At 53.7% G+C, this 57,671-nt stretch carries 51 protein-coding genes and 1 pseudogene; 47 read left to right on the forward strand and 5 right to left on the reverse strand.

Annotation, left to right across the window (positions count from 1 at the left end):
- Positions 1–102: 102 nt before the first annotated feature.
- Positions 103–243 (reverse strand): annotated as a pseudogene (locus tag KGZ66_11480) (helix-turn-helix domain-containing protein).
- Positions 244–458: 215 nt separating this feature from the next.
- On the opposite strand from KGZ66_11480, the gene KGZ66_11485 reads away from it, so the two are divergent.
- The 25 genes from KGZ66_11485 to KGZ66_11605 all read left to right on the forward strand — a co-directional run bounded on the left by KGZ66_11485 (position 459) and on the right by KGZ66_11605 (position 27,642).
- A complete protein-coding gene (locus KGZ66_11485; GenBank protein ID MBS3986207.1) occupies positions 459–1,019 on the forward strand; it encodes a hypothetical protein in 561 nt (186 codons plus the stop codon).
- Between the two features lie 39 nt (positions 1,020–1,058).
- The gene (locus tag KGZ66_11490) at positions 1,059–1,604 is read left to right on the forward strand and encodes a hypothetical protein (protein MBS3986208.1); all 546 of its coding nucleotides are present in this window, start codon (positions 1,059–1,061) and stop codon (positions 1,602–1,604) included.
- Positions 1,605–2,358: 754 nt separating this feature from the next.
- Positions 2,359–2,886 carry a hypothetical protein gene (locus KGZ66_11495; GenBank protein ID MBS3986209.1) on the forward strand — a complete coding sequence of 176 codons (528 nt, stop codon included), beginning with the start codon at positions 2,359–2,361 and terminating at the stop codon, positions 2,884–2,886.
- A 40-nt stretch (positions 2,887–2,926) separates the two neighbouring features.
- A complete protein-coding gene (locus tag KGZ66_11500) occupies positions 2,927–3,943 on the forward strand; it encodes a hypothetical protein (GenBank protein MBS3986210.1) in 1,017 nt (338 codons plus the stop codon).
- A 30-nt stretch (positions 3,944–3,973) separates the two neighbouring features.
- The gene (locus tag KGZ66_11505) at positions 3,974–5,515 is read left to right on the forward strand and encodes a hypothetical protein (protein ID MBS3986211.1); all 1,542 of its coding nucleotides are present in this window, start codon (positions 3,974–3,976) and stop codon (positions 5,513–5,515) included.
- Between the two features lie 26 nt (positions 5,516–5,541).
- Positions 5,542–5,979, forward strand: a complete 438-nt coding sequence (locus KGZ66_11510; protein MBS3986212.1) for a hypothetical protein — start codon at positions 5,542–5,544, stop codon at positions 5,977–5,979.
- Positions 5,980–5,981: 2 nt separating this feature from the next.
- Positions 5,982–6,758: a nucleotidyl transferase AbiEii/AbiGii toxin family protein gene (locus KGZ66_11515; GenBank protein MBS3986213.1), complete on the forward strand. Its 777-nt coding sequence runs from the start codon at positions 5,982–5,984 to the stop codon at positions 6,756–6,758.
- Positions 6,759–6,894: 136 nt separating this feature from the next.
- Positions 6,895–7,266 carry a hypothetical protein gene (locus KGZ66_11520; GenBank protein ID MBS3986214.1) on the forward strand — a complete coding sequence of 124 codons (372 nt, stop codon included), beginning with the start codon at positions 6,895–6,897 and terminating at the stop codon, positions 7,264–7,266.
- Positions 7,267–7,490: 224 nt separating this feature from the next.
- Positions 7,491–8,684 carry a peptidase S8 gene (locus KGZ66_11525; protein MBS3986215.1) on the forward strand — a complete coding sequence of 398 codons (1,194 nt, stop codon included), beginning with the start codon at positions 7,491–7,493 and terminating at the stop codon, positions 8,682–8,684.
- Position 8,685: 1 nt separating this feature from the next.
- Entirely contained in the window at positions 8,686–9,015 is a 330-nt protein-coding gene (locus KGZ66_11530; protein MBS3986216.1) for a hypothetical protein, read from the forward strand.
- A gap of 160 nt (positions 9,016–9,175) precedes the next feature.
- A complete protein-coding gene (locus tag KGZ66_11535; protein ID MBS3986217.1) occupies positions 9,176–10,825 on the forward strand; it encodes a S8 family serine peptidase in 1,650 nt (549 codons plus the stop codon).
- Between the two features lie 295 nt (positions 10,826–11,120).
- Positions 11,121–11,972, forward strand: a complete 852-nt coding sequence (locus tag KGZ66_11540) for a thermonuclease family protein (GenBank protein MBS3986218.1) — start codon at positions 11,121–11,123, stop codon at positions 11,970–11,972.
- A gap of 635 nt (positions 11,973–12,607) precedes the next feature.
- Positions 12,608–13,741: a hypothetical protein gene (locus tag KGZ66_11545; protein ID MBS3986219.1), complete on the forward strand. Its 1,134-nt coding sequence runs from the start codon at positions 12,608–12,610 to the stop codon at positions 13,739–13,741.
- 346 nt (positions 13,742–14,087) lie between these two features.
- On the forward strand, positions 14,088–14,813 hold the full coding sequence (locus tag KGZ66_11550; protein ID MBS3986220.1) for a hypothetical protein: 726 nt from the start codon (positions 14,088–14,090) through the stop codon (positions 14,811–14,813).
- Entirely contained in the window at positions 14,800–15,837 is a 1,038-nt protein-coding gene (locus KGZ66_11555; protein MBS3986221.1) for a hypothetical protein, read from the forward strand. Before KGZ66_11550 ends, KGZ66_11555 begins: the two co-directional genes overlap by 14 nt.
- A gap of 17 nt (positions 15,838–15,854) precedes the next feature.
- Entirely contained in the window at positions 15,855–16,214 is a 360-nt protein-coding gene (locus KGZ66_11560) for a response regulator (protein ID MBS3986222.1), read from the forward strand.
- Positions 16,215–16,226: 12 nt separating this feature from the next.
- The gene (locus tag KGZ66_11565) at positions 16,227–17,741 is read left to right on the forward strand and encodes a response regulator (protein ID MBS3986223.1); all 1,515 of its coding nucleotides are present in this window, start codon (positions 16,227–16,229) and stop codon (positions 17,739–17,741) included.
- A gap of 334 nt (positions 17,742–18,075) precedes the next feature.
- Entirely contained in the window at positions 18,076–19,647 is a 1,572-nt protein-coding gene (locus tag KGZ66_11570) for a methyl-accepting chemotaxis protein (GenBank protein MBS3986224.1), read from the forward strand.
- 51 nt (positions 19,648–19,698) lie between these two features.
- Positions 19,699–20,205, forward strand: coding sequence for a hypothetical protein (locus KGZ66_11575; GenBank protein MBS3986225.1), 507 nt, complete (start codon positions 19,699–19,701; stop codon positions 20,203–20,205).
- A 30-nt stretch (positions 20,206–20,235) separates the two neighbouring features.
- Positions 20,236–21,045 (forward strand): Fic family protein, encoded by an 810-nt coding sequence (locus KGZ66_11580; protein ID MBS3986226.1) that lies wholly within the window; start codon positions 20,236–20,238, stop codon positions 21,043–21,045.
- Positions 21,046–21,416: 371 nt separating this feature from the next.
- Positions 21,417–21,983: a recombinase family protein gene (locus tag KGZ66_11585; GenBank protein ID MBS3986227.1), complete on the forward strand. Its 567-nt coding sequence runs from the start codon at positions 21,417–21,419 to the stop codon at positions 21,981–21,983.
- A gap of 69 nt (positions 21,984–22,052) precedes the next feature.
- Complete coding sequence (locus tag KGZ66_11590) at positions 22,053–23,024, forward strand: DNA cytosine methyltransferase (GenBank protein ID MBS3986228.1); 972 nt, start codon at positions 22,053–22,055, stop codon at positions 23,022–23,024.
- 99 nt (positions 23,025–23,123) lie between these two features.
- Entirely contained in the window at positions 23,124–25,412 is a 2,289-nt protein-coding gene (locus KGZ66_11595; protein MBS3986229.1) for an ATP-binding protein, read from the forward strand.
- Positions 25,412–27,070, forward strand: a complete 1,659-nt coding sequence (locus KGZ66_11600) for a DEAD/DEAH box helicase family protein (protein MBS3986230.1) — start codon at positions 25,412–25,414, stop codon at positions 27,068–27,070. The genes KGZ66_11595 and KGZ66_11600 overlap by 1 nt, the downstream gene beginning before the upstream one ends.
- Entirely contained in the window at positions 27,070–27,642 is a 573-nt protein-coding gene (locus KGZ66_11605; GenBank protein ID MBS3986231.1) for a hypothetical protein, read from the forward strand. Before KGZ66_11600 ends, KGZ66_11605 begins: the two co-directional genes overlap by 1 nt.
- Before the next feature lie 350 nt (positions 27,643–27,992).
- Here KGZ66_11605 and KGZ66_11610 read toward each other — a convergent pair whose 3' ends face one another.
- Both KGZ66_11610 and KGZ66_11615 read right to left on the reverse strand, forming a co-directional pair.
- Complete coding sequence (locus tag KGZ66_11610) at positions 27,993–29,174, reverse strand: thermonuclease family protein (protein ID MBS3986232.1); 1,182 nt, start codon at positions 29,172–29,174, stop codon at positions 27,993–27,995.
- A 1,187-nt stretch (positions 29,175–30,361) separates the two neighbouring features.
- Complete coding sequence (locus tag KGZ66_11615) at positions 30,362–30,994, reverse strand: 4Fe-4S binding protein (GenBank protein MBS3986233.1); 633 nt, start codon at positions 30,992–30,994, stop codon at positions 30,362–30,364.
- Positions 30,995–31,092: 98 nt separating this feature from the next.
- On the opposite strand from KGZ66_11615, the gene KGZ66_11620 reads away from it, so the two are divergent.
- From KGZ66_11620 to KGZ66_11630, 3 genes are all read left to right on the forward strand, one after another.
- Entirely contained in the window at positions 31,093–31,749 is a 657-nt protein-coding gene (locus KGZ66_11620) for a Crp/Fnr family transcriptional regulator (protein ID MBS3986234.1), read from the forward strand.
- A gap of 106 nt (positions 31,750–31,855) precedes the next feature.
- On the forward strand, positions 31,856–32,641 hold the full coding sequence (locus tag KGZ66_11625; GenBank protein MBS3986235.1) for a Fic family protein: 786 nt from the start codon (positions 31,856–31,858) through the stop codon (positions 32,639–32,641).
- Between the two features lie 220 nt (positions 32,642–32,861).
- Positions 32,862–33,101, forward strand: coding sequence for a recombinase family protein (locus KGZ66_11630; GenBank protein ID MBS3986236.1), 240 nt, complete (start codon positions 32,862–32,864; stop codon positions 33,099–33,101).
- Positions 33,102–33,310: 209 nt separating this feature from the next.
- Here KGZ66_11630 and KGZ66_11635 read toward each other — a convergent pair whose 3' ends face one another.
- Positions 33,311–33,832 (reverse strand): hypothetical protein, encoded by a 522-nt coding sequence (locus KGZ66_11635; protein ID MBS3986237.1) that lies wholly within the window; start codon positions 33,830–33,832, stop codon positions 33,311–33,313.
- 284 nt (positions 33,833–34,116) lie between these two features.
- Here KGZ66_11635 and KGZ66_11640 point away from each other — a divergent pair, with 284 nt between their 5' ends.
- The 16 genes from KGZ66_11640 to KGZ66_11715 all read left to right on the forward strand — a co-directional run bounded on the left by KGZ66_11640 (position 34,117) and on the right by KGZ66_11715 (position 51,245).
- Positions 34,117–35,013 (forward strand): putative sporulation protein YtxC, encoded by an 897-nt coding sequence (locus KGZ66_11640; protein MBS3986238.1) that lies wholly within the window; start codon positions 34,117–34,119, stop codon positions 35,011–35,013.
- Between the two features lie 91 nt (positions 35,014–35,104).
- Positions 35,105–36,286, forward strand: a complete 1,182-nt coding sequence (locus KGZ66_11645) for an MFS transporter (protein MBS3986239.1) — start codon at positions 35,105–35,107, stop codon at positions 36,284–36,286.
- Between the two features lie 348 nt (positions 36,287–36,634).
- Positions 36,635–38,545, forward strand: coding sequence for a threonine--tRNA ligase (thrS, locus tag KGZ66_11650; protein MBS3986240.1), 1,911 nt, complete (start codon positions 36,635–36,637; stop codon positions 38,543–38,545).
- Positions 38,546–38,564: 19 nt separating this feature from the next.
- Entirely contained in the window at positions 38,565–38,864 is a 300-nt protein-coding gene (locus KGZ66_11655; protein ID MBS3986241.1) for an MTH1187 family thiamine-binding protein, read from the forward strand.
- A 96-nt stretch (positions 38,865–38,960) separates the two neighbouring features.
- The gene (gene hcp / locus KGZ66_11660) at positions 38,961–40,250 is read left to right on the forward strand and encodes a hydroxylamine reductase (protein ID MBS3986242.1); all 1,290 of its coding nucleotides are present in this window, start codon (positions 38,961–38,963) and stop codon (positions 40,248–40,250) included.
- Positions 40,251–40,519: 269 nt separating this feature from the next.
- On the forward strand, positions 40,520–41,074 hold the full coding sequence (infC, locus tag KGZ66_11665) for a translation initiation factor IF-3 (protein ID MBS3986243.1): 555 nt from the start codon (positions 40,520–40,522) through the stop codon (positions 41,072–41,074).
- A gap of 14 nt (positions 41,075–41,088) precedes the next feature.
- Entirely contained in the window at positions 41,089–41,289 is a 201-nt protein-coding gene (gene rpmI / locus KGZ66_11670; protein MBS3986244.1) for a 50S ribosomal protein L35, read from the forward strand.
- Positions 41,290–41,317: 28 nt separating this feature from the next.
- The gene (gene rplT / locus KGZ66_11675) at positions 41,318–41,677 is read left to right on the forward strand and encodes a 50S ribosomal protein L20 (protein MBS3986245.1); all 360 of its coding nucleotides are present in this window, start codon (positions 41,318–41,320) and stop codon (positions 41,675–41,677) included.
- Between the two features lie 52 nt (positions 41,678–41,729).
- Positions 41,730–43,061 (forward strand): TrkH family potassium uptake protein, encoded by a 1,332-nt coding sequence (locus tag KGZ66_11680; protein ID MBS3986246.1) that lies wholly within the window; start codon positions 41,730–41,732, stop codon positions 43,059–43,061.
- 15 nt (positions 43,062–43,076) lie between these two features.
- Positions 43,077–43,724, forward strand: coding sequence for a TrkA family potassium uptake protein (locus KGZ66_11685; protein ID MBS3986247.1), 648 nt, complete (start codon positions 43,077–43,079; stop codon positions 43,722–43,724).
- 1 nt (position 43,725) lies between these two features.
- Complete coding sequence (locus tag KGZ66_11690) at positions 43,726–44,544, forward strand: RNA methyltransferase (protein MBS3986248.1); 819 nt, start codon at positions 43,726–43,728, stop codon at positions 44,542–44,544.
- 264 nt (positions 44,545–44,808) lie between these two features.
- Positions 44,809–45,837, forward strand: coding sequence for a phenylalanine--tRNA ligase subunit alpha (gene pheS / locus KGZ66_11695; protein ID MBS3986249.1), 1,029 nt, complete (start codon positions 44,809–44,811; stop codon positions 45,835–45,837).
- 11 nt (positions 45,838–45,848) lie between these two features.
- Positions 45,849–47,903, forward strand: coding sequence for a phenylalanine--tRNA ligase subunit beta (gene pheT, locus KGZ66_11700; GenBank protein ID MBS3986250.1), 2,055 nt, complete (start codon positions 45,849–45,851; stop codon positions 47,901–47,903).
- Between the two features lie 51 nt (positions 47,904–47,954).
- Positions 47,955–48,251, forward strand: coding sequence for a cell division protein ZapA (zapA, locus tag KGZ66_11705; protein MBS3986251.1), 297 nt, complete (start codon positions 47,955–47,957; stop codon positions 48,249–48,251).
- Between the two features lie 12 nt (positions 48,252–48,263).
- Entirely contained in the window at positions 48,264–48,812 is a 549-nt protein-coding gene (locus tag KGZ66_11710) for a CvpA family protein (protein ID MBS3986252.1), read from the forward strand.
- A 57-nt stretch (positions 48,813–48,869) separates the two neighbouring features.
- A complete protein-coding gene (locus KGZ66_11715) occupies positions 48,870–51,245 on the forward strand; it encodes an endonuclease MutS2 (protein ID MBS3986253.1) in 2,376 nt (791 codons plus the stop codon).
- A 1-nt stretch (position 51,246) separates the two neighbouring features.
- Here KGZ66_11715 and KGZ66_11720 read toward each other — a convergent pair whose 3' ends face one another.
- Positions 51,247–53,865, reverse strand: a complete 2,619-nt coding sequence (locus tag KGZ66_11720; GenBank protein ID MBS3986254.1) for a transglycosylase domain-containing protein — start codon at positions 53,863–53,865, stop codon at positions 51,247–51,249.
- A gap of 137 nt (positions 53,866–54,002) precedes the next feature.
- Here KGZ66_11720 and yunB point away from each other — a divergent pair, with 137 nt between their 5' ends.
- From yunB to KGZ66_11735, 3 genes are all read left to right on the forward strand, one after another.
- Positions 54,003–54,701: a sporulation protein YunB gene (gene yunB / locus KGZ66_11725; protein ID MBS3986255.1), complete on the forward strand. Its 699-nt coding sequence runs from the start codon at positions 54,003–54,005 to the stop codon at positions 54,699–54,701.
- An 88-nt stretch (positions 54,702–54,789) separates the two neighbouring features.
- Positions 54,790–56,820: a hypothetical protein gene (locus KGZ66_11730; GenBank protein MBS3986256.1), complete on the forward strand. Its 2,031-nt coding sequence runs from the start codon at positions 54,790–54,792 to the stop codon at positions 56,818–56,820.
- Positions 56,765–57,265 (forward strand): SH3 domain-containing protein, encoded by a 501-nt coding sequence (locus tag KGZ66_11735; protein ID MBS3986257.1) that lies wholly within the window; start codon positions 56,765–56,767, stop codon positions 57,263–57,265. The genes KGZ66_11730 and KGZ66_11735 overlap by 56 nt, the downstream gene beginning before the upstream one ends.
- The last annotated feature ends 406 nt before the right edge of the window (positions 57,266–57,671 follow it).

Consider the following 57,671-nt stretch of genomic DNA (forward strand, 5'->3'; position numbering starts at 1 on the left):
TTCACGATGTACATGCTCATAGTCTGGGCGTCTGCGTAACGGTGGCCCCACAGAAGAACCAAAAAGGAGCTCATGAAGTTCCCCATTGGCGAAGTCCCCTTTGAGAGGCCAACTTACGCCGACCTCCTTGGCCCGGCTGAGGACCTTAGCTACTGTGTTGCGTGAGCAGTTGCAGGACGCAGCGATTCCTCGCCGACTCAGTCCCTGCATGCTCAGTCGCAAGATTTCCCGGTAGTCTGTCATATCCCTTCCCCCTTAGAATTCGTTTCACTGCTGCACAGTGAACAAGTCCATTCTAACGGGAAGGCTGCCCTGTGGCTCTCAACTACCGAGACGGTGGCTCAAAACTTCCGTGGAGGTGGCTCAAACTGACCGTATCGCTAGCCCAATTTGGGGCGTAATACTCACGCACGCGTGCCCGGTTTGATCACGACCCGGTGGTCGAGGCTGAGGCTATCTTGGCTAGGTACGTTGACAAGCCGCCGGTCCGATTCGGGAGAGGTCGAGCTTTCTATTCGCCGAGCGAAGACTATATCAGCTTGCCGCCTATAGGCGACTTCCCGGTGGTGGCCGAATACTACGCCACTCTCTTCCACGAGCTAGCGCACAGCACGGGTCATGGTTCGCGGCTGAATCGTCCGAGTGTTGCCGAGCCGGGGAAGGCGGCTTTCGGGTCGGAGCTCTATGGCAAGGAGGAGTTGGTGGCGGAGCTGGCGGCGGCCTTCCTAATGGCGGATGCGGGGATGGATCGGGAGATAAAAAATAGGGCTTCGTATATTGGCGGCTGGCTTGGCGCAATAAAGCAGGACGTTCGCCTGATAGTGTCTGCAGCAGCTCTGGCGACGAAAGCCACAGAGTATATTCAAGGGCAACGGAATCCTGAACGAGATGCGGACAGGGACGGGGAAGGGTTTGAGCCGCCGGAGGCAGTCGTACATGTGGCTGAGGAGTGCGGGACGCAGACTTCTACGGTAGCTCTGCCGGCAAAGAAGAGGGGCCGGAGCTCGGTAGACCGATAATTGTGCCCTATATAAACTTTAGAACGGGGGGCAAACGAAATGGAACGCTATGGCAATGGACTCGTGCTGTATACCCACGACTGCAAGACTTCAGCAAAATACCACCTCAATAAATACAAGCATTGGGCCAAGCAGGTGCACGCAGTCGACATCACAAAGACCGATGGATATGCCTTTCAAGGCGAATTCTTAAGTGTTGCCCGAGAGCACAAGCTTCCTGTGGGCAGCTTTGTGGTTGAAGTCTGCGACGCGACTATCACGGCCTACAGGCTGGACGCCGACGGCAAAGAACGCCTCGCCAGCAGGAGCACACGGTCTATGTCGTCTTTAATTCAGATCGTCGCTGCGGCTCTGGAAGAAAACAGACCCAAAGAAGTGCAGCAGGGTATCGGAACTGAAGCGCTACTGCGGAGACGCGAAGAACTGCTTAAGGAACTGGAGTCTATCGAAGCTGAGATCGCGAGAGCCACGGGCAGGTTGGAGAAAGAGCACGCACCTTTAGAGGGCGGGGAGCGGCACACGAAAGAGGACAATGCAGACTGGCAGCCGCAAAGGAAGAGGGATTTGGGCGCTGTTGATCGATAGTCTAAAAAGAGGGGTAGGATTACCCCTCGGAGCGTTTTTCGAGGGCTGTAATGGGCGTATATCGCGTCGATTTTTTGGGTTGGATTGGGAGAGACAATTGGCACACCCAATCCTCCGCAGGCTACGGATACGGTGTGCCTAGGGGAGACACCATGCCCTCTCTGCTCGGACCCTCTGGCCTGCTCCCTTCGTCCGCTACGGCCTCTGGCCTGCGTCGGCTCGGGCATCGTGTCCGGGGGAACGGCAAAGGTGGTTTATAGTCCTCGCCTGCGGCTGCGGGGAACGAGAGAACGGTCGCTCCGCGCTCACTCGAACCCTGCGGCTGTATTGTTCAGGGTGTCTGTTTCGCGGGTCTCAGCCGCAGGGTTGCGGGTATTATAGCGCCGTTTGCCTGTCAATGGGTGAGCATATCCTCGCCGGTTGCCAAGTGCCGGCTGCGGTATCCCTCCCTAGTCCATTGACAGGCGGGAGGAGGGGGGCTGACGGCCGGTGGGAGCTGGCGGCGCGGGTGTCGCTGGGTGCCGCGGGCAGGGTGATGGCAAACAAAAAAGGCCCTATCGCATCGGATGGGGCCTCCTATTTACCTGCCGGACATTTGTTAGTCGCGTACCGACAAGCGACGATATTTACTGTGATGTCCTAATTCTCGGCTATGTTCTGGCCCCTGTCAAGGGGGGCAACCTAGGGCTTAAATTGAAATGGCGGGAAGAGGGCGGTATACTTTAGGAAGAGCCTCAGAGTAAAGGGTGATCGTGTGCACAGGTTAGAAGTTGGTGGCTTATTCTTCCCTACTCAAACCAAAATGCAGGAGGGGGCATACCTCGAATACACCGAATCGGGGCCGATGCTGTTGTTGGCGGTTGGCAACCCGTCTGCTAAGGAAGTTGAAGCCGCAAGACAGGGCCCTCTTCGCTTTGCGCTTTATGAGACGGATGTGCTGCTGTGGTTCTTGTATCACATTGAAGGTTTTGGTTCGTGGTCGGACTGCCCCTTCTCGATTCGCTTGTATGACGGTCAGGGTAAGCGCTTTGACTGGTCGGAGGAAGTAGTCGAGGGGACAGGCCTTGCGCTTAGCATAGTATTGGTGGACGCTCAGACTGGGATTGTCAGGGCACTGCGCCTAGTCGCTCTGCCCACGGTCTTTTCTCGCGAGTTCAGGGCCGCGATTCTTCGTCAACTGGAGCGACCGTTTTCGGCGGAGGCTTACTACAGGCATATTGATCAGACCTATCGTATGTATAGCACAGATGCCTTGGTGCAGCGAGCGCAGTTCAGATCATAGAAATTTGGGAGCTATGGAGATTCGTTAATGGAGGGGTCGCTTGGTGGCCGAAAGAACGTCAGCCCTTAAACCGAAACTGCTCCTCGCTGAGATGTCTCGCAGGATGCCTACTGTCTGGGAGCAGATCAAGTACTTCCGCAAAGGAAAAGGGAAAGAACTTCCCGACTGGCCAGAGTGGTGCTACTTGCCCGTCGCTGGCGGGTATGCTATTGCCACTGCCGGGGGGCCGCCTAATGCCAATCTATTCGACCCACTGTTAAGCCCCGCATCTATCACGGCGCTTGCCGCATGGCGTGTTTCGCAGGGCGTATACCGCTTCGATGCTGACTTGTTCAACTCATTGGTTGCTCAGCCCCTTGAAAGCCGACTGCCCTGTGAGGCGTTTAAGCGATTACCGGAGTGGTGTGTGTACATCGAAACATATGGCCTGCCTTTCTTGGATGTGCGCACAGAGGGCTTTTTCGCTCACCTTGAATGGGATGCTAACGACGGCAGGATTGAGCTCCGCCTGCTTATAGTGCCTGAGGAGCGACCAAATATCGCTCTCGCGCTGCATCTAGGCGACTGGACGCTCGAAGAGGGCATGCGGAGGATGCGGGTTGAGGCAGAGAAACATGCTGGCGCCTTCCCGCAGTTCGAGAAGACGCATGCAGATGCGATAGTCCCATTGTTGCAGCTGCTACTGTACCTCTGCGCCGACAACGCCGATATGCCAGTCAGACCCGAGCACCCATCCACCCGTACCCGGATGAGCGGTCAGGTTGATGTGCCGAGGGATGTGCGTCTCTGGACGGTTGGCGAGCGTATCGGAGCTGGCATCCGCAGGTACCGCAACGAGCATGCACAACAGCAGGATGACGGCGCTGAGTCTGCTATGCGAAAGGACGGCTTCCGCCACGGGCCGCGGCCTCATGTCAGGCGGGCGCACTGGCACCATTTCTGGACGGGGCCAAAAACAGGCGAGCGTAAGCTAGTGCTACGTTGGCTGCCGCCGATCCCCGTTAAATATAATGAGGTCGACGGCCCGGTGGTTATCCATAAGGTTCAGCGGGATTAATGCAACGGTGCTATTAAAAGGGGTGGGTGTGTGATAGAAAACGGAACAGCAGATTCACGGAGAGAGCTAGTTCGGGTGGATGTCGACCTCACACCGTTCTTGGCGGAGGCCCTAGCAACCAACAAGAGGGTTCGTAAAGAGATAGATGCTCTTTACCAGCAGGATAGGTTGCGTTACTTTGAACTCGCAAAGAATAGCCCATGGTACACTCACGTGATAGTAACATCGGCCAGCCTAACGACCGAAATGTACGCTAGGCGGGCATTAGGACTTCTCGCGGGGATGGATGCTCCGCAGTTAACCGCGTTATTTCGCAAGGGGTGGCCGCGGGTCGCTAAGGCTGTATTTCGTGCGCCAGTCGTTAGTGCTACGATCGTCTCAGATGCGATTCCTGCTGCGGAGCGAGAACTGTTGAATGACGATGAATTTAACGGCTGTGCTGTCGTTGTGTTGGCGCTCGGTCAGCTGCTGGGCAAGCCTATGGCCACCGACTCCATAACCTCAGGTCTCATTCAAATACTACACGGGCGCCTTAAGCATGCGGCGGGCGAACGACGTTTTGACTACGGTCAGCTTAGCGGTAAAGAGCGACAGGCGGCGAAGCGCGTTGCTAAAGACGTGCGGCGAAAAGCGGGGATCTCGCCTCGGCTGGGGGCCCGCATTCTATACGAGATGGATGATCGTCTAGCCGTGACATGGAGAGACGCCTTCGAGTTCCTTTTCGATGGCGAGGGCGTGGCGGAGGCTATTCTGGATGATGCTTTATTAGACGAGGACGGCCTAGACGAAATAGCGGCCATCTATAACATGTGTTTCACCGCGGATTCTTTAGGGTTGGCGGCTTCGGGTGAGAATGCTCGTCTTGTGGAGTTTACGGTGGCCGCGATCTACATAAAGCGGTTGGTGATGGCCTATAAGCAAGTGAAGCAGACGTTTTGGGCTAATACCGCAGAAGTGCTCTACCCTGAACTGAACAGCCTCACTCAAGATGTCTCAATGCTGAGGGAAGAACATGCGCGATTGGTACAGGAAAACGTCGCCCTACGGGAGCAAAACGTGCATCTGCAGAAACTCGCGTACTCTGAGTATGACCGTGCTCGGGCTGAGAGCAGAGACGCTATTTATCAACTGGGTGCGGAAATGGGCCAGTTAAAGGCGCAGGTTGAGGCCGATCGGCGGGAAATGGCTGCCTTGCGCGAGCTGTTCTTTGATCTCTCCACAGAGACCAATGTCGTAGCCATGTCTCCCGAAACAGACCCGGCGCCCTATCTGGCTAAGTTGCGAGGGGTGAGGGGCCTTATTGCCGGCGGCCACGAACGGTGGCAACAGCGGATTAAGACGCTTCTGCCGCACTTCACGTTCATACATACTGATGTCCTGAACTTCGACCCGCAGCTCTTCGCGGGGGCAGACGTTGTGTTTGTCCACTCCGGCTATGTCTCGCACGGGTTCTACTATAAAGTGATGAGTGCGTTGCGTTCTTTCCCCGATGTTGCTTTGCACTATCTTCACGGTACTAACTCTCTGCGCACCTTGAAGGAGATGAGTGCGGCGGTTGGTGAGTTGCCATAAAATGAAGGACGAGGGGGCGGGGTTCTGTGGAAACCGTCGGCAGTGGAAATTACCTGTCAAACAGAGAGTGGTTTAGAGATGCGTTAAGGGGACAAAACGTTATCCTATGTTACACATCTGCCCTAGAGTGCCACCAGCTCTTTCTTGGCTACCTAAACGAAAGTCAGATTGATGTTTATGCCTTGGACAAGGGAGAGTACTCAAACATCAATTACCATGTTGTTGAGAGTTTTGAGGGGATAGAGACCGTTCGCTTTGACGACTTGGTTTGCACCTCAGTAAACCAGACGGTCAATGACATGCTTGCCGACTTCGATAACATTGATGAACAATCGCTTATAGAGGCGTTGTGGTACTACTATGTAACGCATAACAAGAGCTTCGACGGGCTAGATATTTCCCCACAGAATATGGCGCGCTTCGGCTCTATAAAGGACTGGGCTGTTGGGTACAAGGAGGAGTGATGATGACGGAGCGCGAAGCAGTGCTGTACCAGATGATGGGGGCATTCTATAAGGCGGGTCTTCCGTTAGTGTTTAAGGGCGCTTTGGTTGTTAAGGCAATTATGAGTGAACGCGGCTTTAATTTACTTGAGAGAGAAACGCATGACATTGATGCTAACTGGGTCAGCAACCCGCCTGCAATGGATACGTTGGTTTCAGCGATCAATCAAGTGCTGCATGACGAGATGAGTAGTTTTAAGGTCGCTTCCATCCAGGACTATACAGAAATGCAATCCGCGTGCTTAGGGGTGACTGATACAGAGACCAACGTCCGTTATGCCACCATAGACATTAAGGTCAAACCCGGCACCAAGCACGCTGTTTACTGTGTTAATGACGTTAAGTTTGAGGGAGTCATGGTTAACGAAATCTTAGCTGACAAAATTTCGGTGCTTTCAGGCAACAAGATCTTTAGGCGTGCAAAGGATTTTATAGACGTCTATGCCTTGTCTCATTGTGTTGAAATAAAGGTGTCAGACATTATCGATACTTGTGGAAAGGAAGGACGCACTTTATCGCCCTTTAGCGAGTTTTTAAACCGCAAGACAGAGCTTGAACATGCCTATAACAGGTTGCAGCGCATAAGGGGTAAGCCCACTTTTGAGGAAATCTACTCATACATGGCAAGTTTTCTGCGGGCATTTATAGAACGATCCTCAGAGGACTTAGTGTGGAATAGCCGGGATCATGCTTGGGCCAAAGGCGATAGACATCCAAAGAAGCGAGCGGCAGATCGCTAGCGGCGAGAACAAACGGGGGCGGCCTCCTGGCGCTCTCCCGGCGAAGAGCGGACTGGTGCGGGCAACGAGGCAGCTGTTGCCCTGGGCAACTTTTGGAAGGGTGTGAGATGCGGCGATAGAGCACCGAGGCCTTAAGTTGCTCTATGTGAAGGCCGACCGCTACAAAGACAAGATTGCAGCAGCATGTCCGTTAAGCGCACGCGAGGCCAAGAACCTTGACGAGTATTTCAAGATAGGGCTTACCTTCTCTAGCAATGCTCTGGAGGGCAACACGCTGACCATCACCGAAACTAAGGTGCTGCTTGAAGACGGGCTGACGGTAGGGGGGCAAGCCTATACGAAGAACACAAGAAATACCCCATCTCTTAAGATGGGGTATTCCATTTATGGGGCCGTGCGATTAGCCTGTCCCAAACCGACGGCGCCATTCGCGGTCAATGGGGGTAAGGAGAAATGTTCTGCGCTGCAACTTGGCCAAGCTTGCTTTTCGGTTAACACAACCTTATAATCTGTCTAGAATGAATTAGCTGAATCTTGACCCAAACATTTTTGCGGGGTCACCCTTTACTGAAAGTCTTTGAGGAAGTAACGGTGCTTGGTAGCGCCTAAGTAACTGGTAGTTGCTACAGAGTAGCCTTCTGAAAATCATCTAACGGAAAGGTGGTGATTGTTTTCCTAGTGCTCAGGAAGATCACAAAGACGTAATACGTGATTACAAGGAGGAACAAGCTAATGATTACGAAATTGCAGGTCAAGGCTATCGCGGTGTCTATGGTGCTAGTGTTAGTTCTAGGTCTCATTGGATCCGCAGGGGTCTCGCCACAAGTGGAAGCATTATCGACGACGGACTTTGCCCTAGGCCAAATTCTCGTCGGGTTCCGTCCAGGGACTCCCGCACTTGATGTTGCCTCGGTACATGCGTCCAACAACGGACAAGTGCGCGAGGTTATTGACAGGATCGGTGTCCAAGTGGTGCGTGTGCCCGCAGGAGACGAACTCCGCGCGGTGGCCAGATATAGGTCTAACCCCAATGTGCTTTTCGCGGAAGTGGACGGCATTGTACATGCTCTAGGTTTTACGCCTAACGATCCGATGTTGCCTAATCAATGGGGTCTTTCTAGGGTGGAAGCTACATTGGCCTGGGGTGTAACCCGCAGTAATTCCACGATACGGATAGCTATTCTCGACACGGGGATTGACGCAAATCACGGCGATATCAGCCCTAAGGTGGTTGCCGCGCGGAATTTCTCCACCAGTAACACGGTAAACGACCGGAATGGTCACGGCACCCACGTAGCTGGCATTGCTGCTGCTGTCACGAACAACCTCAGGGGCATCGCAGGGCTAGGATTCGACTCGGTGCTGATGAACGGCAAAGTGCTTGGGGATAACGGCAGCGGAACGTGGTCATCTGTCGCCAATGGCATCATCTGGGCAGCAGATAACGGCGCGCGCGTCATCAATCTGAGTCTTGGCGGCACAAGTCACTCTACTACGCTCGAAAATGCAGTAAATCATGCGTGGGGGCGGGGAGCAGTCATAGTGGCTGCCGCAGGCAATAGCAATACCAGCACCCTTACATATCCGGCTGCCTATGCCAACGTTATTGCCGTAGGCGCTACAGACCAGAATGATGCCCGTGCATCCTTCTCTAACTTTGGCACTTGGGTCGATGTAGCAGCCCCCGGCGTAGATATCCTGTCCACAACTCCTCGCGTCGGAAGAACTGACCAGTATGCCACAAAAAGCGGTACTTCAATGGCTGCACCTTTTGTCGCTGGATTAGCAGGACTGGTTTGGACTACCGGATGGGGCACGAGTAACACTGCGGTGCGCGACCGAATCCAAGCGACGGTTGATCCGATTGTTACCGACCAGCCTATTGGCGGTCGTATCAATGCAGCTCGTGCGGTGGGAGCAAGGTAGCGTGTCTAACGACTCTGGTAGCGTAGTGGACGGCGCGCTCGGCGATCTCAAGCCGCGCGAGCGTACTGTAGCTGTCCAAGCGGCCCGTCGGGCAGGGGCGCATCTGGCAAACCGCCTAAAAGTTAATCCAAGTGAAATCACCCTGCAGAGGGTGATCCCAGGCACGTGGCCCGATACCAGTCTCGGTTGTCCAGAGCCCGGCTGCCTATACGCCCAAGTGCTCACAGCAGGCTACGTGGTAATTTTGGTCCACGGAAAGGATACGTACGAGTATCGGACAGATGGGAAGCAAAGCCTAGTTTGTGTCGGACTCAAAGATGGTAATCCATGAGCCTAGGCATAGTGGGCAGGGCTACGGGCGACACTGAGCAACCTAGTTGGTCCGCCTAAAGGGGGTGAGCATCTTCTGTACAAAATCTGGCTAACTCGTCTGTCTAATAAACTGTCGACAAATGCTAGGCAATTGAAAGTAAGCAGAAGGAGTTGTGATCATGTCACGTAAATTATTGGCTATCTTATTAACCGTAGTTTGCATTTTTTCGTTGGTAGTCACATCAGGCGCCAAAGTTCACATCGTTGAAGAGGATGTCCCCTTCTACGGCGATCTCGATGGCAACAAACTTTCAGACGATCTTGATGACGCACTTGCTAAGACAAAGCCTGGGGAAAAAATATCCGTTATTGTTGTTCTCGACAGAGCCCCTCAGGACGAAGTATTGCACGACCTCTCGCTCGGTGCTGCTGAACTGAAGGGTCGCTGGGAACATGCCATTCAAGGCTTTGCGGTGGAAATGACACCGGGGCGCATTAGAGCCATGGCCAGACATCCTTTTATTCAAAGAATTGACTTGGAGCGCACATACCATGCTCTCGGCTTGGGATCTGCCACAACGTGGACCGGTGTTCAAGCTGCACGTAGTACATATGCTGTGTGCGGCGATCGCGATGGCAATCGGCTTACCTATTCCAGAAATGATGTCGTGATTGCCATTCTTGATACCGGTATCCATGCGGGTCATGTTGACCTAGACGGTGGCAAGGTCATCGGCTGGTTCGATGCCATCAATGGCCGGACAACGGCTTACGATGATCAAGGCCATGGAACGCATGTGGCCGGAATTGCCGCCGGCACGGGAGAGGGCAACAACGTTGACATAGGTGTCGCGCCTGGTGCCGCGCTGGTCGGAATTAAGGTGCTTAATCAGCATGGGTCTGGTACCACAACGCAGATTATTAACGGCGTCAATTGGATGATTAACAACAGAACCACTTTTAATATTCGTATCGGCAACATGAGCCTAGGTTCTTCTGGTTCGTCAGACGGAACCGACAGCTTATCTCAAGCCGTAAACAATGCGGTCAACAACGGCATTACCATGGTTGTCGCGGCAGGCAATTCAGGTCCTGCAGTTCGCACAATAGGTTCCCCGGCTGCAGCCGCTAATGCGATTACAGTGGGTGCTCTCCATGCCCCGGGCGACAGAGGGTGGGCACTGGCAGCCTTCTCTAGCAGAGGACCCACAGCAGACAATCGTATTAAGCCAAACATCACCGCACCTGGCGCTAACATCAATGCTCCCTCTCACACAAGCTCGACAGGGTATGTTAGCCAGAGTGGCACTTCCATGGCCGCTCCCTTTATCGCGGGAGTCATAGGGCTCATGCTTGACGCCAACAACTCTTTGACTGACAGCGGTATAAAAAATATTCTCTACGCACCCGGCAACCTGAGAGACTTCGGACCGTCTGGTATGGATAACGACTTTGGCTCGGGTACCACCCTTCCCTTTAACGCTATCCGACAAGCGGGAGGATTTACCTCAGGGAGCTTTTCCGATAATCTGTCTATTGGTTTCGGATCCGGTACACTCTCTGGCACTGGCGCAACGCAAAACCATACCTTTAGCGTGACAGCCACAACTGCGCCGATTGCTATCACGTTTATCCACTCAAATTGGTCTACCTCCGTCGACTTTGATATACGCTTGCTCAATCCAAGCGGGACGGTGGTGGCCTCCTCTACCGGTACCAATCGTCAAGAAACCATTCGGTTTCAGCCTAGTGTAACCGGTACCTATACCCTGAGAGTAAACTCGCATGCAGGGTCTGGCGGGTATTGGTTTAATGTGAGTCGGCGGTAGACCAAATTACATATCAGGCTCTCCGTGAATAGTTGGAGGAGCCCGCGATTTTCAATTCTCGCTCTGGGAAAGTAAACCTGCCTTCATCGCCACGCCCCATAAAAGTGGAGTGGCGATGTTTCTTGAGGTGATTACTGCGCTCAGCAAAGGTTGACGCATAGTCTCGCAACCCTCTCAAACCCTTTGCCGAGCAATAGTTTTACACCACCAAAACTTTGATTTAATTGTATCGTAGTGAAGCCTCCAATATAATACCTCTGGGTCATGGAAAACATAGGACAAAGGAGGTAGTTTTGTGCGGAAACCAGTCATCGCGATTCTCGCCTTTATCGTGTCCCTGAGTCTATTGTATCCTGCTCTGGTGCCAATGTCTCGCGCTTTTGCTACTGCGCCAAGCACCGTCTCTGCCCAGGTAATCAGTGTATTTGACGGTGACACCATCCGGGTGCGTCTTTCTACCGGCGTCGAAGAGACCGTACGTATGATAGGTATTGATACCCCCGAAGTAGCTAGGGATGGAAATCCAGCGGAACCCTTTAGTGCAGAGGCGACAGCGCTCGCCCAAACGCGCCTAGGTGGAAGAACCGTTTTCCTCGAAATCGGCGCCAGGTCACGTGATGCTTTTGACCGTTTGCTGGCATATGTTTGGGTCGAACAACCACTAAACACGACTGAAGCAGAGATTAGGGCCAAAATGTTCCAAGCGGAGATACTGCTGCGGGGATATGCGGAGATACTAGCCATAGAGCCTAACATCAAGTACATCGGCCCGTTTGTTAACAGCTTTGAGCGAGAGGCGCGCACCCTAAGGAGAGGAATTTGGTCACTCGTTGCACCGACCGGAATGGTGGTTGCCTCGCTGGATTTAATTGCTGAGGTGGTAACCGTTACAAACCAAGGCTCGACGAGCAGGGATATTTCTCGCTGGGTGCTGTTTAGTGATATCGGCGATCAAACATATACTTTCCCCCGCGGAACTGTTGTTCCGGCGGGAGGAAGCATTAGGGTCGTCAGCGGATCTAGGGCTACTGCAGGCCCAGGGCAGCTGGTCTGGACTAGATCTTATATGTGGAGCAACAGCGGGGATCTTGCAGTCCTACGGAATAATGCCGGAAATGTGATTTGTCGACTTTGGAGGGCTCCTTAAAGATTTGGCAAACCACACGCCTTGTGGAGCATCTTTCCATGATTCCATTAACAGCAACATAACACGGACAGCTATCCCGTTGCGGGATAGCTGTATTGCTACTGGGATCAACATATATACCCCTTTAGATTGCTGCCTGCCTGCATAATGTCAGAGGTGAGCCTTAGGAGTTTTAGAGTGGCAATTAGGTACTGCTTCTACTACTAAGTGATGAACGCATTGCGTTCGCCCCCGCCGTTGCTCTAAACCATCTCCACGACACAAATCGTTTACGCATCTTGAAGGAGATTAGCACTGCTGTTGACGAATTGTAGAACGCCACCAATGCTACTCGTATGGCCATGCTTGGCTACTGCAATTACAGCGTCAGCCGCGGCGCACGAAGGGAAGCGCGGGACGCAGACCTTACAGGGTATCCAGGGCCATAACAGATGCCACTTGATTTAAAATTGGCTCTAGTGGTGGAGCGAACGAAGACTTTGCGGCTACTTTCTTCATCAATGCAACCTTTTAGTCGGGTAGGCATTATAGTAGTGACAATGTAACTGTGCAGAGATGGGCGTAGCTTACAGGGTCAGGTTGCAGGGCATACAGACATAGTTACTAAGGAATTATGAAGGAGGTAATGGAAACTTATGAAAAGAAATTTAGTGTTGGTGGTTGCTGTTGTGGCGCTGGTTGCCGTTGTGGTATTTGCCGCGATGTCTTTTCTCCGCCCTGAGACTAAGGCTTACGCCACTCTGCAGGTTAATCCGCAGTTTGAGTTTGCCGTTGATCGTGACAACCAGGTTATAAATGTGGTGGCATTGAGCGAGGATGCAAAACAGGTAATGAGTGACCTTAGGCTCGCAGGTCGTGACCTCACCGAGGCATTGAAACTGGTAACAGAAAAGACCATAGCGCTTGGGTTAGTTGCACCTAATATGGAGTTTGTGTTCTTGTTGCGCCCTGCGACTGTCGGAGTGGATGTGCAAATGCTAAAAGAGCTGGCCACAAGAGCTAAAGAGTCGATCAGCGCAAGTTTACTAGCTGCTAATCTCAACACAGAAGTCAAGGCTGCGGTCATCTCCAAGGAGATGTTTGAGTTATGGAAGGGCAACAGGTACCTGCTTGAGGCTTATGCAGACTTGGCGGAGATGAATGTCTCCGAAGCAGTAATCCGCGAAATTCTCACGCTAGCGGAGCAGGGACTAGTCGACAAAACCAAGTTTGAGGAAGAGCTACACACCGTTGTCGCTGCCATGACCGATATGATCGAGGCAGGTCTAAACGAAGAGCACGCCCTAGCCTTCTTGCGTAGAGCACTGGCTTTAGACAGCGAACTCGACGAGTTGTCTACAATTGCCGCCGCACTCATAGACGTGCACGAAGCTGGCGGCAATCCGGAGCATCTCTTAAAATTCATGGAAGAGGCGCTCAGGAACGGCGTTACACAGGAGACCATGCTGGCTGAGCTGACCACGGTAGCGGCAGCATACATTGACATGGTCGAAGCAGGCTTGACCCCCGACGTAGCCAAGAGCCTACTTGCCGAGGCTATGAAGGCGGATCCCGCGCTTCTGGAAGTGACCACCGTTGTTGCAGCCGCAATTGACATGGTAGAGGCAGGCCAGACAGAAGCCGAGGCTATAGCCAAAATCCAAGCAGCTATAAAAGCGGATCCTTCGCTAGATACCTTAGGGGAGCGCCTTGGCGTTAGTGATAAAGACGCTGATAAAGCAAAGGATCAAGCGGACTCCGCAGAGGATACAGAAGGAGGTGGCGAATAGAAGCCAGAGAACTGATCCCCCTCGATGAAACTACATGGGTGAGTGCGGAACGTTGACTTAGTAGTCCGACTTTGCAGGATCGTCAAGAGTGCGGGAGAAGCATTTGGCTTCTCCCACTTTTATGGCTTACAATCTGGGTGCGACTTTACGTAACCTTGTTCGTTCAATGGAGTCATAGGCGCTCGTCAAAATCAGTAATATCGCTATGTTCCTCCTGAGACCCGACAGTAGCAGGCAATACCCCCACTATGTCGGATGACAATCGGTCGATCTAGGGGTAATGGCCACATTGACACCACTAAGTAATTTGGAATATTCTATTACAAAACGAACGGTGGTGAATACCATGCCAGCAAGACAAGATGTCACACGACTTAGGCCAATTCTATTTGGCATACTTGCGCCTAGCTTCCTAGTTGGCGCATTGGCGCTGTTGTTTGTGTTGACCTTTACCGACAACGTTGGCGGGTTGTTGCGGAGCAAAGTAGAGATGACGGTGATAAACGTCGAGGAGCGGGTAGAGTCTGCCTTAGCGCGCGACTTAGCTATTGGCGAAATGTTTGCCGCGCGACCACACCTTTTGTCTATGTTGAAGCAAGGAAATATGACCACTGTGCAAAGCCACTTAGAGTTTTTTGTAGAGCACCTCGCGCAAATAGAGCGCGTAACCATCGTTAACACGCGTGGCATCCAGGTCGCCAACTATCCCTTAACACCCGAGACCCTTGGTATGGACTTCTCCCACCGCGACTACTTTGTGAAGGTAAGCCAGACTTGGGAGCCGCATGTGTCTGAGTTCTTTATGCGCGTCTCGCCGCCGCAGCGCTACGTTTTTACCATTTCGGTGCCGCTAATTTATGAGGGCACGCCTCTCGGCGTCCTAAACATCCAACCTCACGCCAACTACTTCGGTAATCGTCATGCCAGAGGGGGACATCACCGTCGTCGACAGCCGAGGGCGGTTGGTGTATTCGTCTGTCGCAAACATTTTGGCCGGCCCGCTAGATATCTCTACCTTGCCTGTGGTGCAGCGCCTGATGCAAAGGGAGAGCGGTTTTATGGAGACTGTTGACCCTGAAACTAAGCAGCCCACCTACACCGGCTATCGGGCCATCGGTGCCCATGGCTGGGGCATACTGGTTGACATCCCTCTGCGGGTACTGACGGCGCCACTTCGGGAAACGCTTGGCTGGCTGCTGCCGATTACTTTGTTGGCCGTGATGCTCGGCGGGTATGGCGGTTACCGTTGGGCACTACAACTAGAGGCAGAGAAAGTCATCTCCCTGCAATTGCGAGCACACACACGCGACCTTGCGGCATTGAACGAGGACATGACGATTCTCAACCAGCAACTAGCCGTAGCCTCAGACGCTAAGTCAGACTTTCTTGCCAGCATGTCGCACGAGCTAAGGACTCCGCTTAATTCTATCATTGGCTTCTCGCAAATCTTAGAGGATGGCCTGACCGGTGAGCTCAACGACAAGCAAAAAGAGTACATCGGGTATGTACTAGCTAGCGGGAACCACCTCTTGGCCCTCATTAACGACATCTTAGATGTGGCTAAAATAGAGGCAGGCAAGGCAGAACTGGAGGTGTCGCCTTTCCCGCTCCGCTCTGCACTAGAAGGTGCGGTAGCCAGTCTAACCGATAAAGCAGAAGCGCGCCGCCTCAGCCTGACGCTTGTTGTTACTCCAGACGCCGACATTGACATTCTTGCTGACGAGCGTAGGTTTCGGCAAATCGCGCTCAATCTCTTGAGCAACGCCGTGAAGTTCACTCCGGAAGGAGGGGCTGTGACTGTCAAAGCGCAGCGCTTCGCTGGCAGCGAGTTAGCCGAGCTCGCCGCGGGCGATTACGTTGAAATCGCGGTAACTGACACGGGGATAGGCATTAGCGCGGCAGATCAGGCGAAGCTTTTCCAGCCGTTTTCACAACTTAAATCCGGCCTGAGTAAGAATGTATCGGGGACGGGTCTTGGGCTCGCACTTACCAAGAAACTTGTGGAGATGCATGGCGGGGCCATTTGGCTGCAAAGCGAGCCGGGCAGGGGCAGCACATTTACTTTTGTCCTGCCCGTTAAGTCGCTTACGCAATAAGTGAGGAGACGATGCTTATGAAGGTGTTAATTGTCGACGACAACGAGAACAACATGACATTGCTCCGCGATCTCTTGCGCTTTCACGGCTTCGATACCATAGAGGCGAAGGACGGAGCCGAGGGCATTGCCATGGCCAAGGCGCACCGTCCCGATCTAATCTTACTAGACATTCAAATGCCGGGTATGGACGGCGTGACTGCGCTAAGAACCCTTAAAGCAGCAGTGGAGACAGCAAGAATCAAGATTGTGGCGCTTACTTCGTCAGCAATGAGGGGTGACAAGGAAAAGTTCCTAGCGGAAGGCGCTGACTACTACATCTCTAAACCGATTGACACACGGGAGCTACCGCAGTTGCTTAAACAACTTATGGGCTGAGGAGGGATTTGCTTGTGGGTTAAGCCCGTTGTATTGTGCGTTGACGATGAGCCGCAGAACTTAAAACTCTTAGAATTTACACTTAGTTCCGCAGGGTATGAGGTGCTGCTAGTATCTAGCGGGTCTGCGGCTTTAGACAAAGTTGCTCGCGTGCGGATTGACCTTATCCTACTAGACGTGATGATGCCGGGAATGAACGGCTACGAAGTCTGCACGTTACTTAAGCAAAATGAGGTCTTCCGCCATATCCCTATTATCCTCCTCACTGCTTTAACAGCGCGTGACGCAAGGATTAAGGGCATAGAGGCTGGAGCGGACGACTTCATCTCCAAACCCTTCGATTACGCAGAGGTGTTAGCGCGAGTTAAGGTGTTGCTCCGGGTAAAGGCGCTAAACGACCAGTTGGTTCATGCCTACGAGAGTGTTAACTCACTAACTTTGTTAGGAGAGAATGTAGTACGGTCTTTAAACCCACTGTCTTTTGATTATCTAACTGCCATTGATAAGCTAGTGAGCCAGTTAATTAGGCGTAGCCCTGGTGACTTATATAGTCCCACCGTCATGCTTCTATGCCTCGGCGAGGGTAGTGGGGAGCGCCGTTGGTTTAGTTACCATGCTGTTAACGGCAGCGTAAGCCGCACAGAGCTTCATCTAGGCTCGTCGGGCGACCCCTTCTTGGATGAGCATACGGGACAAGCCGGGTACAGTAATTCACCCCCTGTAACACTGCAGGACTCGCCCTTGTGTGCACAGCTAAAAGATAACGGTGTGGCCTGCGACAATTATGTCTACCATATCGACCGCGAGTTAGCAGTGTTTGCGCTAGGTTACGGGCGTGAGACAACCCCTCATGACGTCATTGTGCTAGAAAACGCCGTGCGACAGATAGTGTTCATCTCTTCACTCTCTCGGCAGTTGCAGGACACCGAGAATGCGTTCGTTTACACGGTGCATGCACTGGCACGCGCAGCCGAAGCGAACGACGACGATACAGGAGAACACATCCTGCGGCTCGGTAGTTACTGCGCTCTCTTGGCGGAAGAACTCGGTGCTCCTGCTAGTTTCGTAACCGACATAAGGTTACAAGCCCCGCTACACGACGTAGGCAAAATTCACGTCCACCCTGACATTCTGCGTAAGCCTGGGCCGTTAAATGATGCTGAGCGCGCCGAGATGCGCCAGCATACCTTGTACGGCGCGAAAATTGTGGGAGATCACTCTCGGCTAGCGATGGCGGCGTCTTTGGCCCTCACCCACCACGAGCGGTGGGATGGGAGTGGGTACCCTAATGGTCTTAGGGGCGAAGAAATTCCCTTTGAGGGGCGAATCTTAGCCATAGCGGACCAGTATGACGCCTTGCGCAGCAAGCGCCCTTATAAGAAACCCCTTTCACACGACGATGCGGTTCGCATCATAACTAAAGGTGACGGCAGAACAAGCCCCGAGCATTTTGACCCACGCGTGTTAGCAGCTTTTGCAGCCCTTGCCCCGCGATTTGCCGCAATCTACAGCGAGCTTACTGTTTAAGCCGGTCGACACGTGCAGGATGCACAAGGAGTGAGTACATGATGTATGCCGATGTGACGACTTTGACCACAGTTTTTTGAGCGTAGACATACCAAGCACAGCGATGAGCGCATTACGTTTAGACCCCGACGCTACCTTTCACTATCTCGGCGACACACCCCATTCTACACATTTTCACGGCAGATAGTGTTGTGGCCGACAAATTGTAGAGCACCGCCCTAAAATAACACCATTGCGGTTGCCGATCAAGGGGCAGCTCCACTTGGAACCCGTGCCCTGTCCGCTGTTTCAACTCAGTCTACGCTGATGTTACCCACGATGGGAGGAGAACGACATGAGGAACTCAATTGTCACAACCCTTGCTCTGATTGCGCTTGTTATAACAGCTATGGTTGCCACGGTTGCCTATTATCGCGTAACAGTCATTGGTGGGGAGGACGCCGCGTCTCGGCTGACAATAGCTAGGAACTTATCAGAACTGCGGGCTTTACAGAATGCGAGCATGGTCTTTAAACAGATAAAGGTCGATATGCGCGACTCAATATTAGACCCGCAAAGATATACTTTCTACGAAAAGCGGATTGCAGAACTCACTAGACAGCTGGAGAGCCATGTGCAGGCTCTTGAGGAGAACGCTTCCACACCTGCGCTTGCAGGTATCGTCAGTAGCTTAAGGGCAGAACTCGAAGCGTTTTATGAAGTTGGTGGCCGCATCCTAAATCACAGCCGTGCCCGTAACTCGCGTGCGGCCACCGCGCTGTTGCTTGCTGAGTATATTCCTCTTGGAGAGAGAATAGTTGAGAGGATGCATCTCATTAATACCGAACTAAAAGGTGCCTCCGACCAAGCTTTAGCTAGCTTGCTGGCCTCGGCAACTGCCGCTAACCGTGCGACGATTTTTAACGTGTTTCTTAGCATTCTTATGCTGGCAGCAGTTATTGCGTATGTGTACTTTGGGATAGTTAAACCAATGATCCGAATCAAGAGCGAGGTCGGGAAGCTCGCCAACGGGGATCTTTCTTCAAGTTATGAGCCGCTGCGCGACAAGAGTGAGATTGGGGATCTGTCTCGGGCGCTTTGTTCTACTATCGCTAATCTGCGCGGGCTGGTGGCCGCAGTGCAAAAAGCGAGTACGGCAGTGGCCACTGAAGCGCAAGGCCTCAACGGCTCTATCAAGGAAGTAGCCGTGGGGAACAACAGCCAAGTCGGAATCAGCAAGGAGATTTCGCAGACACTAGAGCATCTCGCGGGCGCGACGCAGGAGATTGCGGCTAATGCTCAGAGCGCCGCTTCGTCAGGAATCACGGCAAGGGATGCGGCACAGGACGGAACAGTGAAGATTACCAAGGCAATTGACACTCTAAAGACCGTACAGGAGAGCGTGCTTAGCCTTTCGACAGTTTCGACTCAGATCGGGGGCATGGCAGCTGTAATCAACGACATTGCCGACCAGACAAATCTGTTGGCGCTTAACGCGGCGATTGAAGCCGCGAGAGCTGGCGAGCACGGGCGGGGCTTCGCGGTTGTCGCCGATGCCGTGCGCAACTTAGCTGAACAAAGCCGCCAGTCAACTCGCGAGATTAGAGATCTAACGGGCACTGTATTAAAGAAGATCGACAGTGCAATTGCGCTAAGCACCGAAGGTGCAGAGGGGGCCAAAGGGGCGCAGGAGGCCTTGGCTAATATAACCTCAAGGATTAACGATATCGCCATGACAATCGAAGGTATATCGGCTGCTAGCGAAGAGCAGGCTGCTGCGGCCAACGAGGTAGCTTCTTCCATGGACAACTTTGGCGGGATTACGCATCAGGTTGCGGCGTCTTCCCAAGAAAGCGCAACGACGGCTCAACAGCTTAGCGAGTTAGCTGCCGAACTCCAGCGCGCCTCTGACAAATTCAGAATGTAGAGCATATCGCACGATGCCGCATGGCGATTCAAAGAAAGGGCGTGCACTCCCGTGCTTAAGGTTCTTGGCGAGCACTCGCCCTCGCAGCTAAGCGAAGGAGCAAGTAGAGGTAGGCAGGTAGCCACGGCTTGCAGTGGCAATTACGCAACGCATAGAGCATGGCTGCTAGATGTGTTGCGGGGTGAAAACGTTGTTTTGTGCCGCACTTCTGCTTTGGAGTGTCATGGGTTATTCCCTGGCTACCTTAACGAAAAACAAATTGATGTGTATTCCTTGGATCGAGGGAAGTACGAGAACATCAACTACTTTGTCGTCGATACGTTCGATGGGATTGAGGTTGTCCACTTTGGCGGCATAGCCTGCACGTCAATCAATCAAACGATTAATGACATGCTGGCTGATTATGACAACATTGATGAGCAATCGTTTATTGAGGGGCTAGGCTCTTACTACTTTATGAACGGTGAAAGTTTTGAGGGGCTGGACATTGAGCCACGGAACATGGAGCGATTCAACGCCGTCAAGGATTGGGCTATTGGCTACTGGGATGAAGATTGAACGGTAGATCACGAAAGGGTGTGTTTGCGGGTGACATATGACCGAGGCATTGCGTTGCTTTATGAGAAAGCCAACCGCTATAGAGATAAGATTGCAGCTGCACGTCCGTCAAGTGCACGCGAGGCCAAGAACCTCGACGAGTATTTCAAGATAGGGCTTACCTTCTCTAGCAATGCTCTGGAGGGTAACACGCTGACCATCACCGAAACGAAGGTGCTGCTTGAAGATGGACTGACGGTAGGGGGCAAGCCTATAAGAGACTACTATGAGGCGACCGGCCACGCAAAGGCCTACGACTTCATGCTGACCTTAGCAAGAGACCGCAACACTCCGCTTTCAGAGGAGCAGATATTAAAACTCCACAGGCTCTTCTATGCTCTCCTTGACGAAGACAACGCCGGGGTCTACCGTCAGGTCAGCGTCTTTATCTCGGGAACCGACTATGTGCCGCCGGGACCGGATGTGGTGCCTGCCGCGATGCAGGTTTTTGTGGGGGAAATGAATGCACTGAGGAGATCAGTTCATCCTATCGAGTATGCGGCACGCCTTCACAAGGGCTTGGTCGACATTCATCCGTTTGTCGACGGTAATGGCCGCACGGCGCGCTTGCTCATGAACTTAGCGCTGGTCCAAGATGGCTTTGGTATTGCCATCATCCCGCCAGTGCTCCGCGGGGAGTATATCGATGCTCTGCGTGCGGCGCAACGGGCCAAAAATCCGGATGATACGCCATTTTTGAGGCTCATCGCTGAATGCGTGATTGAAACTCAGAAGGACTATTGCCGGTTGCTCCAGTTGCCGACGAGGGACGAAATCGGGGAAGGCTTGTTGCGCACCTGACACCACCCCGGCCTGCCCGGCAGGCGGGTGCTTGACGCAGAACGAGGGCACGGATACTATTAGGTGGACAATCGGTTTAATCCACGGTGTTTCGCCACCTATAAGAGCGAGTCGTGTATCCGGGTGTTTCGCCACCGACAAGGGCGAGTGGTCTATTCGGGCGTTTCGCCGCCGTTAAGGGCGAGTTGTAATGCAACAGGCACGGGCCAGCCGTGCCTGTTGTTTTCGACGCAAGGCCCATTAGGGTATCCCCTAGTGGGACTGTTTGGCGTTGTCCCGTAGAGATTGAGCCGTATTAAGTGGGATATCCCAAATCATTTTGTGAATTCTTTGGTACAGTGCAGGGATACAGGAGAGGTGGAGAGAACTATATGCTAGTTGGATACATACGCGTTAGCACTGCTGAACAAAACACGGCTCGACAAGAGTCTTTAATGCGCGACCTTGGCGTCGAGAAGGTGTTTGTTGACCATGCCAGCGGGAAGGATTCTGCTAGGCCGGAACTCAAAAAGCTCCTCGACTTTGTGCGGGAAGGCGATTCGGTGGTCGTGGAGAGCGTGAGTCGGTTTGCGAGAAATACGCGCGAACTGTTGCATCTAGTGGCACTGCTGCATGAGAAGCGAGTGGAGTTTATCAGCCGAAAGGAAAACATCGACACGAATTCTCCCGCCGGCAAGTTTATGCTGACTGTTTTCGGGGCTATGGCCGAGCTTGAACGGGATTATATACTCCAACGGCAAGCCGAAGGCGTAGCGATCGCCAAGAGGCTGGGAAAGTATAAGGGCCGGAAGAAAATCGAGGTCGAAAAAGCTAAATTCCGCAGCGTTTATGAGGACTGGAAGACAGGGAAGACAACGGCGGTCAAGGCGATGGCCCGACTTAACCTTACGCGAAGTACATTCTACCGACGAGTTCGGGAGTATGAGGCGGGCCAATGATGCGCCCTGGTTCGGTTGTTCGATTAGCAATGTCGGAGCGTCGCATCAATGTGACAAGGAGGTAGCTTTATGACGCGCGATGATGGTAACTTGCCATCGTTTTCAGTAGTATCATACTTCTGCGGCTGTGGCGGTTTGGATTTGGGCTTCCGCGGGGATTTTCAGTATCGGGGAGAGGCTTACCCAAAATTACCTTTTGAGATAAAGGCGGCATTCGATAACAATGCTGCATGCATCGAAACCTACAATCGTTTTTTTGGCGAACACGCACAAATGGTAGACTTATCTGCTGCTGACGCTAGAACAATTGTAACCTCCGATTTGTTGATAGGGGGATTCCCTTGTCAAGAGTTCTCCTCGTGTGGGCCTCTTGGTGGGCTTGACTCTGAACGAGGGCAACTTTATAAAGCGCTCATCAGGTATATGGAGGTGCACCAGCCAAAATTAGTAGTCGGAGAAAACGTCATCAACCTAGAGCGAATGGAAAAGGGTAAGGTCAAGGAGGCTATTGTCAACGAGCTCCAAGGGGCCGGGTATAAAGTCGAGGTGTGGAAGCTTTACGCTCCCGACTATGGTATTCCTCAGAGACGAACCCGGTTGTTCTTTATTTGCGTGCGTGCCGACCTCGATGGGTTTCCGGCGCAACCAAGGGCTGATTTCATACACGAACAGCGGAGTATTGAATGGGCTATCGGCGACCTGGTGGAGGTGACGGATGAGAGTGTTCCTAACCAGAGTCAGTATTTCGGGGCGTCGAGGGCGAAAAGGGGGAATGGGCAGGGTGATGAAAGCAGCAAAAGGGACAAGCCTGCATATACAATACGGGCCAACCCTAAGTCGCGAGTTCAGTTTCATTACTCGCTTGACCGTCGTCTAACAGTCAGAGAGTGTGCGAGGATTCAGACGTTCCCAGATGACTTCGTTTTCACTCATGCTGCCACTTCAAGCATATCGCAAATAGGCAATGCGGTGCCACCAGTGCTGGCTTATCGCGTGGCATCCTCCATAGCTGAATACATGAAAAGATTAAGAGAGGTGTAAAAAATGGGGGGGCATGCTTCGGTTGATATTACCCCAAAACCGCGAATTCTGAGGACGCTAGGAGATATTCCGTTTCAGCCGTGGCAATGCCTAGCGGAGTTGATTGATAACTCGATCGACGCATTTCTCGCGAGCGAGGCAAGTGGGGAAAATGGCAAAGAGCAGAGAATTGTGGTCAACTGGTCGAATGACTCTGTCGGAACGGGTGACCGCACGGTGGAGGTTTCGGACAATGCGTGCGGGATGACCCTAGAACAACTACAGAACGCAGTGACTGCGGGATATACCAGTAATGACCCCATAAACCATTTGGGGCTCTTCGGCATGGGCTTCAACATAGCGACCGCGCGCCTCGGCGAGGTGACTACTATAAGGTCGACCTGCGCCGGTGATACCCAGTGGGTCGAGCTGACTATTGACTTTGGTGAGTTGATCAAGGCAAGGCGCTTTCTCGCTCCTGTTAGGATGCTGCCAAAAGACAATCCACTTGAGTCAGGGACAAAGATAATCATCTCCCAGCTGAAAGCCGGTATCTCTGATACCATGATTGCTAAGGAGAGCGATATCAGAAGGCAATTGGAGTCAATCTATACCCCATTACTCACGACGAAGGATATAATGGTGCTAGTTAAGGGGCGGCAGCTGTCGCCCCGGAACCATTGCGTCTGGTCGGATGCCCGCTATGTGGTTCACAATCAAGCGAATGTCCCAGCAAGGGTGGACATTGACCGTGATCTAGGACACTCCCTATTCGATACCGAGAAGAATTGCTATCTCACAGAGGATGAGGCTGAGCCGTATTACACTGCTCAGTCGACCGGCGAGACCCTCCCCGGGAACATTGTGGAGCGAAACAAGCGCCTTACCGGTTGGCTGGGCATTCAACGTTACGCCGATCCGAACGATTACGGCATCGATTTTGTCCGTAACGGGCGCAAAATAAGGATTGCAGACAAGTCCCTCTTCTTCTACGACAATCCCTTTACTGGAGCGAAAGAACTTCAATACCCTGTTGAGCTCGGATCAACTATCGGTGGCCGTATCGTGGGTGAGCTGCATGTGGATTACTTACTGCCGGTCTATCAAAAGAACGACTTTAACAAAGAGGATACTTCATGGGCTCAGACGGTCGAGGCGATTTGTGGGGTGGGTCCGTTCCTGCCTCAAAGGCGTAAAGCATTGGGTTTTCCTCCGGAGGTTACTTCACCGTTGGGAGTGCTGGCAAATGCCTATCGCCGTGTCGACTCTGGAACGAAGTGTTTATTTGCGCCGAATGACAAGGCGAAAGAATACGCTGGATATTTTCGGAGCGGACGACGTGAGTATATTGATGATAGCCTTTGGTGGAAAGCCGCCCAAGAGGAAGACCAGAAACGTAGTACCGGGGGAACGAGGTTGACAACAGCGGTGAATCCAGGCGACGCGCCCTCCGACGATCCTAGTTCATACCTTCGGGGGAGTATGGGTTCAACTATCGGAAGCGGCAGCACACCTTCGATACCTACGGTGCCAAGTCCTCCTCTAGTGCCAGTGGTGACATCGCCTGCAATGGCGACATCTAAGCTTGATGAGCTTATTCGTAACTCTGCCCAAGTTGGGCAGCTAACTGGGAAATATAGCTTCGGCAGAGCAGCCCCACTAAATGTTCGGGCTTATGAGCTGAAGATCGGCACAGAAATTCTCGCAAACGGTGAGCGCAAGCCCTGCTTCTTTTCATCAAGCGGCATTGACTGCACTTTTGTTTACGACCCGGCGCATCCCGTCTTAGCACAGTTCCCAATCAGCCCAAAGGAGCTGCTGCTCCAATATCTAGCCGAGAAGCTAAAGGCCCGAGACAACCTTGCTGATGTGGTTGAGGTGTTCTCTACCCTCGTTCAGAACACAATGCCAGAGGCGAAGATTGACCGACAGTCATTACAGGATCGGGCGGCGAAGGCCTTTGCCACGTTGCGGGAAAAGATGGTCGATGCACTGAGACCGCAGGCTATTAGCGTACTGCAGTGTATACATGAGTCCACTGGCGACGTGGAGGACACCGTAAATCGGATGCTCTTCAACCCAGCGCTGATTCAACGCTTCCAGACATGTCAGGAGAGCGGATATGATGCGTTGGAGTACGTGCCGGAAAAAGCCCTCTTGCGCCTCGTTGACAGGTTCCCCGAACGGGTTTTCGATGGCAAGGTGGTCACTGCTCCATACACAAGTATTAGTTTCTCGGATGAGAAAGCTACGGAGCGGAGCCGTAATGAGTCAAAAGAGCGTGTTATGTCGTTCTTAAAGGACGCACTTCGGGTGATGGCAAATACAGGTTTTGGGCAGCGTGACTTGAAGAACGAGCTGTCTCGCGCCTCGCTGAGCATCGACTTTCTGTTGGGGGAGTTGGTGTGATGAACTTCTATACGCAAGACATTTCCGAAGGGAACAACTGGAAAGGCCTTGTACGTGCGGTAGCGAGAATGATGGCACATATCGGATGGAAAGACACTGCCGTTATTGACGGCTCTGGAGATATGGGGGCAGACTTATTGGCGATGCGCGACGAGGGGGGAAAGGTTCTTTCCTGGGTCGTTCAGTCAAAAGCGGTGGCGGGAGACAGATACATTGGGCCAAGTGCAATGCAGGAGGCGGTGACCGCCTTGTCCTTTTATGGGGCAGAAATAGCGGCCGTCGCTACTAATGGCGAATTCACGCACACTGCCAAGGTTCGGCAAAAACAACTGGAGACGCATGGCTATAGGCTGAAGCTTTGGAATGGGGCATTTATCAAGAATGTGATTGACCAAATGCCAAACGAAAGTGCAGCCCTCAGAGAGCTTCGACCCTATCAAGAAGGAATCGTCAACAAAGTAATAAAGGCTTTTGACGAAGGCGGTAAGAAGGCGTTTTATATTGTCGCTACTGGCCTAGGCAAAACAGTGATTGCAGCGACCATCACGCAGCAATTGTGGGAGCGCGGGTGTCGTCGCATTCTGGTGCTTTGCCATCAGACAGACTTGGCGCAACAACTTGAACAGGGCTTCTGGCCGCAGCTTACGAAAGAGGTTCCCACATCCGTCTTCTTTGACGGGATACCTCCTAAGAATACAGAGGGAGTTGCTTTCGGTCTATATCAAAGCCTGTACGGCTACCTACCGGGCATCGAAGAAAGCCGATTTGATGCTGTAATAGTTGACGAGGCACACCACGCGATGGCGTATGGGTTTAGGGCCTGCCTTGACCATTTGAAGCCGAGGTTTCTTATTGGAATGACTGCTACGCCCTGGCGGGGAGACGGGCAGAACCTCAACACTGTCTTTGGCGAACCGCTAGCCAAGGTCTCCTTAGTTGACGGCATGGCGATGGGGTATTTGTCAAAAGTGGACTACCGTATCCTCTGCGATAATGTGGACTGGGACGGCATGCTAAGTATCAGCAAACAGAAGCTCTCCATTAAGGACTTAAATAAGCGCCTCTTTCTCCCTCAGCGCGACGAAGCCGTTATCGCTGAAATTCAAAACATCGTCAATACGGTGCCGACCCCACGAATTGCAGTATTCTCTCCTTCGATTGAACACAGCAACCGTTTCGCAGCGATGCTATCAGCCGCCGGAGTCCCGACCGCCGCCTTGTCTATCACGGACAAAGCGGAGCGGCGCAAACGGCTCCTCGGTTTTTCGGCTGGAAATTATAGTGCGGTCACGGCAGTCGATGTGATGAACGAAGGCATTGACATACCGGATGTGAATATCCTCGTGTTCCTGAGGGCTACGCATTCAAGGCGCATATTTGTACAGCAGCTTGGGCGTGGGCTACGGCTTTCGGAGGGGAAGGACAAGGTTATCGTTTTGGACTTCGTCTCCGATATCCGAAGGATGGCGGAAATGGTCGGGATGAATAACGAGGGCAAAGAAAAAGGGCGAGAAAAAGAGATTTTGTTCTTAGAGCAAGGTTTTGTTTCCTTCTCCGATGCTAGGGTGGAGCGCTTTGTGAATATATGGATTGAGGACATGGCTGATCTCAGTGGTTCTGATGACGAGGTCAAGCTTACGTTCCCGGAGGGGTTCTAATGCCGAAAGCGTTGCCGACAGGTGTTGCGGCCCAGCTTAAACGAGCAGTATTCAAAAAGGCCGACCTACACGGATATGCCTTAAAAGGGCGCGTAGAGAACGGACGTTTTATGGACGACCTTGTTAACGATCCGGAGATTGGCGGCATAATTGGGGAGTATGTTGCAGCAGACAAGGTGAGGGTGTATATCAAGGACGGCATTCTCAACGCCTATACGAAGAGGAAGGCGGAACAAGTTCTTCGGGGGCACGACCCAGTCCAAGTTATCCGTAGTACATTCGGTGCGGGTGAGGTTGCCATTGTGGAGAATAAAGGAGAAATTGTCGTGGGCCGTTCCTCAGACGGACGATTCTTCATCGTTGGCAGGGGCACAGTGCTGAAATGGGAAAGTGCGCTTCGGAAAGTTCTTGAGTATATCGCCCGTCTCAAGAGGAATCACGTTGACGAGAATTACCCTTCCATATGTCTTCAACTGGCGGTCATTAACTATGGCATCACCGAGGGCGACAAGAACCAGATTACCAGAGCACTAATGGCCGTTGGCGTTAAGGTGTACTTCTGCTCGTCGTAATGTCGGGATGCGCCTTCAAACCACGATCAATCGAACAGGCATGTGTCGGCATCCTGCAACTGTCTGAGATGGAACAAGAGATAGATCCAGCCCCACCGCTTGACTGGAGGGATCGTCCGGTAAAGCATCGCCGTTGAAACCCACACACTCCCTTGCAGAGAGAGAGCCCGCAGTATGCCCACCGCCTGGGATCGGATTAAGCATTTGCACAACGGAAAGAGGCAGAAACCTACAGGCCAGCCGGGCTGGTGCTACATGGGGTGCCTCCTAACATCCCTTCTGGGTGACTGGACTCACCCAGAAGGGCTGCACGAACGCAGGTTGAGCGAGAAAAGCATGCCTGTGCCGTCCTAGCGGCGACTCACTTCTCGCCCTGTGTTGTCAAGCAGCACCGCCGGGTCACCCTCGTTGTTCCAAATGTGCGATCTCGTCCACACTAGCCGCCCTGGCCCCGCTGTTGCATTGGGGCCGCTGACAACCATGATGCTGGATCCCATAGCAATTACCGTGCCCGCGGGGAAGGTAAACCTTTGATTGCCGTTCTCGCTTACCAAAACCCAACCAGATATATCTACACTGGTTTGGCCGCGATTAGCAATAACCACTCGTTCTCCTGCTAAGTCCACTTCAGTGATGGCTACTGTTGTAGTTGCTGGCGGGGCAGTGGCCGCCCACAGGCCTTTGTTAGCATTGCGTGCTTCTCGCTCCAATGTCACAAACATCTCGGAGTACTTAACGTTCGGAGCAATTGTCATGATCCTTGCGAAGCCCTCTAGCAAGAGACGAGCATTGAACATCTTCGCCCTGACTTCTGCCACGGTGTCACTGGTCGGCTGTTCAAGCCAAATGTACGCCAATAGACGACCGAATCGGTCCCGTTCAGACACGTCCAGTTCTAGATGAACGGTTTTACCCTCTAGCTGTTGCCTGGTGAACGCCGCGGCTTCTTTGCCGAAGGGTTCGATCTCGGTGGTGCTCTCCGGAGTATCCACGCCGATCAGGCGCACCCTCTCCTCTTGCCCAGAACTGAGACGCACACGTATCGTATCGCCGTCGGTTATACTTGTCACTTGTACAGCTGAGGTGCGAATAGCCGTCGTGGCGGAGTCTACGGTGACGGTGCGAGTCTGTTCATTCCAGCCAACACGGGCACCCAAGCTCTCAGCAATGAACCTAGCCGGAACTAACGTGCGTCCGCCGACAATAGTCGGCGGCACATCCAGCGTGACTCTAGCGGTGTTGACGGTTGCAGACGGGTTGTCGATTTGCAGAGTGATGGTCGTTTCAGCCCTTCTCCCCGTAATAGTCCGTGTGGCATCATTCCACTCCACGGATGCTCCTAAGGCCTCGAAGATCGCGCGTAGTGGGACTAAGGTGCGGCCACTTCTGATGACTGGCGGCACATCCATTACCAGCGCTCTTCCGTTTACAACTACGCTAATGGGCTGCTCCGCTAACCCAAGTGAAGTAGTGAAGACTAGGAGCATCGCCACGGTAACCGCAGACAGTCTTCTAGCACCGTCTCTTAACAATGGATTTCCTCCTCCCGATTTGCGAACATGGCTCAACCTACCGAGCGGACGTTTCGCTAGGATTATCCCTTGGGCAACCGTGCTGGACATCAGCCCCATTATATCAAACGGGCGTTGCGTTTCAATCACGCAAGGTGGCAATCCAAGACATGTGCAGCACATTTAGAGCCGAGGAGGCTCCGATCTGGGATCTCGGGGAGATGGGCAGGACAGCAGGCTAGGTGATTGCAGGGAAGGAGGTTGCTAAAAGGTGTTTCAAGAAGGGATAGCGTTTCTTTTTAACTTCCTACTTGGCGCGGCGGTGGGGGCCACCCTACTAAGATTGTTAAGACGGAACGCCCCTAATTTCCTTTATCCTAGCGCAACAAGCACACTGGGGTACCGGGTGATAACTGGTGTGCTCACCCTAGGCGGAGGGATTCTAGGGGTAAAGTCTAACATCTCTAGCGCGCCCGCCGCATTGTTGGATATGGCCCACACAGGGAATCTGTTCGCTATAGTAGCCGTTGGTTTAATCATGGTGCTTTGCATGGTATTGATTACGAGGCTTATTGCTGGAGAACGGCACTCATGATTCACTTGACTCGTTAAAACAGGCATTAGAGATTTTTGTCCGCCGCTTGTTTTGTTGGCGTTTCCCATACCATGGGCGTTCGGCTCCTTCGCGAACCAACAGAGCGAGGAGGAGAACGGAGGTTGCGGCCGCAATCAGAGACAGTAGGCATCCTAATTTGACAGCAGTTTTGACAGCAACGCCGACGCAACATACTGCAATGCCCTGCTCCCTGCGCATCGGTCGATCCTCGGAAACCCTTGCTATAGCTGGACTTTGGAAGCGAACAGCTACACACTAGTACGTGTTGCAACCCCAAGCACCTAACTCTTAATCAGTGGGTCGCGCTGCCGGGTCAGTCAGCAAAAGTTCTACCAAAAGTTCTACCGTAAGCCAGCCAAGAGGGGCATAGACGAGCAGAACATGTGTTCGCCGAAGGGGCCAAAAAGCATTGCTATTGCTGACTCCAGCCGAGCCGACCGAAGGAGGGCAAAGAGCGCTCCCTACCTTGACACGGTAGAGGTCACAGGTTCGAACCCTGTTGCTCCCACCATAAGAACTAGGAACGCCAAGGGTTTTAAGCCCTTGGCGGTTTGATGCTATATTGCAACCATTACGTAGGCTTTGAAATAGTCTAGCGCTTGCGGTACTGATAACTTATGACGGCAGTAGGACATGCCGCAATGCAGTCAGCACATTGGTGGCAAAGCGTCGCATCTATTTCTGCAACCTCGGTCAGAGGGGTAACCGTGACGGCATTGGCAGGGCAAACCTCTTCACATTTTTGACAGCGGACGCAGCCTGTTGCCTTTACTGATACCGCGAATCTTGCATACTTTCCAGTGAGTCTGAGTAATGCTCCATACGGACAGACGAGATTGTGGAACACCCACGGTTTTAGTCGAAGCGTCATTATGAACGAAAGAACCAATAGTATCAGGAGGAATGGGAACTCGCGCTGAAGGATTTGTCTGAAAACAATCACCGTACTAATCATGAGTGCCAACACAAACCACGGCATATTAGGATTCCGGAGCCATGTAGGTATCGTGTCCCTTTGCCAATTCATTCGTTTAGCTACCTTTTCGGAGACTCGCATTAGTGTGTTCATTGGACATATATATCCGCAAAAATATCTGCCAAATAGCGCCGCAGTTAATAACCCAACCACGAAAACGGCTAGCCAAATCACCATATTGCCAGTGACAACTAATAGAGCAAACACTATAAAAAGAACTACTTCAACGGATGTTCTCGCTTTGGCCATAGTTCAACCACCCTTTCACTTCATTGAAAAGAGTATATACTAAGAGGGACTAAGAAAGTGTTACGGATGTAACGCTGCATAAACAATGGAGGCGACCCATGTTGCAGTTGCGTGAGGTCTCGATAATCAAAGCGCTCCCTGCTGATGTACTAGATGCTTGTCTACAAGATGGTAGCATAAGGAGCGTGTGCTATGAAAAAGACGCAGTGATTCACTTTGAAGGCGATCGATGTGACAGCCTTGAGGTTGTCGTCAAAGGGAGCGTAATGATTGAACGCATCGATGAGGAAGGCAATCTACTCACTATTGCAGAGTTTTCGTCAGGGGACATAATCGGCGGCAACTTGATGTTCTCTAAGGATCCTCATTATCCGTTCGCCGTCAGCGCAAAAACCGTAGTGGAGCTTGTGCGCTTTTCTAAAGAGCGTACTTTTGTTCTCTGTAGTCAATCCCCATATTTTCTGGAATGTTACTTGGAGTGCGTTTCGAGCCATGCCCTTACATTAGGCGATAAGATTAAGCACCACGTTAGAAGAACAATTCGCGAGAGGATCACTGCTTATCTCGCTAATGAGGTCAAGAGACAAGGTAGCTGCCATATCAAATTGTCGCTTACCAAGAAAGCCCTCGCAGAGAGAATTGGCGCCCAAAGGACATCGCTATCCCGAGAGCTACAAAGAATGAAATTAGACGGCCTGATTGATTATAATGCCACCCATGTTGTCTGTCAGAAGATATGGAGAGAGACACCCTAATGTGAAGCGGCAGGAGATGCGAGGCCGCTGGAATGTCTGTGGCAGGATGATTGAACGATACACCGTGGAAGGATGTGTTTGGGTGATATGCGATCGGAGCCTTAAGTTGCTCTATGAGAAAGCCAACCGCTATAAAGATCAGATTGCAGCAGCACGTCCGTTAAGCACACGCGAGGCCAAGAACCTCGACGAGTATTTCAAGATAGGGCTTACCTTCTCTAGCAACGCTCTGGAGGGCAACACGCTGACCATTACCGAAACGAAGGTGCTGCTTGAAGACGGGCTGACGGTAGGAGGCAAGCCTATACGAGACTATTATGAGGCGGCCGGCCACGCCAAGGCCTACGACTTTATGCTGACCTTAGCAAGAGACGGCAACACTCCGCTTTCAGAGGAGCAGATATTAAAACTCCATAAACTCTTCTATGCTCTCCTCGACGAAGACAACGCCGGAGTCTACCGTCAGGTCAGCGTCTTTATCTCGGGAACCGACTATGTGCCGCCGGGACCGGATGTGGTGCCTGCCGCGATGCAGGTTTTTGTGGCGGAAATGAATGCGCTGAGGGGCTCAGTTCATCCTGTCGAGTATGCGGCACGCCTTCACAAGGGCTTGGTCGACATTCATCCGTTTGTCGATGGTAATGGCCGCACGGCGCGCTTGCTCATGAATTTAGCGCTGGTCCAGGATGGCTTTGGTATTGCCATCATCCCGCCGGTGCTCCGCGGGGAGTATATCGATGCTCTGCGTGCGGCGCAACGGGCCAAAAACCCGGATGACACACCATTTTTCAGGCTCATCGCTGAATGTGTGATTGAAACTCAGAAGGACTATTGTCGGTTGCTCCAATTGCCGACGAAGGACGAAATCAGGGGAGGCTTGTTGCGCACCTGACAGCAGACCGTCTAGGGTCCGGCAGGCGCGGGCTTGACGCAGAACGATGGCATATGTACTACTGGGTGGGGAGCTGGTTTAATCCAAGGTGTTTCGCCACCGCTAAGAGCGAGTCGTGTATCCGGGCGTTTCGCCGCCGTTAAGGGCGAATTGTAATGCAACAGGCACGGGCCAGCCGTGCCTGTCGTTTTCGATGCAAGTCCCATTAGGGTATCCTCTAGTGGGTTTGTATGGCGTTGTCCCATACGAGTGGCGTCTCTTTTTCGGATATGTGCGCGTTAGCACTACTGAACAGAACACGGCTCGCCAAGAGTCTTTGATGCGTGACCTTGGCGTGGAGAAGGTGTTTGTTGACTACGCGAGCGGTAGGCACGAGCACCTCCACACTCAACAAACTCATCCTACCCAAAGAATAGCTCTGGTGGCAACACTGTCGCGGGCCAATGATAGTGTCGCGTGACGCTAATAGGCCCCTCCTTAAGAAGGGGCCTATACGGCGATGTCCACCTACTGCTCCTTTCGTCAAGAATAGTTGCCAAGTTCATAACATAATGTGCCCAGTATGTGGCACAGGGACAATAGTGTGACGTGACAACATAATAGGATAGTGATGTCAGGGAGCCATAAGGCTGAAGGGAGCGGCGCCCGCTCCCCTTCACTCAGCAAACACTACCTTGGCGGTAGTAGCTCCAATCCGTCGATGGCGCTTTGGATTTTGGCTCTGTCCCCAGTAGTCCACAACTCCCAGTTCAGAGCTTCATTGAGCCTGCGGACATTTTCGGAAATAATCCCGATTCTTCGATCTAACTCGGGGTCAACTCCCGGCCCTTTATAGGCCACGATAGCCTCTCCATTGACAGCACTAAAGTAGTGGGCATACCCGGCAACAGCAAACATGTCTTGTCTCTGCAATTCATCAGCTAGCCAGCGGCCGGCTGCTCTGGCTGCCATAATATGCCCTCCCGCGATCCGGATATGCTTGTTGTGTTCCTCAGGACTAGACGAGGCCGCAAGTAAGAAATAGGCATGGGCGTGGTACACAGACGCTGCAAAATTTTGCCCAATTCTGATCAATCGCTCACGGTCAACTGCCTTCCGCTCCTCGGCGCGGAAATACATGATGCCGCCGATTGCGACTAGCAACAGAACAACTACTACTGCACGCTTTGCCCAAACCATTTTCGCTTCCATCTTTGCACTCCCCGTTCTTTCGTCAAGATTAGCTGCCAAATACATGATATAATCTGCACAGTATGTGGCACAAGGACAATATTGTGACGCGATGACACAATAGGAGGGTGATGCTACTTGAGCACGGCGACTCGGCCACAGCATATATGTTACTGAAGGAAGCCTGCGAACTAAACAGACTGGCTAGGCGCTGAAAAGGTGGCGACATAAACTGGAACCTCCCTTCCGTATGAACGATTTTGCCTGCACATATACTACTTCTGAACGAAGGGAGTGTGATGTGGATGGAAGTCGTATCTATCGGAACCACTGCTCCCACCTACCTGCTGCGCGAGAGGCTGGCGCAGAAGCTGCAGTGTCTCGTGGACGAAGGCGTCACCGTAGAGGTGCTCGAAACTAGGGGCCGCTCGGTGAATAGCATCAGCGTTATGGTCGACGTTGCTCCGGAGAGCAGCTTCTCGTTCTCTGAGCTAAACCATTTGGGGCGACAGTGCACATCAGCAGCACTTGCCGACTTTTTGATTGAGGATTGGTGTCAGCGCAAGCTAGCGGAGATAATTCAGCGCGACTTCGGCTACTTTAGTGCCGAGGAGCGCCACAAGATTGAGCTCGTAACGGAACGCCTCCTGCAAACAGGGGGTCTAAGGTGGACAAAGCTCAGGGATACGATTGAGGAGTTTCTTGCCCACAACCGGCACATTAACGCGGATGGATTTCTCAGGTTTCGTATGCGGCATCTTCTGCCTGAACTTGGCGAAACAGTGAGTGAGGCGGTTGACGAGTTTCTCGTAGCCAAGGAGTACACCGAGTTCATACGTCTCTTGCGCTACTTTGTGGATATTCAGCAGCCGAAGTTGCCTTTGGTACATCTTGTGCTTACCGCCGAGGGCCGCTGCAACATTTTCGGCGTGGATGGTGAGCCTGTGCGGCACCAATATCTTGACGGCTTCAGCGGTGATGGGGATTGTGAATCTGACGTAAGTTATGAAGACTTGTTGATCAGTGCCTTGATTACGTTAGCACCCGCTCGGCTTATCCTGCATGGTAAGAACATACAAAGGGGGAACGAGCTCGGGGACACCATACGCAATATTTTCGATGGCCGTCTGACCGAATGCGACGTGTGCGAACTGTGTCGCCGAACGCGTTCAAGTGCGACACAGGAGGCGGCAAAGCCATAGTGCATATTAGGTAACGGTAGCCCCCCGAGGTCGGGGGGTTGTAAGTTTTTTGGCCTTGTGATAGCTTAGAACAGCAGAACGGAGGCCGCCTATGTTTCGCAAATTACCCAGAGATCTATTAATCATCTACTTTTCGCTGTTGTTCTTTGCCGTAGGCACGGGCCTTTATAGCGTTATTATGCCCGCATATATTCGCGAGCTTGGCGCAAGCGCGGTGGAGTTGGGGCTACTTAGTGCTATTGCCATGGCGATTGGCGCAGTGGCCGCGCTGCCGGGCGGAATATGGACGGATCGCTATGAGCGCAGGAGCCTAATGCTTATTGGTTGGGCAATGTGTGTTCCCGCACCTTTAATTTTCGCGTATGCGCCACACTGGATGTGGCTGATTCCCGGCTACTTTCTTATCAATTTCTCTATGTTTAGCACGAATGCTATGCAGGCCTACATGACCTCGCGGAGTTCACCTAGCGAGCGAAGCTTTGTCTTTGCTACCGTCCACTCTGCCTTTTCTGTCGGGATGATTTTTGCTCCGACGTTAGGTGGTTTTCTGGCCGAGCAGTGGTCCATGCGCGTGACGTTTGCGGCGAGTCTGCTCTTTTATGCTCTATCTGCCAGTATCCTGCTTAAGCTTGCGCCTAACCCGCCTACCGCCTGCCTAGCGAAGGCCCCGCTACGCCTTGACCCTCGCTTGTATCCGAAGCGGTTTTGGCTCCTGGTCGTAGTCTTTGTCGGGGTCTGGTACGTGATGTTCCTGCCGTTTAACTTTAACACGCCTTACTTGCAGGACGTAGCTAGGCTAAGCTTGCTGCGCATCGGTCTGCTCGGCTCGGTTGCAGCGGTTGGCGGCGCACTCTTGGCCCCTGTCCTCGGGCGCCTCGCCGACAGAGTCGGCACGTGGCGGGTGCTGGGCGGCTGCTTACTGGTTTTTGCTGTGTCTTATATTCTGCAGCTCCTTTATCCGTCGCCCATTGTGCTCGCCATTGTATTCTTTGTGCGTGGCGGCACCAATGCGATGATGTCGCTGATGACGGCTTTAGTAAGCGGCGTTGTAGAGGAGAAGACTCTCGGGATGAGCTTTGCCATGTACAATTTGGCTACCGGCTTCGCTACTGCCGTCGCCCCCTACACTGCGGGCTGGATGTACGCCGAGTCCGCGCAGGCACCGTTTATTGTGGCCGCAATTCTGGCACTGGTGTTTGGCGCAACCTTCTTGCTGGCCCCAAGCCGTTTGGCACATCGCTTCGCAAAACCTGCCGTTGACGAAGCGGTTTAGATGAGATATAGTATTTAAAAGCTTTGACGGAGGAAGGCTCGCACAGACGCCTCACCAGAGAAAAGGGCCATGTGAATTTAGCGGCTAGCGAAGTTCACAGGCTGAAAGCCCTTTAGGTGTATGCAGAGTCTACCACCTCCTGAGCTGCGGCCGAGCGCATTTCGTGTCAACGAAGGCGCGAAGGTTTGCCGTACACGTGCGTTAAGCGTTTAAGATGGGCCGTGAGTTTATATCGTGAAACTCACTCGGCCAACAAGGGTGGAACCGCGGGAATTACTCCTCGTCCCTGCTAAGGCAGTGGCACGGGGAGTTTTTGCTTTATCTAAATTTAACTTAGGAGGAAACAAAATGAAGAACATCAGTGTGTATCTAAGTGACGGCGCTAAGCGCGAACTGCCGCAGGGAGCAACCGCCCGCGACCTAGCCGAAGCCATCAGCCCACGCCTCGCCAAAGACGCCGTAGCCGCCAAAGTAAACAACCAAGTGGTCGACCTCGCGCGCCCCTTGCCGGATGAGGCACAAGTGCAAATCCTTACCTCCGACTCACTCGACGCGCTTGAAGTCCTGCGGCACACCGCGGCACATGTGATGGCACAAGCAGTCATTCGCTTGTTCCCAGGGGTTAAACTAGGCATCGGCCCAAGCATTAAGGACGGCTTCTACTACGACTTCGCCGTGTCCGAAACCTTCAAGCCCGAAGACCTAGAGCGCATAGAGGCCGAGATGCGCAAAATCGTGGCCCAAAAGAGCCCGCTTAAGCGCCACGCCATCAACCGGACCGAGGCCATCGAGATGTTTCGCAGTCAGAACGAAGTCTTTAAGGTTGAGCTTATCGAAGACCTGCCGGTTGACGCCGAACTCACCTACTACAAGCACGACGATTTTCTCGACCTTTGCGCGGGGCCGCATCTTCCCGACACGGGCTTTGTTAAAGCATTTAAGCTGCTCTCTATTGCCGGTGCTTACTGGCGTGGCGATGAAAAACGTCCCATGCTGCAGCGCATTTACGGTACGGCCTTCTTTAAGCAAGCCGCGCTTGACGAGTATCTGCACAGGCTTGAGGAAGCCAAAAAGCGCGACCATCGCAAGCTAGGCAAAGAGCTTGACTTGTTCAGTATCCAAGAAGAAGGGCCCGGCTTCCCGTTTTATCATCCCAAGGGCATGATTATTCGCAATGAACTGGAAGATTTCTGGCGCAAAGAGCACAGGAAGGCCGGCTACCAAGAGATTCGCACGCCGATTATCCTAAACCGCGTCTTGTGGGAGCGCTCCGGCCACTGGGCACATTACCGTGAAAACATGTACTTCACCAAAATCGACGACCTCGATTACGCGGTTAAGCCCATGAACTGCCCAGGCTCCATGCTCGTTTACCGCAATGGCTTCCACAGCTATAAGGACTTGCCCCTGCGGTACTGCGAACTCGGGCTCGTGCACCGCCATGAGCTATCGGGAGCGCTACACGGCATGGCGCGGGTGCGCGCCTTTACGCAAGATGACTCCCACATCTTTATGACTCCGTCCCAAATCGAAGCAGAAGTGGCGAGAGTTATCGCCTTAGTTCACAAGTTCTACACCATCTTTGACTTAAAGTACAGGGTAGAGCTCTCCACGCGCCCCGAAAAGGCGATGGGGGACATTGCGGTGTGGAACATCGCCGAAGCGGCGCTGGAGACTGTGCTTAAGGACAAAGGCATTAACTACAAGCTTAACCCTGGCGACGGCGCGTTTTACGGCCCAAAGATTGACTTTCACATCGAGGACAGCATCGGCCGCAGTTGGCAGTGTGCGACTATTCAGCTAGATTTTCAGATGCCGGAGAAGTTTGACCTTACCTACATCGGCGAAGACGGCGAAAAGCATCGGCCGGTAGTAATCCACCGCGTTCTCTACGGCGCCATCGAGCGGTTTATCGCTATGCTTATCGAGCATTTCGCGGGTGCTTTCCCACTGTGGTTATCGCCTGTGCAGGCTGCTGTGCTCCCCATAACGGACCGCGCGCGCGAGTACGCCGAGAAGGTAGTAGCAGAGCTAGAGGAAGCCGGTATCCGCGCGGAGCTAGACGCCCGCAACGAGAAAATTGGCTTTAAGATTCGCGAGGCGCAAATGCAGAAAGTGCCGTACATGCTGGTTATCGGCGACAAAGAAGTACAAGAGGGCACGGTAGCTGTGCGTACGCGCGAAGGTGGGGACCGCGGAGCTGCGCCGTTAGCCGAAGTTATCGCGAATCTCACCCAACAGATCAAGGACAAAAAATAGGAGTAAAGGAGGCAATGTTATGGCTATAGTGCACGTCTCTATTACGCCTATTGGCACAGGTAGCACTAGTATTAGCCCCTACGTCGCGGCGTGCCACGCGGTGCTACGCGCTAAGCCTAACCTTAAGTGGCAGCTTACCCCGATGGGGACAATCATTGAGGGTGAACTCAGTGAAATTCTAGCTGTCATTCAGGAAATGCACGAAGTGCCCTTTACCAAAGGTGCCCTCCGCGTCTCCACCCAAATAAAAATCGACGACCGCCGCGATAAAGAAGCCACCATGACTGCGAAAGTCGAGTCGGTCGAGGAGAAGCTTTAGGCCCGGCAGATTTGTGATATTTGTCACTGAAAAAGTGAAGTAAATCATCTAGACTGTTGTTGAACCAAGTTAAGTATTTGGAAGGAGCTACGGTCTATGATGTTTTGCTATCAGTGTGAACAGACCCCCAAGGGCGGCTGCACCAAGGTCGGCGTGTGCGGCAAGAACGAGGACATCGCGAGCCTTCAGGACACCACGATCTTTGGCTTGAAGGGCATTGCTGCCTATGCCACGCATGCGCGGCAGCTCGGCTACACCGACCCCGAGGTGGATGGTGTTACGCACGAGGCGCTGTATATGACGCTGACTAATTCTAACTTCAACCTAGAAGAGCACCTAGGCATGGCCATGAAGGTAGGCAAAGCAGCAGTTAAGGTGATGGACTTACTTGACCGCGCGCATCTTGACCGCCTCGGCGTACCACAACCTGTGGTCGTTTCGCAGGACAAGGTCGAGGGGCATTCTATCCTAGTCACCGGGCACAACTTGCTGGCGCTAGAGGAGCTGCTGAAGCAGAGCGAGGGCAAGGGGATTAACATCTACACCCACTCGGAGATGCTGCCCGCACACGGCTACCCGCACCTAAAGAAATACGCTCACCTCAAGGGCAATGTAGGTAAGGCTTGGTACGACCAACGCAAAGTATTCGAGGAGTTCCCCGGTGCAATTCTCGGCACGACCAACTGCCTGATGCCGATTAAAGGGACGTACTTCGACCGTTTCTTTTCCTGTGACGTAGCCGGACTTGAAGGCGTACAGAAGATTGTTGGCGACGACTTCTCGCCGCTGATCGAACGCGCCCTTGCCTTACCTGCCGCAAACGTAGACTCCGCCAAGACGCTGACTACAGGCTTCCATCACCAGACGGTGCTTGGTATTGCGCCTGAGATTGTCGCGGCAGTGAAGTCAGGTAAGATTCGGAGGTTCTTCGTCATTGCCGGGTGCGATGCGCCGGGGAAGGGTGGAGAGTACTACAGGACGCTCGCCACAAGTTTGCCACAGGACTGTGTTATCTTGACTACTAGTTGCGGCAAGTTCCGCTTTAATGATGTCGACTTCGGTGTCGTGCCCGGCACAAGCATTCCGCGCTACATCGACCTCGGGCAGTGCAACAACAGCGGTTCGGCGGTTAAGATTGCCGTCGCTTTAGCGGAGGCATTCGGCTGCGGCGTAAACGATCTGCCGCTTAGCATCGTGTTGTCGTGGTTTGAGCAAAAGGCGGTAGCTATTTTACTGGGGCTCTTTAGCCTAGGCGTGCAGAATATCTACATCGGGCCAAAGCCGCCGGAGTTTATTACGCCGGGAGTGCTCTCTGCTCTGCAGACACACTTTAACCTGAAGCTTATCGGCAACGCCGCTGACGACTTGGCTGCGATGCTCGGCTAGGGTGTGCAGAGTGAAAAGCCTGCCTCGGGTGTAGGGACGTGCCTGTGGCACGTCCGCGGACGTGCGAAACGCACGTCCCTACAAGGTCCTCCAGGCGACGACATCTAGGGCTTGACAGCCCTGCTCAGTTCGGAATATAATCGACGAGAACAAAGCAGGAGCCATCCGCTTCTCACCTCGTCGACGTATCGGCAGGTAAATAGTGCGCAGTTTTGCTGTGTTGCTTAGAGCGGGTGAATCAACCCGCTCCTTAAATTTGTACAAACTTAATTCCAGGAGGTGGATACCCCATTAACAAAGACGCAAAGACCGTTGAGCCGCAAGTAAACGAGGAAATCCGAGCCCGCGAAGTGCGCCTAATCGATGAAAATGGCGAACAGCTAGGTATTAAGCTGTTTCGCGAGGCCTTGCGCATTGCGCAAGAGAGAGGCCTAGACCTTGTTAACGTGGCCCCAACGGCCAAACCCATAGTCTGTAGAATTATGGACTACGGTAGGTTTAAGTACGAACAGAGCAAAAAGGAGCGCGAAGCGCGCAAGAAGCAACACATCATTAACGTCAAGGAGCTTACTTTTAGCCCTAACATTGACGATCACGACCTAGAAACTAAGGCGCGTGCCGCCACGCAGTTCCTTAAGGACGGCGACCGCGTTAAGGTCACGGTGCGCTTTCGCGGGCGCGAAGTTTCGCATGCTGAGCGCGGCAAGCAGGTGCTCGAGGCCTTCTATAGGTTAGTACAGGACTTATCTACCATTGACCGCGAGCCGAGGCTTGAGGGGCGGAACATGAGCATGTTCCTAAACGCCAAGAAACAACAGAGTTAATAGGAGGTCACACCATGCCAAAGGTTAAGACACACCGCGGCGCCGCCAAAAGGTTTAAGATTACCGGCACAGGCAAGGCCCTAAGGCGCAGCAACATGAAGAACCACCTAAACGAAGCGAAGACTTCCAAGCGTCTGCGCAACCTGCGCAAAACGCATCTTGTACACGCGACCGACATGGGTCGCCTCAAGGCGCTTATCCCCTACAAATTTTAGTGGCACAAAACACTGAGGAGGAACCACCATGGCACGTGTAAAGAAGGGCGTCACCGCTCGGGCTCGTCATAAGAAGATTCTCAAACTAGCCAAAGGTTACTGGGGCGCCAAGAGCAAGCGATTCAAGGTAGCCAATGAGCAAGTTATGAAAGCACTCTACTACGCCTTCCGCGACCGCAGGCGCAAAAAGCGTGATTTCCGCAGACTCTGGATTACCCGTATCAATGCTGCCGCACGCATTAACGGCATGTCTTACAGTAGACTTATGAATGGTCTCAAGAAAGCGGGCATCGTTATGAACCGTAAGGTGCTCTCAGACCTTGCAGTGCGTGAACCGGCTTCATTTGGTCAACTAGTCACCCTAGCTAAGCAGCAGTTCCAGCCGTAAAGATGGGCAGCCGACAGTGTAGAATAGCCCGGTTGCCATGTGAGGGCGTTATATGAAAATCGCGTTCTCCCGCATGAGTCCCGCGCAAATTCTCGCGTCAACCTTTCTCGGTCTCATTCTGACAGGGACAGCTCTACTAATGTTACCTTGGGCCTCTACGGGGGCCCCGGTTGGCTTTGTTGACGCGTTGTTTACGGCGACATCGGCGGTCTGTGTCACCGGCTTGACGGTCGTCGACACAGGCACTCGCTATACTTTCTTTGGACAGTTCGTGATAATGCTCCTAATCCAGTTCGGAGGTTTAGGCCTGATGACCATGGCTACGATGGTAGCCATGGTTCTTGGTAAGCAAGTCACTTTTCGCGAGCGCCTAATCATCCAAGAAGCCTTTAACCAGTTTTCTTTAGAGGGCATGGTGAAGTTGGCCCGCTATGTCGTCTTGGCTACGCTTACCATTCAGTCTCTTGCGGCCGCAGTATTATTTATCCGCTTTCAGTCGCAGTTTGGCACGGCGCGCGGTCTGTGGTTTGCGGTGTTTCACAGCGTGTCGGCGTTCTGCAATGCGGGTTTTGACTTGTTTGGGAACTTTCGCAGTTTAGAGATGTTTGCCTCCGACGTTACAGTAAATGTAGTAATGCTGACTTTGATCGTCTTTGGCGGCATCGGCTTTAGCGTGCTGGCTGACCTTTATTCTAAGCGTAGCCTTAAGGGACTGGCGCTGCACAGTGAGCTAGTCCTTAAGATAACCGCAGTGCTAATCGTGGCTTCGGCCGTCTTGATAGGTCTCTTAGAATGGAACGGCGCACTCGCTAACTACGACCTAACCGGTCGCGTACTTGGCTCTTTGTTCACGGCGGTCACGCCGCGCACAGCCGGCTTTAACACCGTACCTACCGGAGCGCTTAGCGAGGCCACGGCCTTAATCATCATCATGCTGATGTTTATTGGGGCGTCGCCTGCTTCGACCGGTGGCGGCATAAAGACGACGACCTTTGCCATGGTAGTCCTTACGGTCGTGGCCGCAGTGCGTGGGCAGGGAGACGTGGTTATTCGCGGTCGCCGTATTGCCCAGTCTGTAACTATTAAATGTTTGTCGATCGCGGCTATCTCGCTTGCCCTAGTGCTAACCACAACCTTCGTGCTTTTGTTGACAGACGACGCCTCGTTCTTAGATACTCTCTTTGAGACAGTCTCCGCATTTGGCACGGTGGGCCTAAGTCGCGGCATTACGCCTACTCTCAGCACCATCGGCCGCTTGGCCCTCATAGTAACTATGTTCGCCGGACGCGTAGGTCCCTTGACGCTAGTGCTAGCGATTATCGCTAAGCCCGACCCCTGCGCGGCGTCTGTTCGCTATCCCGAGGGCAAAATAATCGTGGGTTAGGTGGGTCAGTTAATTATGAAGCAGTTCGCCGTAATTGGGTTAGGTAGGTTTGGCTCGAGTGTAGCCAGAACCTTGCACGCAGCCGGCCATCAAGTCCTCGGCATCGACGAATCAGAAGAGCGCGTACGCCATAACCTAGACAACTGCACGCGCGCGGTCGAGGCTGACGCAACCGATGAACAGGCCCTGCGGGCCATCGGCATCCGCAACTTCGACACAGTCGTTGTCGGGGTAGGCGGCGACATTCAGGCAAGTATCCTGGTCACGCTTATGCTTAAGGAGCTAGGCGTAAAACACGTGCTGGCCAAAGCACAGAGCGAGCTACACGGGCGCGTACTCTACAAAATTGGGGCAGACCGCGTTGTTTTCCCCGAGCGAGATATGGGGAGCCGCGTCGCCAAGAGCTTAATCGCCTCGAATATCTTAGAGTACATTGAACTCGCTCCGGATATTAGCATTCTTGAGTTTATGGTAGGTCCCGCGATGGTCGGGCACAGCCTGCGCCAGCTGGATTTTCGCAACAAGTATCAGGCGAACATCATTGCCGTTAAGCGCGGCGATGAGTTTAGCTTAGCACTGCGAGCGGACGAGCGTATCGAAGAGGGCGACGTGCTCGTAGTCGTGGGTAAGAACGACGACCTCAGGCGCCTTGAGCGCTATTGAGTTGGAACCGCTAGTTGTCACATCGCCTGACAACCGTTGGGTTCGCTTAGTCCGCAAACTGGCGACAGCACAGGGGCGAGACAAGCAGCAAGCCTTTGTGGTCGAAGGCTTAAGGGCTGTGCGTGAAGTAGCATTGTCCGGCGCGACGCTCGCCATCCTAGTCGACACAGCCGTTTGGCACGACGCAGACATTGCCGAGCTGGTGCAACTGGCGCGTCCCGCTCCGGTCATCTCGGTGGCCACCGAAGTTCTCCTGCCGCTGTGCGACACGAAAACACCGCAAGGTGTGTTGGCGGTGGCCAGAAATGTTGACGTTTCACTTGACGCGGCTCTGTCTGCCACCCCGCCGCTGGTGGTGGTGTCGGCAGGGCTACAAGACCCAGGCAACATGGGAACGCTTATTCGTTTGGCGGACGCGGTCGGCGCGGGAGCATTTGTCGCTACGCGCGGTAGCTGCGACCTATACAATCCCAAGGTGGTACGCTCTACCATGGGTTCGCTCCTGCACCTGCCGCTTTGCCGTGACGTAGATGACAGCCTGCTGGTCTCTCGGCTATCTTTGGCTGGCTACAGCATTGTCGCCGCCGACACGCAGGGTGAAGCTACATACTGGGAAAGAGAGTATAAGCGCCCCTTAGCTGTGGTATTTGGCAATGAAGGTAGCGGCCTAGCGGAGCTATGGCGGGAGAGGGCAGAACTTGTACGTATCCCCATGCCAGGCAGGGCAGAATCCCTTAACGTTAGCGTAGCAGCAGGAGTGTTGCTCTACGAAATTCTCAGACAATGGCGCGCGACTTTGCCCTCACCTCCTTGTAGCTGACAGTCTTCCATGCTATACTCCCTCTAGGAGATAGGAGAGGGTGTGTCCGCGTGAGAGTGTTGACCGCCGCTTTTTACTGGAGGGTGTTTGAGAGTACCGGGTCGATTTTTGCGTATCTTATGTACAGGAAGCTTGTATTTAATTAACTCAAAGCTTAGATGAAGCTTAACTCGCTTCGGAGCTGCGCTCTGCCGTGTGGCGACGTTACCCGCGGCCTCGTCCCTACAGGGATGGGGTCACTTTTGCTTAAAGGAGGAAAGTATCATGGAACTTATCGATAGACTGGAAAAGGTCGCCGCAGTCGCCTTGGACGCAATAGCCAAGAGTGACACTGTAGCCGTTCTGCAGGAACACCGCGTCAGGCTCTTAGGGAAAAAGGGGGAACTCACGGCTATTCTGCGCGCCATGAGCGAACTCGCACCCGAGGATCGTCCGCGTGTCGGACAGCTAGCCAATGCGCTACGTGACCAGATTGAGGACGCACTGCTAGCTAGGCTAGGGGAACTCACTGCGCTGGAGTTAGAGGCCAAACTACAGGAGGAGCGCGTCGACGTGACTCTCCCTGGGCGGCAGCCCTACTTCGCCCATGCCCACCCGCTTAGCCGCATCATCGAAGAAGTGACCGACATATTTCTGGGGCTCGGTTTTAGCGTCGCCGAAGGCCCGGAGATTGAGAGCGAGTACTACAACTTTGAAGCCCTTAACGTACCGCCTCTGCATCCGGCGCGCGATATGCAAGATACTTTTTACTTGCGTGACGGGCGCGTGTTACGCACGCAGACTTCTCCCGTACAGGTGCGCACCATGCAGGCAGTGAGCCCGCATTACCCCATTCGCATTATTAGCCCCGGCAAAGTATACCGACGTGACGACGACGCTACGCATTCGCCTATGTTTCACCAAATAGAGGGCCTGGTCGTCGACAAAGGAGTTAGCCTCGCCCACCTAAAATCGGTACTACTGATGTTCGCGCGGCAAATGTTTGGAGCTGAGCGCGAGATTCGGCTACGTCCGAGCTATTTCCCCTTTACGGAGCCGAGTGCCGAAGTTGACGTTTCATGTGGCACGTGTGGGGGGCTTGGCTGCAGGGTCTGCAAGGGTACAGGCTGGGTAGAGATTCTTGGCTGCGGCATGGTGCACCCAAACGTGCTTGCTATGTCGGGTTATGACCCGGAGTCAGTCAGCGGCTTTGCTTTTGGCATGGGGGTTGAACGCATTGCCATGCTTAAGTACAACGTGGAAGACCTGCGCCATTTCTTTGTTAATGACGCGCGATTCATCCGGCAGTTCTAGGAGGTGAGGGAATGAAAGTCTCTTTGGCTTGGTTAAAGGAATGCGTAGCGGTAGAACAGACCGCCGTGGAACTAAGTGATATGCTCACCCATGCGGGTATCGCCGTGGATGCGGTAACAAAGGTAAGCCTGCCCTCCGCACAAGCGGGCGCTGAGTTTACCGATGAAGTGCTAGAGCTTGACCTAACCCCTAATCGCTCCGACTGCCAGAGCATCCTCGGAGTAGCCTACGAAGTGGCGGCGCTTACCGGCAAAGCCATTGCCGAGCCTGCGAGTGTGAGCATCGGCCAAGCTGTACCGAGTAGTCCTTACCTGAGGGTAGACATAGAGGCCCCAAGTCTCTGCCCCGGCTATCTGGCGTTAGTCCTAGACGTCGTGGTAGGTGAGTCGCCGCTCTGGCTTAAGCAGAGGCTAGAGAGTGTGGGCCTTAGACCTATAAACAACGTGGTGGATATCACCAATTTCGTGATGTGGGAGCTAGGTCAGCCTTTACATGCCTTTGACTACGACCGTATTACCGGACAGCGCCTGCTGATTCGACAAAGCCAGCCCGAAGAAAGCCTAAAGCTCATTGACGGGTCATCCCAGCTACTGCCCGCAGGCACGCTGGTCATTGCCGACGCCGCACGCGCTTTGGCGATAGCCGGGGTCATGGGCGGTATGGACAGCGAGGTTTCGCTTGGGACGCGGCGCATTGTGCTTGAATCGGCGCTGTTTGAGCTCACCGGTATTAGACGCACTACGCGCGCTTTGGGGCTACGCACCGAAGCTTCCGCACGCTTTGACAAGGGAGTAGACCCAAGCGGTATAGTGCGCGCCTTGCAGCGCGCCGCCTACCTGTTTGAGTTGTGCGGTGTAGGCCAAGTGGTAGGCGAGTGCGTAGGCCGGGAACCGGTGTATCTGCCCTATTGGCAAATACAATTGCGCCCCGAGCGTGTAAACTCCTTGCTTGGAATCGACCTCTCGTTAACGGCTATGCAGTCGATTTTGCTGCGCCTCGGTATGCCGGCGGAAATCCGTGACGATACTTTAGTCGTATCCGTCCCCGTGCGGCGGGGCGATGTGCGGCAGGAAATAGATTTGGTCGAAGAAATCGGGCGCATCCACGGGTTTGGCAACATACCCACACGCGCTCTGCAGGGAGAGGTAACCCAAGGGCGTTTGAGCGAAAGCCAGCGCTTGTCTCGCGCCCTGCGCCGCACGCTGCTTGCTCTAGGCCTCGATGAGGTCATCACCTTAAGCTTTTATGATGCTGCTCACAGCGAAAAATACATGCTCCCCGCGGAGCACCCCTTCCGCCGTCTCGTGGCGTTAGCCAACCCGCTCAGTCGAGAAAGAGGCGTGCTCCGCCCCACACTCCTGCCGAGTATGGTTGAGGTGCTAGGCTACAACCAAGCGCGCCAGATTAAAGGCATGTCCGTGTTTGAAATGTGCACTGCGTACTTGTCTCATGCGGATGAGCCCGTGGAACAGCAGGTCCTCTGCCTAGGCGCATGCGGCGAGCAAAGGGGCAATTGGACTCAGCCAAGTCAGCCGTACGATTTCTTTTATCTCAAGGGTATAGTGGAGACGCTATTGCCGGAAGCGATTTTTATCCTAGGCAAAGAGCCGTTTCTGCACCCGGGCAGGCAGGCCGAAGTGTGGCAGGAGGGGGTTAAGGTCGGCTATCTCGGCGAAATCCACCCCGCAGTCGGCTTGAAAGAGAGAACAGTAGTGGCGGAGCTAAGCCTAGCGAGTGTGCTGCGTACCCCGCTCGGGCAACCGTCTTACCGGGGCCTTAGCGTGAGCCTGCCCGTAGAGCGCGACATCGCTTTCGTGGCAGACACGAACGTCAGCGCGGGGGATATTATGGCGCGCATCCGAGAGACCGGCGGCGCCCGCCTCGTCGGGGCCACGCTGTTTGATGTCTATGTAGGCGCGAACACGCCGCCCGGCACGCGGAGCCTAGCCATTCGCCTGGAGCTAATGCCTGCGCAGGGGAGCTTTACCGAAGCCGAGCTTAGCGCCATTCTCGGCAAGCTGCGGCATGACTTGGAGCAAGCTTTCGGCGTTGTTTGGCGAGTCTAAGCAGGACTTAACAGGCTTTTGGCGTATGTAAATGAGAGGGAGGCGGCGATAGTGGAGACAAAGGAAACTGTGAAGCTAGACATTTACGGCCAGACACTGCAATTGCGCTCTGCTGCGCCGGCCGAGTTGCTGCGCCTTGCGCGCATGCTCGACAAACGCATGCGCGACTTTGCCGAGCAGTATGAACGTATCAGCGTCACCCAGCTAGCGATTTTGGCCGCCCTTAGTGCTGCGCGTGAAGCGGCGGAGGCCGAGCGCGAAAAAGCGGAGTTAACACGCCGCATCAGCGTATTAGAGCAAAGAATAGCGCTCCTAGACCAAGCAGAAACTAGTCCGTCTCGGCACTAAGGAGGGGTAAGCGTGAACCTTAACGCGCTAGACTACGGTCTCTTGCTTGTGATTGGCTTTTTTACCTTGGTGGGGGGAAGTCGCGGCCTAGTGCGCCAGCTCTTTGACTTAGCGGCCTGGGCCTTGTCCCTGTACTTAGCATTCCTTTTAGGCCCGGCGGCGGCGCGCGAACTTAACCGCATCTTTGCGCTCGAGGCCTACTTGAACCAAGCGCTTGGGCCGCTGTGGGGGGACTTCAACCTTGGAGCGTCAGCCGTAAACGCGCTTGGCTTTATCGCCGTGCTTATTGTCGTGAAGCTAGTTGTGGAACTTGTCGCCAATATGGCCGACCTCCTTGCTAAGCTGCCGATCATCGGCACATTTAACCGAGTCGGCGGCTTGGCATTTGGCTTGGCCAAGGGGGTCGTCATAGTATTCGTTGTATCCATATTGCTTACGGCTCTGCCGATGGGCGGGTTTGAAACGCACGTCGCGAACTCAAGGCTAGTAGACGCCGTCCTTAACCTTAGCCCCGCACTCACCGCAGAAATCCGCGGCATCATTGCCGACGTGCGGCCTTAGCGAAGCAAAAGGGACGGAGCTTTTTGCTTCAGCCATCAATCAAGGGAAGTGAATCAAATGAACGAACGCACCCTGCGGGTGCTTGAGTTAGATAAAGTTAAGCATATGCTTAGTCAACATGTCTCGTCCGGTTTAGGGCGCGAGTTGGCGGAAGGTCTGCTGCCCGTCACCGAACGCGAGAGAATCGACTGCTTGCTAGACGAAACAGCCGAAGCGCGCACTATTAGCCGAACCGAGGATTTCCCGCTGCGTGGCCTCCGAGACGTGCGGGCAGCGGTGCGCCGTGCGGCTATAGGCGCCGTAGTGGGCGGCGAAGACTTGTGGCACGTAGCTACAGTGCTTGGAATTGTGCGACGCGCCCACCGCTTTTTTGCCGAACGCAACCATCACTATCCGCTCTTGTCCGCACATGCTGCACGGCTTGTTCCCTTGCGCACGTTGGAGGAACAAATCCTCGGGGCGATAAGTGAAGAGGGCGAGGTACTAGACCGAGCCAGTTCGGAGTTGCAGCGTTTGCGGCGCGCAATCAGCGATGCGCAGCGCGAGGTTAAGCAAAAACTCGAGGGCATGCTGCGCTCCTCTACCGTGCAGAAGTATCTGCAGGAGGTACTCGTAACGATGCGCGGCGACCGCTACGTGCTACCGGTAAAGTCTGAATACAGGGCGCAGGTTCCCGGGATTATCCACGACCAGTCTGCCAGTGGCGCAACGCTGTTTGTTGAACCGATGGCCGTAGTAGAGCTAAACAACAAACTCCGCCAGCAGAGAGTCGCAGAAGAACAAGAGGTAGAGCGCATCTTGCGCGAGCTCTCCGCGAGTGTGGCCAGTGCGGCGACGACAGTCCTAGCAAACCTAGAAGTGCTCGCTTGGCTCGATTTCTCGCTCGCCAAAGGGCGGCTCTCCTATGATATGCGCGCCGTGCGGCCGACTTTAAGCGACGATAACGCCCTCCGGCTCATACAGGCTAGGCACCCCCTCATACCCAGCGTCGACGTGCGGCCTATCGATGTGCGCCTGGGGCAAAGCTTTTCCGTGCTCTTAATTACCGGGCCAAACACAGGTGGCAAAACCGTTACACTAAAGACCATTGGCCTTCTCTCGCTAATGGCACAATGCGGCCTGCACATTCCCGCGGCGGAGGGTAGTCAAGTCGGGGTCTATGACAGCGTCTACGCGGATATCGGTGATGAACAAAGCATCGAACAGAGTCTTAGCACCTTTTCGTCGCATATGACTAACATCATCCAGGTCATCGAGGCAGCGGATTGCGCTTCGCTGGTGCTACTTGACGAGCTGGGAGCAGGTACCGACCCGACGGAGGGCGCTGCGCTAGCCATGGCAATTATCGACACCTTCCTGGCGCGGGGCACGCATGTCGTTGCCACCACGCATTACAGTGAGCTAAAAGCCTACGCCCACACCAAGCGCGGCGTACAGAACGCCAGCATGGAGTTTGACGTGGAGACGCTTCGGCCTACGTTTGTGTTAACGATTGGGCTGCCGGGTAAGAGCAACGCCTTTGAGATTTCGGCACGCCTGGGCCTTGACACTAGCATTATCGCAGACGCGCGCCGCTATCTTACGCACGAAGCCCTTAAGGTCGAAGACCTGATTCGCGGCCTAGAAGCTAGCCGCAAGGAGACTGACGAGGCCTTGCGAAAAGCGATTGTTAGAGAACGCCAAGCAGAAGCGCGATTACTTGAAGCAGAACAACAAGCTAAGCTGCAGCATGAAAAGACGCGCGAAGTGCAAAAGCGCGCTGCGGAGGAAGCCAAGGTTTTGGTGCGCCGCGCCAAACATGAGATTGACGCACTTCTTGAGACACTAAGGCAAGCCGAGAAGGCAGGAGCGACACAGGACCTTGCGCAGACAATCGAGCAAGTCAGGCAACGCCAGCGCGAGATTACGCGCGAAATAGACGAGCAGGTTGAGGAAGATGCGGTAGCCACGCTGACAGCCAATGCGCTCCCGGAAGAGGCGATTGCCGTCGGCGACGAAGTTCTGGTATTGCACCTTAATCAACGGGGCAGAGTGCTGCAGGTGTCAGCGGGTGGTAGCGTTACCGTGCAGTTAGGTGCGCTGCGCACTCAGGTTGAGGCTAGGCAGGTCAAGAAGGTGGCCGAAAAAAAGAAGCGTGAGACAGGTGAGCGGGCAGGCTTCCACAGTGTGGACATTACAGGACACAACATCAAGCTTGAACTCGACCTGCGCGGCTTTACGGTAGAAGAAGGCGTGCAGGAAGCGGATAAGTACCTTGATAGCGCGCTCCTTAGGGGTCTTGGCCAAGTGCAAATTATCCACGGCAAAGGTACTGGCGCGCTGCGCGATGGCATAAGGGACTTTCTTAGGGCTCACCCGGCAGTAAAGAGCTTTCGCTTAGGGCAAGCCAACGAAGGCGGCTCAGGTGTTACGGTAGTAGAGTTAAAGCGATAAACTAACTCCCCGGAGGCGTACTGCTGCCGCCGTTTGTAGGCGGTGCGCGGTGCACCGGGCATTGCTCAAACGGTACTTGGCGGGCGTGGTCGACTGGATGGAGTCGGTTGCCGCCGGTGTCAAAGACTTCGGCATATGGTTCGCGACGCACCCTCAGCTGCATTGTCACCGAGGCAGGCGGGCAGTATGGGCCGGCTAAAGCGTTAGATTCATTGCAGATAGCGACCATCACGTGCATGTCGCATGGGTCTTCGGGTCGCGGCTCAGTTCCGCGAATAAACCAGTCGTGGGCAATGTCTGCAGAAGGGGTAAGTGCCGAAGGATACTTGCCTGACAAGCGTGAGAAGCGTTGTCGCACCAGCCCTAGCCTGCGTGGGGGGCCAAAAACGCCGTACTCCTCGTACCACTCTGTCTGGAAGGTGGGGAAGGCAGTCACGTTTATCGCCCTGTAGTAATGGGACAAAGTGCGCCCAAAAATGGCTGTGGCGGTGCCGCTGCCCACGGCGTTCGCTCCCGAGCTTGGCATGCCTCCGCGAGCCCTGTTGTCGCTGACGCTTCCGGCGGTGGTGTGGATGGACCTGGTAGGATGTGGCGGTTCGTTTGGCCGCACTTGGCGTGGCGAGCCTGTGCTACTGTCGTCGTGTCCTAACCAGACGCCGCCTGTAAACTGCGGGTTGAAGCCGACGAAAACAGCATCCAAGTTATCATTCGTGGTGCCAGTCTTGCCCGAAACTTGCCCGGCGAACCTGCCCATGGTAGCGTTACGCAAGCCGAAATGCCCAGTTCCTACGACTCCCCCTTGCGACTCAACCGTGCCGCGCATGAGGTCTGTCATAAGCCAAGCCAATTGCTCGGTCAGCACAATTCTGCGCTCCGGTGGTCTTGCCTCATAAAGGACGCTGCCGGTGCGAGAGGTGATACGCAACAACGAGTGAGGAGCTACATATACTCCACGGTTGTTAAATACGTTATAAGCCGCGACCATTTCATGCAAGGTAAACCCTTTAGTTAACCCGCCTAAGGCCACAGATAGGCTGTCGTTATCATTGCTCCGACCGGTTCGCTCGAATCTAAGTCCTAGCATCTCCGCCCAATTCAGCGCTCTTTGCCAGCCAACGGATTGGAACAACTTCACAGCCATAACGTTGAAGGAACGCGCCATGCCCGTTCTAAACGAGGTGTGCCCATGGAATGTATTTACATCAAAGTTGCGGGGAGAAAACTCCGGTGCCGTAGGATCTCCTGTGGGAAAGGTGACGGGCGCATCATCAACCGTGCTGGCAATGGTTCTTCCTCCAAGAGCTAGTGCTGGCCCATAGACGACCAATGGCTTAATCGCCGAACCGGGCTGGTTCTGTTCGCGTGAGACGCGGTCGATGCCGAATCGCCCTACCATGTCGCGCCCGCCTAGCCACACACGGATAGCCCCGCTGCTAGGTTCAATAAACAAAGCAGAGACTTGTGGTTGCAGACCGCTCAGCTCAAGTTCACCGCGCGGGTTGCGCGTGAAGCGCGCCCACTCAAAGTCAGGAGACTGTGCAAGGCGTCTGATTTCAAGGTTGGGGTCGGTGTCCCGGGCATGCCGACGCAGTCTTTCCAATACACCATTTGGCTGCGTAAAAATTTCCAGTGCAGCCTGCTGTGCTGCGCGCTGCATGGTCAGGTCAAGCGTTGTGTGAATCGTTAGGCCGCCGCGAAGAATGTAGTCATCGGCCTCTTGTTCACTTATCCTTTGGGTGTTCACGATCCATTGTCGCACCTGTGCTACGACATGATCCACAAAGTAATTGGTTAGGCTTGTCTCGGGTTCATGTTGCCGCGCTCTAGCTAGGGTGATCTGTGTGTCTAACGCGGCCTGCCTCTGTGCTTCCGTAATGCGCCCGTGCCTAACTAGTTCACTGAGAACAAGCCGTTGGCGTTGCATTGCAGCCTCCATATTGCCTTCACGTGGGCGCCACGCGTTAGGAGCCGGAATAACGCCCACTAACATTGCGCTTTCAGCAAGAGTGAGGTCAGATACGTTTTTCCCAAAGTACTGCTGGGCAGCTGCCTGAAAGCCGTACGCTGACCCTCCGAGGAAGATTTCATTAAGGTATGCTTCGAGGATCTCGGCTTTGGTGTACTTTTGTTCTAGGCGAAACGCTACATAGATTTCCCGCACTTTACGTCGCACAGAAAACCTTAAGTCGTCCAAAATGCGGTTGCGTGCCACCTGCTGCGTGATAGTACTTCCCCCTTGGCGGTCCTGCCCGGTAGCTGTGAGCCAAAGTGCACGCACAAAATCACGGGGAGAAAAGCCAAAGTGCTCATAAAAGCGAATGTCTTCCATAACGACGACTGCTTCAACTAGGTGTTCCGGCATCTGTGCAAGCGGGACGCTAATACGGTGCTGTACAGCATGCAACTGCGTAATGACTTCGCCGTGCACGTCAAGTACAGTTGAACTTTCAGCGGGACGCGCTGCAGTCAACGTGGGGCGCTCTAGGTCATACACCAGAGAATATCCATAGCCAAGCCCTGCGGTCAAAGTAACGAAGGCAATGATAACGCCCCAATAAAGCGCCGTCAGCAGCAACCGCACATGATTGCGCCGCGGCTTCATTTTAGGTTTCGTGGCCATTTGTTGCCCCCCTTTGACTTTCATTATACCATCACTTCACATGAAGGAGTATCATACCGAACCAAACCCACCTCAATGACGTGACGTTGTCACGTACAGATGCGCTATGACATAAAATAGCGAGTGGGGGTGAGGAAGTGGTTCTTCTTACGAAAATGCCGCGTAAATCTCGCAATCGAGGCAGATTCTATTTCTTCCTAATACTTCTGCTTGGCGCATCGCTTATCACTTTTATTGACAGCCAGCTTAGACCTGCCCTCATTGCAATCGCTGAAGTGCGAGCTCACCTTTTGGCCACCCAGGCACTAGCGGAAGCTGTGCACGAGGCTACCGGCGAAAGTCTTGCCTACGACCGCTTCATCACAGTCCATACTGATCAAGCTGGCAGACCGACTTGGGCGAGGCTAAACACGGTGGAGGTGAACCGCCTAGTTACCCGCACGACGCGGCATGTCCTGGCGACCCTAGAAGCATTGCGCGAGGAAGACATAGCCATTCCGCTGGGGCAAGCGTTTGGTAGCGCTCTCTTTGCTCATGTCGGCCCGGCGGTGAACTTTCGCATAATGCCTGTCGGCACGGTTAGCATAGAGGTAACAGACGCGTTTGAATCGGCAGGAATCAACCAGACGCGCCACAAAATCTACTTAGAGATTTTTGCTGACCTTAGAATCGTGGTGCCTCTGCTGCAGCGAACCGTAAGCGTGCACTTAGAGGTGCCTGTGGCTGACGTAATTTACCTTGGCATTGTGCCGGAAACAGTCGTCAATCTGCCATTTCCCTTGGGGGCGGGCTTTGTTGTTCCCCCCGCAGGCGAGCGACCGCCCCTGCGGCCTTAGCAGGAAACAGCGCTCGGATGTCGAATCATATATTAGGTGCCAGAACCCAAGGCCTGCCTTGGGTTCTGTGCTTGGGAGGAGACACACGTTGCGGATTGAGGACATTTTCGCTGCAGGCGGGCCTATCGCGAAACATCACCCAGCTTATGAAGCAAGGCGGCAGCAAGTGAATATGGCCAGTGCTGTGGCCACTGCACTATCCCTAAAGCGCCATCTGGTGGTGCAGGCAGGCACCGGCTTAGGCAAGACCTTCGGCTACTTAATACCCGCCATCATCCATGCACGCACAGCTAAGAAGCGCATCGTCGTGTCGACTAAGACGCTTAATTTGCAGGACCAGATTTTCAAGAAAGACATCCCCTTCCTGCAACAGGTGTTCAGTGCGAGCCTGCCTTTTGTCGCAGTCCTCGCTAAAGGACGGAGCAATTATATCTGTCGCCGCAAGATGGAGCATATAAGAACGTTTGATAGGGGCTTATTAACGCAGGAGAGCCAAGTCAAGGAACTTAGGGAACTGCAGCAATTACAGAACACTAAGGAGTTTAACGGTGATCGTGAGTCCTTGCCCTTCCATCCCGCCGCAGATTTATGGCAACATGTGTGCGGCGAGGGAGAGAATTGTCTGCGGCGCGCCTGCACTTACTTTGCAGACTGTTTTTACTATATTGCGCGGCGCTCACAGGCGCAAGCAGATATTGTGGTTGCCAACCACGCCTTGTTTTTTGCCGACCTAGCCGTGCGCAAAGACGCAGGGTTCCTGCAAGAGCAGGCCGTGTTAGAAGACTATGAAGCCGTGGTCTTTGACGAGGCCCACAATCTTGAAGACGTAGCGACAGATTTTTTCAGCCGACGCGTTTCGCCGGGTGATATTCGCCGCGCCGCAGCCGCCATTAACGCAGGGCTGCGCGGAGCTATGTTGTCTGACAATGCGCAAATGGGTCGCATAGTAGAAGCTATCTGCCAGAAATTAGTGCGCGAGGGCGATTTCTTCTTCGCGCAGTTTGAGAAGCCCGTGCGCCTTTTGGCTACCGACAAGTACCCTCATGTCCTAAAGATTCACCTCGTCGAGCTAATTCAAGCACTTGCAGAGCTAACGGCAGGGGGAAGCGAGCAGCAAACTGCTTTGGCGACGCAGCTGTGTCAGCGCCTTATGCGAATTGACGACAACCTGGAGTTTATTCTGGAACGACGGGGTGGCGACGAGGAGTTTGCCTATTGGGTGGAGGTAAGCGAAGAAGGAGTGGCGTTAGTCGCCGCACCTGTCTCCATGGAAGAAGACCTGCGCGAGCACATTTTTACGCGCATCCCCGCAGTTGTGCTTACTTCGGCGACGTTGTCCTCGATTCTGCTCCGGCGCGTGGGGCTTGGCAAGTGTGACCTCTTGCGCCTTGACTCGCCGTTTGACTACGCTAAGAACGCCTTGCTTTACCTGCCAAAGGACGCTTCGGACCCGCGTGAAGAGACTTTCGATGCCTATGCCGCCATGAAGATTCAAGAAATTGTGCGCGTGACGCGTGGGCGAGCGCTAGTGCTTTTTACCTCTTTCCGCTCCATGCAGGCCGCATATGAACGCCTTGCCTCAATGGAAAGCGACGGATTCACCCTGCTTATGCAGGGAAGCGCCTCTCGCAGTACTTTGATGCACCGCTTCACGACGTCACCGCAAGCCGTGCTGTTGGCTGTAGCTAGCTATTGGGAAGGAGTTGATGTGCCCGGCGAGGCCTTAAGTTGCGTTATTCTAGTAAGACTGCCTTTCGGTGTCCCAACAGAACCAATAACGCAAGCACGTATTGAGCATATGCAGCGCAAGGGCGAGGATGCGTTTAGTGCTTATAGTCTCCCGCAGGCTACACTTAAACTTAAACAGGGCTTTGGCAGACTGATTCGCACCGCCGAAGACAAAGGTGTGGTGGCCATACTCGACGGGCGCGTGCAAAACAAAAGTTATGGTCGAGCGTTTTTGAAGGAATTGCCGCCTGCCCGCATAACGCATGCACTAGACGACGTAAAAGAGCTGCTGTTTAGTTACGCCGCTATTCATAGAGAAAGGTCGGTTGGGAATAATGAAGACGAGACATCTTGCTGTAGCCATGTTGATGGCCTTAGTGTACCTCGGTAGTTTTGGTTCAGCGCGAGCGTTCACACCACAACCCGGCACTGCCGACGACCCGCTGATAACCGTCAGCTTTTTCAACCAAGCTATCCAACCTTTTGTAGCGCGGCTGGCCGTGGTAGAAACGTTGACTTCACATGTCGCCGGCTTAGAGCAGCGCATCGCGCGCCTAGAGGCGCAGGTTTTGGCGCTGGAGGCGAGACTGGCGCAACAGCCGCCCGTTACGCCGCCCGTTACTCCGCCACCTGTTCAACCGATAATTGTGCATGGGTTTATTAACGGCTCGGTGGTCAACATCCGCAGTGGCCCGGGGACAACTTTTAGTATTGTTACGACTTTGCCGCTTAACACCCGCGTAGAAGTCCTGGAACGCGGGAAGGACTGGCATAGAGTGCGCTTGCAGGATGGTCGGACAGGCTTTGTAAGTGCCCCTTTGCTCCGGATACCTTAATTTGTGGTGTTCTTTTTTGTGTTCATTCTGTTAAGCTTGATGTAGACTTGGATTTGTTAATGGGAAGTTAATGTTGCGCAAAAAAAGTTTCTGCGATGCGTTGACAGCTGTCGAGGCTATGTGCTAGTATAAAAACCGTCGCCGCGAGCAGAACTAGTGCCTATGCCTAGTGCCTAGTGCCTAGTGCCTAGTGCTCAGTGCGACATTGATCCTTGAAAACTGAACAATGCAGGCGCAATTGGGAGATGAGAGCTGTGAGCTTTGAGCTGTGAGCTGGGATGCCCGGATTGCGCGTAAGGATGAAATTAAACAGACCCGTTTCTTTGGGCTTTTTCTACAAGCGACAAGCGAGTAGGGACAAGCGACAAACAAACAAGTAATTAAAGCGAGCCAAATCGCTTTTCGA

This window comes from Selenomonadales bacterium, assembly GCA_018335585.1.
Lineage (GTDB): Bacteria > Bacillota > UBA994 > UBA994 > UBA994 > UBA994.

Coding starts and splice junctions, on each gene's coding strand:
- thrS (MBS3986240.1), top strand. CDS start 36,635: ATGAAGAACATCAGTGTGTATCTAAGTGACGGCGCTAAGCGCGAACTG.
- hcp (MBS3986242.1), top strand. CDS start 38,961: ATGATGTTTTGCTATCAGTGTGAACAGACCCCCAAGGGCGGCTGCACC.
- KGZ66_11645 (MBS3986239.1), top strand. CDS start 35,105: ATGTTTCGCAAATTACCCAGAGATCTATTAATCATCTACTTTTCGCTG.
- rplT (MBS3986245.1), top strand. CDS start 41,318: ATGGCACGTGTAAAGAAGGGCGTCACCGCTCGGGCTCGTCATAAGAAG.
- KGZ66_11560 (MBS3986222.1), top strand. CDS start 15,855: ATGAAGGTGTTAATTGTCGACGACAACGAGAACAACATGACATTGCTC.
- pheT (MBS3986250.1), top strand. CDS start 45,849: ATGAAAGTCTCTTTGGCTTGGTTAAAGGAATGCGTAGCGGTAGAACAG.
- KGZ66_11550 (MBS3986220.1), top strand. CDS start 14,088: ATGCCAGCAAGACAAGATGTCACACGACTTAGGCCAATTCTATTTGGC.
- KGZ66_11655 (MBS3986241.1), top strand. CDS start 38,565: ATGGCTATAGTGCACGTCTCTATTACGCCTATTGGCACAGGTAGCACT.
- KGZ66_11590 (MBS3986228.1), top strand. CDS start 22,053: ATGACGCGCGATGATGGTAACTTGCCATCGTTTTCAGTAGTATCATAC.
- rpmI (MBS3986244.1), top strand. CDS start 41,089: ATGCCAAAGGTTAAGACACACCGCGGCGCCGCCAAAAGGTTTAAGATT.
- KGZ66_11545 (MBS3986219.1), top strand. CDS start 12,608: ATGAAAAGAAATTTAGTGTTGGTGGTTGCTGTTGTGGCGCTGGTTGCC.
- KGZ66_11680 (MBS3986246.1), top strand. CDS start 41,730: ATGAAAATCGCGTTCTCCCGCATGAGTCCCGCGCAAATTCTCGCGTCA.
- KGZ66_11570 (MBS3986224.1), top strand. CDS start 18,076: ATGAGGAACTCAATTGTCACAACCCTTGCTCTGATTGCGCTTGTTATA.
- KGZ66_11525 (MBS3986215.1), top strand. CDS start 7,491: ATGATTACGAAATTGCAGGTCAAGGCTATCGCGGTGTCTATGGTGCTA.
- KGZ66_11515 (MBS3986213.1), top strand. CDS start 5,982: ATGACGGAGCGCGAAGCAGTGCTGTACCAGATGATGGGGGCATTCTAT.
- KGZ66_11735 (MBS3986257.1), top strand. CDS start 56,765: ATGAAGACGAGACATCTTGCTGTAGCCATGTTGATGGCCTTAGTGTAC.
- pheS (MBS3986249.1), top strand. CDS start 44,809: ATGGAACTTATCGATAGACTGGAAAAGGTCGCCGCAGTCGCCTTGGAC.
- KGZ66_11535 (MBS3986217.1), top strand. CDS start 9,176: ATGTCACGTAAATTATTGGCTATCTTATTAACCGTAGTTTGCATTTTT.
- KGZ66_11555 (MBS3986221.1), top strand. CDS start 14,800: ATGGAGACTGTTGACCCTGAAACTAAGCAGCCCACCTACACCGGCTAT.
- KGZ66_11615 (MBS3986233.1), bottom strand. CDS start 30,994: ATGGCCAAAGCGAGAACATCCGTTGAAGTAGTTCTTTTTATAGTGTTT.
- KGZ66_11585 (MBS3986227.1), top strand. CDS start 21,417: ATGCTAGTTGGATACATACGCGTTAGCACTGCTGAACAAAACACGGCT.
- KGZ66_11600 (MBS3986230.1), top strand. CDS start 25,412: ATGAACTTCTATACGCAAGACATTTCCGAAGGGAACAACTGGAAAGGC.
- KGZ66_11490 (MBS3986208.1), top strand. CDS start 1,059: ATGGAACGCTATGGCAATGGACTCGTGCTGTATACCCACGACTGCAAG.
- KGZ66_11605 (MBS3986231.1), top strand. CDS start 27,070: ATGCCGAAAGCGTTGCCGACAGGTGTTGCGGCCCAGCTTAAACGAGCA.
- KGZ66_11640 (MBS3986238.1), top strand. CDS start 34,117: ATGGAAGTCGTATCTATCGGAACCACTGCTCCCACCTACCTGCTGCGC.
- KGZ66_11720 (MBS3986254.1), bottom strand. CDS start 53,865: ATGGCCACGAAACCTAAAATGAAGCCGCGGCGCAATCATGTGCGGTTG.
- KGZ66_11685 (MBS3986247.1), top strand. CDS start 43,077: ATGAAGCAGTTCGCCGTAATTGGGTTAGGTAGGTTTGGCTCGAGTGTA.
- KGZ66_11715 (MBS3986253.1), top strand. CDS start 48,870: ATGAACGAACGCACCCTGCGGGTGCTTGAGTTAGATAAAGTTAAGCAT.
- KGZ66_11620 (MBS3986234.1), top strand. CDS start 31,093: ATGTTGCAGTTGCGTGAGGTCTCGATAATCAAAGCGCTCCCTGCTGAT.
- KGZ66_11635 (MBS3986237.1), bottom strand. CDS start 33,832: ATGGAAGCGAAAATGGTTTGGGCAAAGCGTGCAGTAGTAGTTGTTCTG.